The following is a 56,132-nucleotide window of genomic DNA, read 5'->3' as shown; positions in this document are numbered from 1 at the left end:
TTCACCGATTTGATAAATTGGCGCCCCCGTAATGTTTGTATGAGGATCATAAACAGACACAGCCATACCGGAAATATCATTCACATTGGTCTGATCATCTTTAATATCATGAATTTGAACATAACCACGTGTGCACAACATCAGACACTCTTCAATTTCCTTATTATTCTCATCGTAATAAGTAATCGGTGCTGAAATTAAATCAGGTACGGCACGTAAATGTCCAAAAATTTCAGGAACACGACCACCCAATCTCGCCTGATTCTGTCGTGAAGCTAAATCATTATTTGACGATTGTGGTGCAGAAACTTGCGGTTTAGGCATCGTCATATAGGTATAAATACTAAATGCCGCCGATATTGCTGCAATTACATAGAATACAATTTGAATCCAGGCTGGATAAATTACGACATAAAAATCACCCTCTAGGCTTTGTAAATACTTTACCGAGCGCTCATCGAAAGGCGTTACATCGTTTTTATTGGAAACTGAATTGTGGTAAATGCGAGTGTTTTTGGGAAACACGGTGAATTGCTGTTTTAAATACTCACAAACGTCTTCAACACTTTCATCAGACCATGTTTCTTTGTTGAAAGGGTCTGGAATAATAAATACACGTTTCATTTATAAAACTCGCAATATTTATAACCAACAATAAATTCAAGTGGCACATACTGAGCACCATGTGCCGCCAGATGTAAAACACGACCTTCATAAAAAAGCCCGATGTGGGTTTCAGTTCGGGCTGAGTTATACATAAAAACAAGACAGGGGCTTACGGGTTGATCAAGCCGGTCAAAGTCATCGCCGCCATTCAAGAATTGATTTAATCGCTGTGATAAATCTTCACCGGTAACCAAGGCCCACGCTTCACACGCAAGCTCATTACAGGTGTAATCACTACGAAACTCACGATCAAGCAGATCATCAATCATAGTGTGCCCCGCAACATAGGAAAGCGCTCTAATGAGTACGCATCTCCAGTTCTGACTGAGTTTAGTTCAGGTGCTTGTGCATCAAAAGTTACAAGCCCTGTGCTGTCTTTATTCATACTGACGATATCTAGTGTTTGAATGATTAGCATAGGGGTTGTTAGATCATCATCCCGATACACCCGGTACTTAAAAGTGGGTGGCACATTGTCAGTCAGGTTTGCATAGGCTTGGATTAATGCATCGTCATAATCAGCCAAAGTAATGCTAAATACCTGGTCCAAGTCGTTGGTGATGTTGTTTCGGCCTATTTCCATCTGCTGAAACTCATAAAAATAATCGAGACCGTCTTCATGCTTTACAGTAATTCCACTTGTGTCATTTCTGACATAGCGAAACACCTCAGGAAAGCTTGAATGCGCTATCTCGATGCAATCAAGCTGAATAACGCCACCCTGCGCATTAAGAAAAAAAGATACATAGTCAGTCACCTAAACCCCCAGTGCATTTGGAAAATCCTTATTCACCAATTCTTCAAGCGGCTCAAAAATATCGCTGCCTGAACCAAGTGCCACAAGCGTGTCATCAAGTGTGTCGTCACGTAATTTAGCTTTCACTTCCAGAGTTGCAGAGCAGGTGTAAACCTTGGCCTCTTTTGAATCCAGCCGAAAGCCTGACTTGAAAAAACATTCATATTCTTGCAATTCGGCATCATCAATAATTAACGAGGCTAAAAATGGCTGATTTGGATTTCGTTGCCAGACATTAAAAAAGGCCACAAGATACTGATAGCCTTTTTCACCGGTCACCCAACTTGAGCTAACCATGTGGGAATTTCCTCTGACATCTCGTCGATACCGAGATGGACCTCCGTCCAACTGTTGTTGAATCACATTGTTTCCGTGCTCAACTGTGTAGCCGCTTTGCCGAACACAATAAGCAAGTTTATTCATATTATCTCCGTGCTGTGGCATTGGTGTTTTGAGCTAAAGCCTTACGTACCTTTGAGTTTGGCTGTTGCAGTGAGTTGACGATGTATTGCTCAACCATATCAATCGTTACAGTGCCATCATCTGCAGTGGATACATTTGCTGTTTGACCAGGTAAGGTATTGATGATGATTTTTGGCTGAACCACTGCCGCCTTCTCACCCAAGCCCTTACCCGAGTTAATCGCATCAAGCGTACCTACGCCCACTCGCTTGGTTGCAGCTGCGTTTAACACATACTCTTGACCGTGGACTACGCCTGCGACATCCGATGTTCCATAGTTGCCTGTATAGCCACCAGCTTTGAAGCCTTCTGTATGAATGGCTTGAATATTAGAAACAATAGAAGCGGTTTGTGCTGCTACTGTTGCCATGGCTGCTAGATTTAGTGGCCATGGATTATTTGCCGCCTGAGCAATACCAGCTTGAATAGCAATCATCGAACGAGCAATAGCGAAAGACTTCTCTATAGTTATTGCTGCTTTATAGTATTTATTTTGCTCATCACCCTGTTGTTTAAACATTGCTGACATCGAGTTGGCTATCTGCTCACCATATGAGAGATTAAGCGACCTTTTGGCATCTATATATCGCTTTTCAATCTCTATTAAGGCAGCCTTATACTCCCTCTCTTTCAGGATTCCATATTTTCTAGCCTCATCCAAAATAGCTTCACGATCAGCCATTTGCTTTTGCAGTGCATACAAATCACCCTGACCAGTTAGGTCGGCGATTAGTGAGTCTGAATTATCTTGAGCCGCCTTTCTTTTTTTCTCATAGTCATCAGCGAATCTAGCTGCTGTTACCTCGCGCATAGCTGCACGCTGCTTAGCATCTGTAATTTTGTCTATTTCCTGCATCTCAAGGCGATATCGCTCCTGCATCAAATCAACTTCATGCATATATGCTTGTTTAGCCTGAAACAGTTGGGTTTCTTGAGATAAAAGAATTAAGGCTTGCTCTTGCTTAAGCTGCTCATCAAGCAGTTTTACAGCCTTATTTCGCTGATCTTTTGTTAATTCAATGTCGCATGCTGCATAGAATTTTCTTTCATCAAAACTTTGCTTGAGCAATTCAGATTCAGTCTTTTTGAATGCACCATAGTCATCAAGCTTGGTTTTTAAAGCATAGTTAGCAATCGCAATATCATTATCTGCACGTGCTTGGTATTCAGCTTTGAGTTCTTTGGTGCGTTCAGGTGAAAAGCCAGCTTTATCAATCTCCTCAAGCTTGTCTTTAAGATTTTCACGGATTTTAGTTACTTCATTTGCAACATCAAGTTCAAGGGATTTTTGTAGGTTGGCTTGCTCCTTCAAAAATTCTGAATACTGCTTAAGATCATCAATCGCATCAGCTGAGCCCTTGTTTTTTAAAGCCGATCCACCTAGGCCGACAATCCACTTATTTACTGATGGGGCAAAGTTAGCCACTTCTTTGTTGCGCGCAGCACTCCCTTTGACTTTCCCGCTTTTTGCAAACTGCGCAGATCCCGCAAGGCCAGCATTATGCGAGCGAATTGCAGCCTCCCAATCCCCTAGTTCCTTGTATGCTTTAGCTAGATTTTTTGCCACAACCTCTGCAATAACTGGAAGGTTTTTAGAATCAGCAACACTAAGTCCATTGTCCTTGCGATAAGCGTTTGTAGTCTGATAATAGCCAATAGCGCCGGTCGGACTAACTGCATTCGGATTGCCTTTAGACTCTTGAGCCATTAAGCCAGCAAGATAGTTTTTAGGGATACCGTACTTAGCACCGATACCGTCTAAATCATGCTTGGCTGATAATGTTGCTACTTTTTGCAGCATCTTCAGCTCTGCTTGGGTGTATTGGTATCTTTTCTCTTTCTCCTTGGTGATTTTCTTTTCGGCTTCATTTCGAGCATCAATTACATCCTTATTTTTTTGCTCAATATCAACAACTTTTAAAGCTGCTTGATACATCTCATTGGTGATTTGTATGCCTTCTTTTTTAGCATAGTTAGCCGCATCAACCATGGCTTTTACCTGCTCTTCCGAATAACCCTTCGCAAGCAAGCCTTTGGTCACATATGCTTCATATTCACGGTCGTAAAGAGAATCCTTAAAGCCTTGTTGTGCACGAGCAGCTTTTTGCGCGGCAGTTTCATTAGCATTTAGTTCTTTAGTGTTGCCTGCAATTTTGGATGAGGTATTTTGAGCCTCATTACCGGCAAGCTTTACTTCTATGCCAAAAGCCTTAAAAGCAACTTTCGAGGTATTGGCTTTCGCAGCACTCACATCATATTCTTTAGCTTGCTTCTTAAGCATGTCGTAAAGATCAGTAGGGATTTCCATTTCATTCAGGCGTTTGATTGCCTCGTCATAACTAATCACACCGCGACGCGCATCTTCAGTTACTTTTCTGGCTTTTTCGTTTTCTACCGATGCAGCACGAATCGCAAACAGGACAGCATCTACAGCCTCTTTGGATTTGCCTAATTGGATGTTCTGAGCAGCAAAAGCCGCGGTTAAGTCTTCAATTGCAGATTTTTTATCATTGCCTGTAAGTTTTTTTAACTCCTCATTGGTTTTTTGAGCAATCTTACCCTGCTCTTCAAGCTTTGCATTAGCCTCTGCTGTACGCGAACTCATGTACATGTAACCAGCAGCCAATGCAGTCACCCCAAGAGTGATTGCTCCAATAGGTCCGCCAATTAATGCGGTTATCTTTGATCTGGACAACCAGTTTATTGATGAGGCGTATAAGAAGTTGAGCAAGAAATCAGCGTAAGTTGGTTTCTTTTTACCCTTAAAATTAGTATCTTATCCGCTTAATTTAAGGGGGTAGTATGAAAAAATTATTAGCTATTGGGGTTTTAGGAATTTCAATTACAGGCTGTACATCTATTCAAGTTAAAAATAATGAAGGATTTCAGCCACAGTCCGTTAAACAAATATGTGTGATCAATAACCCTAAAGTTATTATTGCTGGATTTGATGACTCAATTGTACGCAGCTTTGCAAGATACAATATTAATGCAAGGGTTTATCCTCAAGCCTCTAAAGCTGCACTATGTGAAACCACAATGGACTATACAGCATTGCGATCATGGGATTTTGTGACATACATGAGTTATGCAAAATTCACCTTAATGAAAGAAGATAGAATTGTTTCCGAGGCTGAGTTTAGATTAAAAGGCAAAGGTGGGTTTGCTTTAAATAAATGGCGAAGTACAGATACTAAGATTGATGAGCTGGTAGATGTATTGGTCGGCAGCGCAAGTAAGTAGATAAATGGACTTAAAGCAACCTCCTTTGGGAGGTTTCTTTTTATCTGGATAATTAGTATCTTGTGAATACTTATAAAAAAGGGTATTTGCATGAAAAATTTATTGATTGCTGGGGTTTTGGGGTTTGGATTGGCTGGGTGTACAACAACACCAAAACAACCAGTAGAGCCAGCAAAGTTTGAAAAAATCTATCAACTGGATGACCTAAATCAGGCTCAAGTTTACGATGGGGCAAGACAATGGTTTGCTGTGGCATTTCAGTCTGCTAACGCGGTAATTCAGTACGAAGATAAATCCACAGGCACAATTATTGGCAAAGGAAACATGCGCTACCCTTGTAGCGGGATGGAGTGTTTGGCAATGACAGGCAATGAAAGAGTTGATTTTACCGTCAGAGTTGACACCAAGGATGGAAGAATGCGAGTTGGGTACAACAGTCTAACTTATAGCGCTCCATCCTATATGAGTTCTGGCATAAGGATGCCTGCGCAAAACTATCCAATTACTGAAAGCAGAAAATCAACGCCTTTAATTATTAGTAATTTAAACAAGTTCTCCGATGAAATGGCTGAAAAAATTAGAACTCAGCAAACAGTTAATAGTAACTGGTAGCACATAAGTACAATTAACCCACTTCGGTGGGTTTTTTAATACCCAAAATCCATAGCTCGCATATTGCGGGCTTTTTTATTGTCCGCAGGAAAGTGAAATGACTCAAGAATCTCGTTTGGTCATCGTTATTGACTCTAAGAATGCTGAACGCAATACACGTGCGGTTGCTGACGAGTTGGCGAACCTGACAGCTAAAGGTGGTCAGGCAGAGTCACAAATGACCGCGATGAGTTCTTCGATTAAAAGCCTTGTTGGGTATATGGGTGGCATTCTAACCATCAATAAGGCCATTGCTATGGCTGATGGCTATACACAAATGGCAGCACGTATTCGTAATGCTACACAGAGCGCCGAAGAATACGCACTGGTGCAAGACCGCCTATTAAATACTGCGAACACCACTTACCGGCAACTTGGTGAAGCTCAAGAAGTCTACCTAAGCATGGCTGGCGGGATGAAGTCACTTGGCAAATCTACAAAAGATACTTTGGATTTAACCGACTCACTTTCTTTTAGCTTTACCCACAATGCGACACGTGTAGACCAAGCACAATCAGCAATGGATGCACTAAGCAAATCCATGGCTAGAGGTGAAGTGCCCAAGCACACAGACCCACTTGAACACCATCTTAACCAAAGAAGTACCGGGTGAATATATTCCACAGATCACTTGGCAATTGGCTTGCACTCGTCGCAAGTGGTGTGACTTTGTGAGTTATGACCCTCGCCTGCCTGAATATTTACAACTTGTGATTATCCGGGTATTTGCAAAGAATTTGGATATCGCAGGGATTGAGCAATCAGTAATTCGATTTAATCAAAAAATTGATCAGATTGTTGCTGAGTTAAATCCTAAGGAGGCTGCCGCATGAAAAAAGTAATCAAGCCTTCAAATGATTGGCAAGTGCTGCGTAATCGTTATGCAAGCACCAGGTCATACAAAAGCCGAAGTGCTTTAAGTATCTGGCGTAAAGAGGATTTTCAAAACTGGTTGGTTGATCAGGGTGCTGATGTTTTTAGTTCCGCAGAACAGTACGAAATACTTAGATTTAGGCTGCATGGTCAATTGGGTATTTGGTATCAAACTGGATCGGGCAATCTTTTAATGCACGACTTGGCTGAAAAATATAAAGAAGAAACTGAAATGGTGGCGACATGAAAAAAGTAGTCAAACCAAAGAACCTCATCGCCTTCCGTATCTGGCTTGAAAAGTTGGGGTATTCGGTGAAGCAATTAGGCAAAGGATTCACAGCTAACACCTCGGATCGCTTTATTAAGAAACGTCATCAGCATGTATTGGTGACTGCGGATTTAGGTGGGAATCAAGCAGCTTATGAGCTTGGTCAAGAATTTGAAGATCATTTGATCAGTATTGATTTGAAGGTGGCGTGATGGATATTAAAGAAGTTCGCACATACCACATACCTGCTCAAGATGGCGTAGATCCAATAGATGTTTTCATTGTGTGGTATGGCGAGTGTAAGTCGCAAATAACTATTCGTTGCTGGGATAGTGCGTGGACTGGATATCGTGGTGGGCATTGGCATGAGCGAGTTGAAAAATATATCACCGAGTGTGTGGATCAGGGAAGTACAGATCATTTAGTTGAATTATTTTCAAGAACACGCAGCCCTAAAGAAATTAAATGGCTTACCAAAATTATTGAAAGCATTCATAAATATTTAAAAAGCATTGAGGTGGCGTGATGCAAAATCCAGAAAAAATAGAAATCGAAGGTTTAAAAACAATTCATAAGCTCTGTAAATTTGGCGCAGATCACAATATGGAAGGCTGTTCATTTACGGAAATCGTTGAGCATATGTTTAATGAACTAGCCAAAGCCCAAGCGGTGCCGGAAGGGTTTGTTTTGGTGCCAAAATTATTGAGTGATGAACTGGCAGATGAATTAGCAATTGATGCCTTTAATAATATTCAAAGCATGTTTGATTATGAGCACAGAGGCTCAACAGCCACACACCGGGAAGAAATTCGATTGAGATGGTGCAAAAACAAAGCTAGAGACTTTCAAGAAAACTACAAGGCCATGATCGAAGCACAGGAGCAAAAGGGATGAAAGACTTTTACTGTCCTTATTGTGAGCATGGAATGGATAAAGATGAAGTCAATGTTCATGAAGATGATGTTTTAGGTGAATGGGAGGTTGAATGCCTTGAATGCAAAAAGACTTTCGAGCTTACAGCAGAACCCGACATTCTTTATTCAACTGCTGAATTGGAGCCAACCAATGACTGAAAAATTAGAACAAGCCAAAGACCTCATTGAATCGTTGGCCGCTCGGAAAATTGGTGGTACTGGCATTGAGTTGAATAGTGAAGAAACTGAATTGGCGTATGAAGTTTTTAACGATTATGTGATGCGGAATGAATTGAAAGGCGTTGATGTGAAGTTGCCTTTTGAAGTAATCCAAATTTTGAAGGAGACTCCCTGATGGCCTGCCTTATCAAAGTATCGGAATTTATTAAGCGAGTTTATGGAGAAAAGGATTCAACCCCTCCTACTCCACAAACCATTACACGTTCTTGCCGTCGTGGTGAATTGCCGGCAGAACAGAAAGGTAAGCTTTGGTATATTGATTGGGACATATATCAAAAACAAACTGGCGATGATCTTATTGATCGAGTACTTAATAGCTGAGGTATGCCATGGCACGACCACGCGCTAAAAGAAACAAAGACTTGCCACCCAATCTTTATCGTAGCGGTAACAATACCTGGCGTTATCGCCACCCTTTAACTGGTAAATATCACGGTATGGGTGATGATAAAACTAAAGCAGTAAATGCAGCTCGAAAGCTTAACGATATTTTAACCCCAGCAACCGATCTAGTATCGGTTGTCATGGGTGAGATAACTTTTGGTGAATTTTCTCAAAAGTTTTTAACTGAAAAACGTCGTAAAGATGGCCGGCCACTCGCTGACAACACAGTAAGAAGCTATAGCCATAGTTTAAATAGATGTACTGAGTGGGAAAATGTTGCACTTTCATCCATTACTTTGTTTATGGTTAATAAACTACTTGAGAGCCTACCTGCATCAACAAGTATTGAAACTCGTAGTTTACTCATTCAAATCTTTGATTTAGCAATAAGTAAAGGCCTTGTAACCGATAACCCTGCAGCCCAAACTATTAAGCGATATCGAATTAAACAGCGTAAACGCCATACATTGGAAGGCTTAACAGCTATTCGAAATGTATCACCTCAGTGGCTTAAAAATGCAATTGATTTGGCAATGCTTACAACCCAGCGACGCATAGACATTATCAATATGAAATGGACTGATATTAAGGATGGCCATTTACATGTTGCACAAGAAAAAACCACAAATGATCCAGAAGATGAGTTTGAATTATTAGAAGGTGCTGGGTATGTACGGATTAAAATTAATGATGAATTACAGCGTGTTTTAGACCGCTGTAAAGATAATGTTTTAAGTCCATACATTATCCATAGGGTACCGAAGGGGAAAACTAAAAACCGTGGCCAAACTAAAGATCATTGGACGCAAATAGAAGCTCAATACGTTTCTAGAGAGTTTTTGAATGCGAGTAGAGCAGCCAATGCTTATCCTGAATTAAATGGTCGCCAACTACCAAGCTTTCATGAAATTCGAGCCCTATCCATTCATTTGCATAAAAAAGCAGGTAAATTAGCCCAAACGTTGGCAGGTCATGCAACAGAAAGAATGACTGAAGTTTATGCATCAGGACATGAGATTATTTGGAATGATGCGGATGTTGGTATTGATCTGCCATTTGATGCAGATTGATCAACAAAAAATTAAAGCCACTTTTATAAGTGGCTTTTTTATTGACTTAACTGACTGAAAAATTAACTGCAAAACTATATTGCAACTTATTGTTTTCTATAATATCTATTATTGCTATTTTTCCTATATTTTACAGGAATATCAGCCCCCTAATTCACATATAAAACAATAACTTAAATTAGCTTAAAATGTATTTTAAATAAACATCAAGCATAATCAATCATCAGCAGTTAATCTCTCGCTATATTGTACGCATATATGCCACAGATAAAAACCACTGATGATCAATAGATCAGTCTTCAAGCCACTAGATCCTTATTTCACGTTAGCTGAAACCATATTTTCAGGGATCACCACGGCATCAAACTGTTCTGCTGTCACCAAGTTCAATTCAACTGCAACCTGTTTTAAGGTCTTGCCTTCTTTATAAGCTGTTTTTGCCACTTTTGCTGCATTTTCATATCCAATTACCGGGTTTAAAGCAGTGACTAACATGAGTGAATTATGTAGGAAATAATCAATTTTTTCACGGTTTGGCTCAATTCCCACAGCACAATGATCATTGAAACTATTACATGCATCACCCAGTAATTGAATCGATTGCAATAGGTTAAATGCAATCACTGGCATGAATACATTTAACTCAAAGTTACCCGAAGCCCCTGCAACATTAATGGTCGTATCATTACCCATAACCTGTGCCACTACCATGGTCATGGCTTCACTCTGGGTTGGATTGACCTTGCCTGGCATAATGCTTGAACCAGGTTCATTTTCAGGAATACGAATCTCTCCAAAACCACAACGTGGCCCACTGGCCAACCAGCGAATATCATTGGCAATTTTATTTAAACTGACTGCTAATGTTTTTAAAGCACCCGACGCAAATACCGCAGCATCACGCCCTGCTAAAGCTTCAAACTTATTCGGCGCAGTGACAAATGGCAAATCGGTTAATGTCGCCAATTCTGCCGCTGCTTTTACTGCATACTCCGGATGTGCATTTAAGCCAGTCCCGACAGCCGTTCCTCCTAAAGGTAGCTCATACAACCCTTCAAGTGCCTGATGTAAACGTTTCAATCCGTGGTCAAGCTGTGATACATAGCCACTAAATTCTTGCCCTAAAGTTAATGGTGTTGCATCCTGTAAATGTGTGCGTCCAATTTTAACAATATCTGAAAATTCCTTCGATTTTTCGTCTAATGTATCGCGTAAACGTTGTACTGCTGGAATGAGCAATTCGTTCATTTGCAGGCTGGCTGCAACATGAATGGCGGTTGGAAAAGAATCATTAGTGGATTGCGCACGGTTCACATGATCATTCGGGTGTACTGGCTTTTGCGAACCTAAAGGATTGCCCAGTTTTTGATTGGCAATATTGGCGATCACTTCATTACAGTTCATATTGCTTTGCGTACCTGAACCGGTTTGCCAGACCACCAATGGAAACTGTGCATCCCATTTCCCAGTAATCACTTCTTCCGCTGCATTGACAATATAATGTGACAATTCATGCGGAATTTGATCTAACTCGGCATTGGTGATGGCTGCCGCTTTTTTTACCAGCCCCATGGCCCGAATCATTGGTCGTGGTAAGCGTTCTTGCCCAATTTTAAAGTTTTGCAAACTCCGCTGTGTTTGCGCACCCCACATTGCTTCACTCGGAACTTCAACATCGCCCATTGTGTCGTGTTCAATACGTGTTTGCATCCTCAACCTCATTTCAATCTAGTTATATAACTTTAGCCAATTCATCTGTTTTGACATATTTAATGATCTTAATCAAATGTCTTATAATTATAAATGATTATTGTTTACATATAATTTTTTTAATGTCCTTTTAGTGTTTGCTGATAAAATCGCCAGGAATCTTCTATCATTTGGGTAATGGTGCGTTTAGGCTGCCATTTCAAAATTTCATGCGCTTTGCCTGTGGTTGCCCCAATCTGGTCTAATTCAGCATAAGTATAAAATGGTGCATCTATAGTTTTAATTTCGCTCTGGGTGACTTTGGCGACTTCGCTCAGTAAAGCACGAATGGACATATTCTGCCCTGCAATATTAAAAGCATCACAGGTATAAGGTTGAATTCTAAGCCATTGCAAAGTCGCTATAATGGCATCACAGCAATCCAACACATGTAAAAAACTGCGTTCGACGGTACGATCTAAGGTATGAGCTTGCTGACGTAACTCAATATAATCTCGTTGTTTGGCGGCAGCTTGCAATGCCAAGGGAATAATATTTTTAGGTAAAGGTGCCACGAACTCTCCTAACACCGCATGTTCAAAGGCACCTGCAATATTACTTAATCTCAAGATTGCAATTTTCCATTCACTGTCTGTTAATGCAGTATCTCGGATGATTTCTTCTGCCATTTGTTGCGACTTGATATAAGGATTCGGATAAGAATAGTTAAAAGGCATTTCTTCTGACAGGGTTGAACTTGACTGTCCATATACGGCCAAACTGGATAAATGGATTAAGGTTCGAACTCCTGTGCGCTGCATAGCACGCAGCAAACTCATAATGCAGCTCACATTATCGTTATAGTATTCCAGTGGTTTAAGTGCCGATTCCTCAATTGATTTAAAGCCTGCGGCATGAATGACCGCTTCTACAGAATATTGTTCAAAAACTTTGTTTAAAGCGGGTGTATTACGAATATCAATTTTGACAAATGGCACATACATACCGGAAATAAATTCGAGACGTTCTAAGGTTTGTAAACTTGCATTGGATAAATTATCAACAATAATGACTTCTTGCCCATGCGCCATGAGGCTTAAAGCAATATGTGAACCAATAAAGCCTAAACCACCAGTCACTAAAATCATTGTTTAGATACTCCTTATATTAATCAGTATCTTATATTTTATAGATGTATTTTTGGTGTCCTTGCTAACTTATCCACAGATACTATAAATAAAAAACCGACTCAAAATTTCTCTTGAGTCGGCTAGTCTGCAAGAGAATTATAAGATTATGTTAAAGGCTTAGAATATTTCATGTGTTGCAGTTATGACTATTAACTGTTGTTATTTATGATAAGAGATAATTACTCATTGAGTAGTTTTTATTCAGACGATTCTTCATTAATTTTAAATGAATTAAGACTATTTTTATATTAAAATGGTTAAAGCCCCGACTTGAGAGCTTTTAAAAAGTCGATCTGATTGAATAATCTTATATTGTAAACTTCATAGTTTTGCGTCATCTGTATTCTGCAAGAATTTTAAGAAAAATATCTAAAAGCTTTAATGCTTGTGTAATTAGTCTTGTAAAAATTTCAATTAAACTTGTCTATTTTCAATATATTCTCTGCTTATAAAAATATACTTCGATGGTTTTTGACGTTCTAACCTTTACTGTCTAATTTAGACAGAGGGCAATACAACAAAACAATATTTAAAAATTTTGTCATGCTAATAACAATAAAGAGGGTTTTTATTGTCAATAAACCAGGACGGAAATAATAATGAGCAAAATCAACAGACTAAACAGGCAGATTTAATCTCTGAAAGTGCTACAGTTTATACTGCAGATACTAAGGATGTTGAAGCTCAGGCAGGTGCGGAAAAAGATGGAAAAATTGTTTATATGAGTAATGATACCGGGCATAAAACATGGCGTGATTAAGATACACGCGTGATCAACTTACAAGGTAAAACTTTATTGCCAGGCTTTATTGCTACTCATAACCATGCATATCTTCGTGCAGAATCGATGTATTGGGTAAACTTAGCAGCGCCGAGTCTGGAAGGTTATAAACAAGAAACTCAAGCCTTTTTAGCCACACGTCCAGATACTAAACAAATTCGTGGTGTCGGTTGGAATTTGAAATATATTCTTGAATAGGCTGAGGCAACAGGCCGTTCTCCAACACAGTTAAAAACTGTTCTAAGAATAAAATCAGGACATAAAAAAAGGCGCTAATTGAGCCTACTTGAGTTTTCAAGCCTGTTTCCAGTCTTCAATTAATTTCATTTTAAAGTTTCCTCAAGTTGTGTGATTTTTTCTTTCATGAGTGATTTGAATAATGGATGAACCAACTCAGATGCATGCGGCGATAAGCGAGACTCTTGAGTCATTTCCTTTCCTGTAAGCAATAAAAGAACATCTAAGAAGTGGACAGACATAAAAAACCGATCTCATTTGGGTTGGCTTACATTTTCTAGATATAGGTACAAATAGTTATTGTGAGCAAAATTGTTAAGAACCATCATGCTTGCATTTTTCATAATTCCATTCGACACCAATGGGTAGTTGGATAAAATATTTCATAGGAAATATGTTTTCCTCTTTACTTTCCGGTCCAGTGAAATCAAAAACCCCGGTGTTAGGTCACTGGGATTTTCTTTGGTTAATATAGGTTTAGGGAGTAAAAAAGCAGCCTAGGGTGCCTTATATGCAGTCTTAACTAAATTATTTAATTTCAGATTCTTCAATATTTTTAGGTAAATTAAGACTGACTTTGAAATTTCCAATTTCATTCTCACCTCCCCAATCACCATATATTAATGCTGTAACTTCAATTGCTGCATCTTCAGATAAGTTCTTATTATTTAATAATTTTAGAAATTTTAGAGCATCATCGTCGCTCAAATACCCCACTTGAATATCATTAATAAGTACCATAACTGCATGTGTATATTCAGTATTGGTGAAGTCCTTAACCAAAAGCGCAGTAACCACTTTGCTTACTGAATTTTCAAGCTTTGGGCCTACTATTTCAACTAATGGCTCTTGGTGATCTCTTTCACCAATAACGCTATGGGTAAATTTATTTTTTGAAACTTTTTTAATTTCTCCACCCAATTTAAATTTAGTATGCGCGCCTACCATAACAAAAGCAGTGACAGCTATGATTATTACTATTAAAAAGATTAGCCCCATAATTACTACTCTTTTATTTGTGCGATTTGAGTTTATGAATTTAACATAGAAAAAAATGATTTTTTTTAGCCCCTAAGGAAGCTTCTTAGGGTATTTGTGTTTCTAAATAAATTATTCTTATTTGGACACATTAAAAGTAACCAATTTAAAAGAAAATTAACCAAAAAAATCACTAGATAATCGCGCTTACATAAACTTGTAGCGCTCTAACCAAAAGCTTGATTATTTTACATATGCAGACATAGCTAATACTCAATCAGATAATTTTCTTCTTTACTCTGAATTTAAGTTTTAGAAACATAGAGGAAATTCAAATGAAAAAGTATTCAAAAATTCTATTACTCACCTTAACTAGTTTTGTGGGTACAATAGCTATAGCAGATGAATCAATTCCACCAGAAGCTACTGCAGCAGCAGAAGCCCAACAAGCTGCCCTGGATTACCAACACCAACAGGACAATCAATCTAAAACACCGAATGAATAAATTAAAGCCCTCTATTTGAGGGCTTTTTTAGAGCTAAATAAACTAACTCCATCTTCGCTTGCAGGTGTTATTCCATGCAAACTCAAAGTTTTCCGAATCTGTAAAGCCTTCTATAAGAACAATATTGCGATCTACCATAATGAAACGTTTAAAGCCAGTGTAGGTATCGCGCTTTTTTATGTAATTAACCTCGCCACATACCCCTAGTTGATTCCGGAATATTACTGAATCTGGGCCTGGTAATGATTTTCTAAGAAAATTTCTTGACTCTTCTTGTTGCCTTTCTTCTAGCGCTCCAAGAGTAGATATTTGATTATCTGCTTCAACTTTGCTGCAACTCGCCATACCTACTGCAAGTGACAGTAAAATTTTCTTCTTCATAGTCCTTCCTTTTCTTGACGGCTCACCTTACCTTTATTTTTCACATAAAAAAACCACTCCGAAGAATGGTTTTGTATGGTTATGTTTACACTAATTGAACATTTGCCCCAATTGGTAAATAACCAACATAAGAGCAAGAGCTGAAGATGATGTCGCAAGCATTTCTACTTTATTCATAATGATTCCCTCCTGCTTTTATTGTTCTATTGTTATACATCATAATAAGAATTGTTATCAAATTCAAATGCAACAACACGTAAATATTGGAAGCTTATTCAAGCATTAAAGAACCTCCTGGAGGAGGTTTGTTTTTAGAAGTTGTATCGAATACCTGCTTTATAGGTTGGCATTTCATTGCCTGATAGATCAAAGCCCTTCTCATAAGCATTCTGCGGACTATCAAGCGTAACTTTGTGCAACGCTCTAAATTCACCATCTTGAACAGGTGATCGAATCACGACTTGCTGAAGTTGTTTCACCTACAATCTTTTTAAGGTGGTCATCTACTGTTTTAAGCACATCAATCGCAAAATTAGATGGTTTGTTTTCCAAGACATTTATACTACCTCAACCTTGCCTACTCTTATTTCATAAATAAGAGTGCCATTCTCTATAATGGGATTCCCATGCACTGCTTGTTTATGCTTTATGAAGTAGCCTTTATTTGTGTCGCAAAACATCACATGTAGTATCTTAATGCTATCCAGCAAGACCTTTTTAACTCTAGGCTCGGATTGCTCCACATCAGCATGATAAATACCATCTGTATGCATGGCTTAGTGTATTAAGTTTTGATCATTGATGTAGATCATCAGTTTCACTCTCCTGAAACATCGCAAAAAAAATCCTGAGCGATACGCTGTATTGAGTAAGCTTCAAATTCAACACTAGGTTTTTTCTCACCCATGAGTTTTTAACTCTTAGCCAAATATGCACAGCTTCATGCAATAAAAGCTTATGAACTTCGATTAGTGTTCTTTCGCTGCAATCACCTAATTGGATAATGCAATGCTTACCCCCATCGTAATAATTAACCTGAGTCCCTGCACCTAAGTGCATAAACTCTTGTGTTTCGGTCAAATCGTCAAACAGCAGGTCGAATTGATCTTGATTACAAGCTAGAGTGTATTTTGAGTGTACAAAAGGTGAAATGTATCACTCCAGCACATAATTATTGCTGATCATAAATTTCAGCCATTAAAAAACCCACCGAAGTGGGCCTAATTCAGTTGTGATGTGAGTTTTTGTAGAAATGTATCGAGCTCATCTTGAGTTTCAAAAGAAAGAGTTAATATATGGTCATTTGAAAACCCAATATTTAGTTGTAACTTCATTGCCTGAAGATTGTTTGCTGTTGAAAGATTTTCTATAAGCCTAATTTTATCTTTGTTGATAAAAATTTCCGACCTGTTGTACGGGACAATATATTTCATAAACATTGTTATTTATTCTCATATTTATATCAAAATTAGTTCTAACATATTTACATCACAAGTCAACAATCTACCCAACTCTTATAAGTTGGCAAGCCAAATACTTCCGGTCGGATCAGTCCCAATATTTACCACCTTAAACTCACCTTTACCAGTAATCAAAACATCAATGATCTGCGCAATGCTCGTCGTGTCATTCTTCTGCAAGATAGCCTTGGAGTCTGTCACCGACTCAAATTTTGATATTTAATCAACTCATCACAACAAAACTGCAAATCTTTTTTAGCTTGTACACGATCTGTCATGATTACCCCTAAGAAGAAAAGAAAAACCCCCTTAACTTCGAGCATGCAAAGGAAATTTATATGCCGTAATACATCCCGCAAGTTTGGAGAAATTATTTAATCATCTTTACGCATTCTTGGATATATCCACGCTCATGATCGTAATCAAACTCATAAGCATGAAGGCAAAATAACTTGCGTAGAAATTGGAGCATGACTTTTCTCCTGACAAAAAAATACCTCCCGAGGGTGGGAGGCAAAACTAAAAACCAGAAACTACAGCGATAGATTCTGCGCGTATTCTATACACCATTAATTCTCAATCATTGGCAAAATATGCCGAAATTTAAAAATTACATTAATTAAATCAGTTCATTATAAAAAATTAATTTATGATTTATTAAATATAAAAAAGCCCGATCAGTGACCGAGCTTTCGTTGCCATATAAATCTATTTTTTTGAATTCTTCACTTCAAACTGGTATTCATCTTGAGTAACCTTGATTTTAATATTCTTGTATTTTCGTTTATTTGGATCCATTGCCGAGCCGGCAACTTCCTCAAAAAAGTTACGATCATTCATTAGCTCGCCATATGCTTTATAACCTAACAAAATCTTTTCAGGCTTTTTTCCGTTAACTGCTAACGCACTAAGAGTTTCTTCTAATTTTTTAACAGTTAAGATTGTCATTTTAATTAAAGCTCAAAACAAAAAGTTATTATCGCTCAATTTTATGAACAAACTATGTCAAAAAAGCCCACCATTTGGCGAGCTTCAATCTGTCTATCCCAGTCTAACTTTAAGATAGGCGTTTGGCCCAAGAATTATTTAACTTTTCTTAGGCAGTCGCGACACACCTTAATATCTTCATCATTTTCGGTATGATCAAACTCAGCAATACCATGACACCCAACGAAACATAAGATAAATCGGAGCATAAATTCCCCCCTTTAGGTATGTGGATTAACTTACTGTTGATGAAAATAAAAAGCCTACTTAATGCTGCTAATCAAGTGGGCTTTTCAATTCACATTACATTGTTTTAATTGTTAAGTTTTTGGAATGACTAAAATATATCACTAAAAATTCAAATGAAAAGTATAGTAAATACAATTGATATGTTTGGAGATGTTTAACTTAAGTTATTATTTATTAACAACTTGATTGGAAACCAATCAAATATGAGTTTTAATACCTCTGGAATATCATTAATTTTAAAATCATTGTCATATTTAGCTTTAACAAATTTAGATAAATTATCAAAATTTCGCTGATATTTTTCCGCCATTTCATTAGCTGTTTTTATTTGGTCAGTAGCATCAGTGACAATTAGTAATAACCGTGATTATCTTTCCTTAGCTCTTCATTCTCTTGTGTTGTGGCCACCAATAGTGACCTTATCTCTTCCATAGAAAAAACAGTCATGATAATAATCCATTATTTTTTAAAGAGCATAGCAATTCTAAGCATTAAAAAAGCCCACCTTTCGATGAGCTTTCTATACTAATTATATCAAGATAGAGCTAATAGGAGGTTTCAGCCCCCTCAGATAGTGTCTTCAGACTATCTAACTTTTCTTGTTGAGAAAGGTTATAAACATGGAAACCGGTAAAGAGTATAAGTGCTAATAGTACTCCGCTTAAAATCATAATCCTTTTGTAATTCACTTAGGATTCATCTTGATTTAAACATGGACCTTACTCATGTACATGCACGAACAGAATAATTCCGACTGCTTATATTCAACTTCTTCAGGAACATCGATATCGTAAAATTTAGCATCGGATTCAGCCAGTTTTGGTGGGGTAATCCATTCTCCCGAATAAAAATGATGTAGCCACCCCTCTAAATCAAAACGTGACCAATCTACTGAATGTAAAATATGTTGCTTTGCTACTAGTACTCATCGTTATAAATCCCCTACCATCTTCTCAATTTGCTGAACCGCTAAACCTGACTTCATTTTTTCTGTAAAACGTATTACCTGATATGCGCCTTGGTCACACTGTCTATGGAGCAAGGTAAAGACCTCTTTGCTGAAAACCTTAAATCAGGTGAACTCGAAAAATTAACTTTAGAAAAATACGTTGCCAAGCCGTGGATCCACCAAAACTTTGATCGTAAACGTGCTTTTCAACGTCGCAAAGCCTTCGCGATTAGTATGCAAAGTTCACCTATTCCATTACATGAACGTCGTGCGTATAAAAAACGCCTGGGGCTTAAGGGGAAATAACATGACTAATTCTAATAATCAAATTCAAAATCCTGCAGAACACTCTTATCATGTTTTGCAGCAAATCCAACTGGAACTAAAAGCGCCTAAAAGCAAATGTAATTTGTTTGGTAATTATACCTATCGTAACTGTGAAGAGATATTTGAAGCAGTTAAGCCATTCCTGCCGAAATACCACTCCACACTGATCATTACTAACGAGGTACAGGAAGTTGGATCAGTAGTTGTGGTAACTGCAAATGTGATTTTCACTGATTCCAATGGTAAAGAAACTGTAGGAAAAGGAAATACAGGTAATATCATTCAGATAAAATAAATGCCTTGATACTTTTATGCCTCAATAAATCTATAAAATATTGTTTTTAAATAACTATTATTAAAATATTTTTAATATGAAGTGCTGAATTATTCAGATACTACGTAGAATCATTGTATACTACCTTTTTCTTATGAAGTTTGGATGCATCAACATTGGATTGGGCATTCCTCAAGTGAATTTCGATGAGTACCTTATTACTAATTACCTCTGCTCCAACCTCGATCTATGCCTGGCATGCGCTAGGTCTGGCACAGGCCTTACACGCTAAGAACCAGACATTTCGTGTATTTTTCTATCAAGACGGTGTTTTTTTGGCGAACTCCTTACAGTGGGTTCCTGACGATCAACGTCATTTGACGAAAGAATGGCAAAAGTTAGCCATTCGCTTACCGGTTTGTGTGAGTGCTGCCTTGGCACGTGGTATTACAGATGTGGAAAATGCGAAACGACATCAAATTAGTCAACACAATCTTGCACCAGGCTTTGAATTGATTGGACTGGGTGAACTTGCCGATGCAGTGCAATCCGCACAACGTCTGATTCAATTCTAAGGCGTTATTTTCAGGAATTTGTGGCTTTTAAAAGGTAAATTGTGTGAAATCTGTACTCGTTATTTTAACTCAAGCCAATCTTGCCAATTTACAAGTGCATGAAAGCTTGTCTGCCACGATGGTACTGGCGACTTTTGGTTGTGAAGTCAAAGTCTTGCTGCAAGATGCAGGCTTAAGTTTACTCAATTCAGAACTGCAATTTGAACAGCTTAAACATGCCTTTAAAATTGCCTCCAATATGGTCGACAGCTTTGAGTTTTACGATCTCACGCCTGTCTTGGTGGAAAAGAAACTCCAGAACTCACACTTCGTTGCTCAAGCTCAACAGGATATTGAATTTATTGAACTAAATAGTGAGTTTATTCAATTTTTTGATTTTGTGCTGTACTGGTAAAGATGAAGAGTGAAATGATCATGTCAAATAAAAGCTTATATTTAGTGCAAAGTAATTTTTCAGCTACGCCATCGGTACTGGCAAAACTAGAACAACTTTACAGCCCTGAAGATACCGTTATTTTAATGGGTGAATCTGTATTGCAGTTTCAACAGCCTTTCTTGCAACAAGTGAATTGGGTGTATGTACTAGAGAACGATGCTGAAATTTTAGCGGGACAAAAGACAGAGAATATGAAAATTATTTCTTATGCCGAATTTGCCGATATTTGCCTGTCTCACACCCGCTGTATACGTTTAAGTTAATGTGAGATTAATGATGAATTTAGAACTCGATCAAGATGGTCACTTAGTCGATTACACCATTTGGAATGAAGCAATTGCGCAAGAATTGGCAAATACTTTAACTTTAGAACTCACAGCATGGCATTTTGAAGTCCTGCATGCGGTACGTCAATTCTACCAACAGTTTGGTCATTCACCTGCGACGCGACCACTGATTAAATTTCTGATGAAAACAGTCAGTTCCGACATTAATAATGCTGTGTTACAAGACAAATTTAATACAGGTTTGGTGGCACGTCATTTAAGCCGTCTGGCAGGTATTCCAAAACCACCGAATTGTCTATAAAGATGATTGATTCAGGTTTAAGACGGTATTTTATGCTGTTCTAAATAATTAAAATAATCTTGGGTCAATTCGGGTTTAACTTGCTTGGCATGAAGGGTTTCATTACATTCGGAACACACCAGTCGTGGTGTTATTTTATGACCGCAGCTTTTATGGGTATATTGCATCGGCTTTCCGAAGCCCTCATTCATCCATTCATCTGCCCAGTTGGCCATCGACATTAAAATCGGATAAAGCGCCAAACCCTTTTCAGTTAAACGATATTCATAACGTTCTTGTCGTTGCACGTAAGGGGTTTTGACTAAAATATCATTTTCAACCAGACGTTTTAGACGATCTGACAGCACATGACGGGTTACACCTAAATTTTGTTGAAAGGATTCAAAACGGCGTGTGCCCAAAAAGGCGTTCCTTAAAATCAGCAATGTCCAACGATCACCAATAACCGATAAGGTTCTGGCAATTGAACACGGCTGTTCTCCAATATCATCCCATTTCATAAAGAAAAATCATCAACAAAAAGTTTAACCCAGAAAAGTTACCGCATTCATCTCAATATTGAAAGGCTTGTAATCTGAATCTACAAAATATGAAAACAAAAAAATTATTATATTCAGCTTTTTAGAATGATCAGTTTAAGTTCATCATTCCCTATAGAACCTGTTGTTTTATAGGTGATTGAATGATTAAAAATGAATTTCATCCTGATTTTCTTCAATAATTTTTAGCCAGGCTCGGGTCGCAGGATTCATTGCAACCGTATTATTCCAGGCCATACTCAAGGTCCAATTGATATTAGGATTTTCCAATATACTGACATTATATTTTTCTTGATCCAGTTGTTCACAATAGGTTTTTGGTAGCAATGCGATTCCAACATCCGATTCCACCATTTTGGCAATAAAGTCCCATTGACTGCTTTTACACACCACCTTGGGTTCAAATCCGACATAGTGGGCTGCTTGTATAATCATATTATTTAAACTAAAGGTATCGGCATACAGTAGAAATGACTCTTCTTTCAGTTCAATTAAAGAAACTTTTTCTCTATTCTTCCATTGCGTATCTCTACGTGAAAGTAAACATAAAGGCGAATCAATAATCGGAATGCCACTTAAAATCGGTTTTAAATGCCCCAGTAAAATCCCGACATCTACTTTTTTTGCCAGAATGGCATCTTCAATACCTGTGGCACCAACCTCTAAAAAACTTAATTCAATATTAGGATATTGCTTGTGAAATTTGGCAATTAGGCTGCTAAGTAATGCCGATCCTACCGGTGGAAGTCCGATGGTTAATTTACCTTGTTTCAAATTTCGCACTTTAGCCACGGTTTCAAAAATACGCTGTTGCTCTTGCAATATCACTAAAGCATGTTGGTAAATTTGCTCCCCCATATAAGTCAAAACGACATCGCGTTTTCGACCTGCTTCTCCCTTATAAAATAAAGGCACGCCAATTTCTTGTTCTAAAGCATGAATTGCCTTACTGATGGTGGGCTGTGTGACACACATTTCTTCCGCTGTACGTGTGAAACTTTGCAGTTGCACAATTTTAACGAACATGCTCAAGCTCTTAATATCCACAAAACATTCCATTTAGGCATAATCTTTTTTTTATTATTCATAATATAGATAGTCGGTCAAATCTAAAATACGACCAAGCTTTTATCTCTTGTTATTATGTCTACCTCTTTACTCTCTCCCAAACTGCTGCATATTGCTCAAATCATTCTGCAATTGAGTTTTTTGGTCATCATTTGGTGGGTTGCTTCAGTTATACAGCACACACTCAATTTACCTGTATCCGCCGGTGTGATTGGTCTTTTATTGGTTTTATTAGCTTTGCTGAGCGGTCTATTTAAATTGCAATGGATCAAAACAGGTTCAGATTTTATTTTGGGAGAACTGGTCTTATTATTTATTCCCTGCGTCGTCGGCATCATTAAATATAAAGAGCTGTTTTTAACCCAAGGCTGGCAACTTATTCTTGCGGTATTTATCGGCACGATTTGCGTAATGCTTGCAACGGCATATAGCGTCTATTTGGGTTTTAAACTAGAAGCGCGTTTAAAGCAAAAACATAAGCATCATTCTGATCCACTGCTAAAACAGGGAGAGTAAGATGAACCTGGTTGCTATTCTCTGCTTTATTATTACGTTAATTGGTTATGTGCTGAGTAAAAAATTGCATCAAAAATATCCCTATATGCTTTTAGCGCCTGGAATTTTTGTGCCTTTTATCATCATGGTGCTGATGGTCATTTTTAATGTCTCTTACGACACCTACATGATGGAAAATAAATGGATCATATGGATGCTTGGACCTGCAACCATTGCTTTTGCCATCCCTATTTATGAATATCGCAAAGTCATTAAAGAACATGTGCTCTCGATTAGTTTGGGTATTGTGGTAGGAATGATTGCTGGTGTGATGAGCGCATTCTATTTGGCAAAGTTATTCAGCTTTAATCAAGAAACCACTTATAGCTTAATGGCACGCTCTATTTCTACACCATTTGCCATGGAACTGACTTCAAATATTGGCGGTTCAGTTGAACTGGTGATTTTATTCACCATGATTACCGGTATTGCCGGTGTTGCTATGGCTGATATGATTCTGCTTGCCTTAAAGCTAAATTCACGCTTTGCGCAAGGAGCAGCTTTGGGTAATTCAGCACATGGTTTTGGTACCAGTAAAGCCTTTATGCGTCATCGCGAAGAAGGCGTTGTTGCCTGTTTAACCATGGTACTTGCGGGGGTATTTATGGTGTTGTTGGGACCTGCGATTATTCGACTTATCGTGACTTATTTATAATCATATACAGTTGAACCTCAAATCAGCGTGATTCTATATCACTGAATCACGCTGAATGAAGCAAAAATATTTAAAGCCAAACCACAGGAAAATAAAAACCAAATACAGCCAGACTCAAAACACTCACAGCCTCGCAAATTTCAATACTTGCTCCGACTGTATCACCAGTAATGCCACCAATCCGCTGGATAAATTTATGCCGTAAATATATTAAGGTTCCTATAAATATCATTGCAGTCAAAACACCCACCCATGCAAAATATGCAGATGCAACCAAACACAAGGCAGATATGATTACTGAACCCGTTTTAGGAATAAGTTCTGCGATTGAAGATCCTAAGCCTTTCTCACGCACATATTGGGTAGTCAAAAATAAAAATAGCGGTGCTAAGCGACCTAATACCGGAAATAAAAACAGGGCTGAATAGAGTTGTTTTTCTAATAATACGTACAGTGCCGACCATTTAATCAGACACACAATAATTAAACTGAGCACTCCAATCGGCCCACAGCTTGGGTCTTTCATGATTGCTAAAGTGCGTTCTTTATCGCCAAAACCACCCACCCAAGCATCAGCGGTATCGGCTAAGCCATCTAGGTGCAAACCACCCGTCAACCAGATCCATACCACTAAAATCAAACTGCTCAGCAAGATCACCGGCAATGCATGCAGTACTGTGGCGATAGCAAATAAAATTGTACCTATCATCAAACCAATCAGTGGATAAAACAGTAAAGATTGACCATTTTGCTGTTTGCTCGGCATTTCTTTCAATTGAATAGGAAATATGGTTAAAAACTGCAAAGCGATAAAAAATGGTGTCATTGCGGCAATTCCTTGAGCAAATGAATAGAAGAATCTTCATGAATTGCAAAGGAATTGAGTTGCCCCAACTCTGCTGTCATTTTTAAAATATCATCCAGTGAATGATTTAAGGCGATACATTTTAAAAGTTTAATCACACCGCCATGCGTCACCACTAAAGCATGCTGCCAACCATTTTCAAGCATCTGTCGTTGCATTTTTTCAACGCTATTGAAGATACGTTGATAAAAATCCTGCATGTTTTCTGCATTCGGCGGAGTAAATTGAGTCGGTTTCTGCCAAAAATTCGCCAGTAATTCCGGTTCATTTTTATAAATAACCTGGATAGATACGCCTTCCCAATCGCCAAAATGCATTTCTTGCAAACCTGCATCATAAAAGATAGATCGTTGCTTTTGATCGGCTACCGATTCTGCAAATAAACGACAGCGTTTTAAGGGTGAACTAAAGATCACATCCCATTGTATATGGTGATGCATGGAATCTTGCTTAGAAACATGCAAAAACTGATCTATGGTTTGCTGCATCTGCGCCCAACCCAACTCGGTTAAATCATCATCTGTAGAACCGCGCAAGGTATGACTTAAAGTCGTTTCACCATGGCGAAGCAGATCAATCTTTAACATGTTCAATATCCTGTTGAATACTTTTAGGATTAAACCTTTTCACCAATGACGGCAGCTTCTGCAAAAGTTGCCATATTGTTGTGTAGACTACATGCCAGTTTAATCACACCTAAAGCAGCGCCTGCACCACTGCCTTCGCCTAGACGTAAGTTCAATTTGAGTAATGGATTGGCATTTAATTCCTGTAATAAACGTCGATGTCCATATTCTGCCGATTGATGGCCAAACAACATCCACTCACGAACTGCAGGATTTAAACGTACCGCTACAAGCGCTGAAACTGTGGTAATAAAGCCATCGACCACCATAGCCAAACCCAATTGTGCACAACGAATATAAGCTCCTGTCATCGCTGCAATTTCTAAACCACCCACTGCGGAAAGTGCTTTAAAGGCATCATTACCTACATAATCTTGGTGTAAAGCGATGGCCTGATTAATGACATTTTTTTTATGAATTAATTGTTCTTCTCGAATGCCCGTACCTACACCTGTCAGTTGTTCAGCAGGTTCATTCAGTAAATAACACGCAACTGCTGATGCAGAACAAGTATTACCAATACCCATTTCCCCTGCGACATAAATAGAGGCGCCATAAGCTACGGCATCTTCTACGCTTTTACGTCCCAGATTCATCGCTTCAATACACTCAGCTTCAGTCATGGCAACTTGTTTGGCAAAGTTGGCTGTTCCCGGAATAATGCAATGACGTTCTACGCCTGCATATTCATAGGCATCACCTACAGTACCACAGTCAATGACCTGTAATTTGGCATTGTATTCTTTAGCAATTACACTAATACAAGCACCACCAGTAGTGAAGTTTTGCAGCATTTGACGCGTCACAGCTTGCGGATAGGCAGAAATATTTTCTTCCATCACACCATGATCGGCGGCAAAAATCGTGATCCAAGGCCAATCTACATTGGGGCATGAATTGTCTTGCAAACTTGCCAATAGCACGGCAGTATTTTCGAGTTCAGATAATGAGCCTGTGGGTTTGGTCAGTTGTAATTGACGTTCTTCCGCCAGTTTTTTTGCTTCCGTACTTGGCGTTTTACACGTATCCAACCACCAGTTCATTATTTCTCTCCTTTTAAAATCATGGGAAAACCTGCCACACAAAAAACCACTTTATCGGCAATTTGCCCCAACTGCTGATGTAAACGCCCCGATTCATCGACAAACTTGCGGCTGATCTCGCCCATCGGGATCACGCCTAGACCGGTTTCATTACTGACTAAAATAACGTCTGATTCTAATATCGGTAAAATATCCAGCAGTTTTTGGCATTGATGCATCTGCAATTCAGGATTTTCATACATCAACAAATTGCTCATCCACAAGGTCAAGCAATCGACAAGAATCACTTGATTGGGGTGATCAAGCTCGATTAAACAATTGGCCAGATATAAAGGCTCTTCAATTACAGTCCAGTGCTTTGGACGTTGCGCTTGATGATGCTGAATACGTTGCTGCATTTCAGCATCAAACGCTTGTGCGGTTGCAATATAAGTTACTGCCAAACCTGAATCTTTTGCAGTTTGTTCTGCAAGGTGACTTTTACCAGAACGGGCACCACCTAAAATAAGTTGTATCATACGTCACCCAATTGAAATTGATGAAATGGATAGAGCTGACCTTGCAATATTTTCGCGTTATATGTGCCAAAAGTCAGTTGGTCGACTGAAAATTCAAAGCGTTTTTGTTCGATGCTGTTGATACGATTAAAAATTAAATCACTATTAAAATCTTGATGAAACAAACCTAAAGTCAAATGTGGACAATAGTCGAGCGGTGCAATTTCATCGCAACTTTGACCGAGTAAATGACGTAATTTTAAAAGGATTCCATTTTCATCAATAATTTCGACAAATAAGGCACTTTCAAAACTGTTGATACGACCTGTTTTTAATTGAAATTTATTTTGAGAATTATCTGTTAAGTACTGAATATGTTGATGCATTTTTTCAATGCCAAAATCATCATTCCAAATCGGTTTTTGCTGGGTGAGGAAGCCACAAATAAATAAAGTGAGGTGAAATTGACGGGTATTGGGCTTATATAAAAAATCTGAAAAAACCGAACGCAGCTGATTTAAATACTCTAATAATTCTGGATGCTCAATTTCGATATACCATAACGAAAAATGCTCACGTCCACGATGCCATTCAGGATAATCCCCTGCAAGTGTAGGAACAACAGGCGTAGAAGACTTTAGGAACACATATATATCACAATAAATTTAATCAGCTTATTAAAGCATGAATGCTGTTAATTTTCTCGGAGGGTTGATTTAGTAATATTCAATTATTAATGAATTATATTCAACTTTCATGTATTTAACGCATGAGCCTCAATATTTTATAAAAAATTTCTAAAATTCAGCCTAAAACAAGGCCCTACTAATTAAAACCAAACTAACACCGATAACTGTTAAATAGTTTTTTGCTAAGAGATGAAAAAAATAGCCAAAAATAGATAAAATGGATAGTCACTGTGCTAGTGATACAAACCGGTACTGACCCCGTGGGCCAAATACAATAAAGCCTGCATTGTGCTGATTCATTATTCAATTTAAACAAATTTTATTTTTATACACGCAACAATACCGACCTAATGGATTTTTTCCATTTTATATTCAACCCATCTTTACTATTAAGACTTGTTCTGAATAAAACGCTTAGTTCTAATCTTGATCTAAAATATCTGCAAACTGTGCGCCCAAGACTTTGACTAAATCTTGTGGTTTTACCCCAATATCTAAGCCTCTTTTGCCACCACTGACATAAATTTTGGTTAATGACTCGGCAGAACCATCTATCACAGTTTTTAAGCGCTTTTTCTGTCCGACTGGACTAATCCCACCCACCAAATAGCCAGTTAAGCGTTCGGCATCTTTCGGATCTGCCATATGTAATTTTTTAGCCCCTACCGCTGCAGCTATTTTCTTTAAGCTTAATTGATGTGCAACAGGCAAAACAGCGACATAGTAATTTTTATCATCGGTCACCAATAAGGTTTTAAATACTTCTTTGACTTCTAAATTTAACTTTTCAGCCGCTTCTAATCCAAAACTTTTTGCATTTACATTGTGCTCATATTCATGGATAGAAAATTCGATTTTATTTGATTTTAAAATTTTGCAAGCAGGTGTCATTTTTCGATTATATAAAGAACTGGAGCGCTAAATTATATGCTTTTTTAAAGTCAATGTTTAGCATGCTTAGGCTATTCTTAGCTTAATTTATCTTCATTTTACTTTATCTGTGAATCAAAGTAAGTTATAAAATAAAATGCTTTATATAATTGCCTATAAGTTAAATAATGCTATTTGATAAAATTTTGTATTTTGAAATGAAATAAAAAAAACCACAAAGTAGAACTTAAGCTTTAATTTTCACTCAACCTTGAAGCTTGTATATTTTATTGCCAGAAGCTCTATCTCAATGTAGAGTTCCCTTTCTCTTTACCCTATTCACTTATAGAAAATATTCCCAAATAAGGTAACCTAGACCGAAGCCAATGAATGAGTAAAGTGTGATGATGAAAAATACAAAACTCGCTTTATTTTTCTTTTTTAAAAAACTCATATTGAACCTCAATGCCTAGTCTAAATTACATCATATTATCGCACTAATTTAGAGCATATTGAATATTAATCATTTCAAAAAGAATGATCTGCTATAGCATCCCTGTATCTGTGCTTTAAGGCCAAGAATATTCTAGCTACTCTTATCTGGAATCGAGATGAGAGAAAGCTCTTCTGAATCATTGTGAGCTAAAACCTTCATAATTGATTAAAAGTTATGTTCAGAATTTTTCGCAAAAATTAGGGATATTTTTTGCCTTGAAAAGACATGGAACATCGAAGCAAGCTTTAATTTGATCAAATAAAAATTAACTCTAGTGACAAAATATTCCTGAAATAACTAAGTGGCCTCATAATCGGATTTTCGCCTAGTTCTTGCTTAGACTTAAATTTTTAAGTAGTTCATATTTATCGTGTAAGCACGATAGAATTGAATGATACTATCTTCTTAATTCCTATTATATGCAGGTAAAGCACTATGCGGCCTTGCTTTCTCCTTTTTTTGTGCTGACCTTAAATAAACCAATAGCTCCTCATCTTTACTTAAATCAATAACCGATTTATATATCTATCCAAGAAATCTACGCAAAAGATACACTGTTTTCAGTGTCCTCAACCTATCTTATAAAGGCAAATCAAATAATAGAAACTTTAAAGGATGCCACGATGAAAACTATTCCAATGAAGAAGATGATCAACTGTATTGCTGTTAGTAGTGTATTGAGTTTTACTGCCTTTCAAACTATGGCGGCAATGGATCAGCAACCCACACATGACAGCAAAAATCCACCCAAAATGTTGCATGACAATCATGAAAATTTAACTGATAGTCAAGTGATTAAAGTGTTAAGTACGGCTAATAACGGTGAGATTAAGCAGGCAAAAACTGCTTTGCCAAAACTTAAAATGGATGAAGCCCGTAAATATGCTCAATTGATGATTAATGAGCATTCAGCGAATGAGAAAAAAGGCCAAGCGTTGGCAAGTCGTCTAAAGTTAACTCCACAAGTGAGCAACCTCAGTACATCATTGCAAAATGATAGTGATAAGATGGTGAATAAACTAACTCATTCATCAGCAGCTGACAAAGACTATATGATGACTCAAGTTGAAGTACATCGTAAAGTTTTAATGACTATTGATAAGCAATTGATACCAAATGCCAAAAATTCAGAATTAAAAAATATGCTGATGCAAACTCGTACTGCAGTTGCCAAGCATTTACAAATGGCTGAACAACTCGTTAAAAAGATGAAATAACATAAAATTATAATATAATTGTATAAATATACTTAAAAAAGCCTAGTTTTAATCAGCTAGGCTTTTTTAACAATTTATCAACTAAGGTTTCCTTCAAATAAATTGCTTGTTAAGCGCTCTACTTTATTGTTCTTTATTCAATAAACGATCAAGCACGCCAAATTTCTTGAAAATTTTCGCACGGCGTTTCGGATGAATATTGGCTTTATTTAAATCGCCTTCGTAATGATCAAATACACGTTTATCCATCATTTTAAACCATAGCGATGGAATTAAAGCTGGCAATAACATGGTTGCATAACCACTTGGCAATTCAGGTGCTTCATCAAAGTTACGTAATGCCTGGAATGGACGTGTAGGATATGCATGATGATCTGAATGACGCTGTAACTGGTACAAAAACAAATTGGTGGTAATGTTATTATTATTCCAGCTATGTTCTGGCATGGTACGCGTATAAGTTCCGTCTTGTTTTTTATCACGCATTAAACCGTAATGTTCAATATAGTTAATAATTTCAAATAAGCTTACCCCATAAAAAGCCTGTGTTACCAAATACGGAATCACATCTTTACCAAACAGTTTCAACATGGTGGCATGAAAACCTGCACTCATCGCCCAGCCTTTAAGCAGTTCATTTTCTTTGCTAAAAAATGATAGACCTTTGCGTTTTAAACGGTTCTTTTCAATTTCAACCGCTGATTTAAGCCCCCCAAATACCGTTCTTGGCCAAAACTCATAGAAGGTTTCCCCCATTTTAGAAGATGCCGGATCTTCAGGTGTTGCAGCACGTTTATGATGCCCATACGGATGCTCAACCCGAAAATGGTTGTAAAACAACGGCATTAATGTGGCATGAGAAAAATAGTGATCTTTTTTATTCGGTCGATGTGACAATTCATGGGCAGTATTTACCCCAATGCCATTAATTGCTCCCATCGAAATCCCCAACAGGAGCTGATCGACAAAAGAGGTATCTTTACGACTCACCACATAGCCTGCAAATAGATTGGCTGCTATTTGCAAAGGAATAAACAATTTCACAATACGGTCATAATAAGGATCGTTCACTAATGAGGTAATTTGGTCATCGTTTGGGTTATTACTGTCTTTACCTACAATTGAATCGATACTGGGAATAATCACATGCAGTAATAAAGGCCCCCCCAAAGCAAATATTTTTTTCGTCAATTTAGGACCAAACTGATAGCCGGCCAAAATACCCATACCAATGACAGGTAAACCTGGACTTAATAACCACCAATAGCGTTTTTTATCCAGTGCTAAACCTGATGCAGCTGGAAGGATTTGAATTGTTGTTTGAGTTAAATTTACTGGTGCATTCATACTGACGATCTTCCCTATTTTTTGTTCTACCGTTATATTTCTAGAAATGGGCCATCAAGAACAGTTTTAAACGTCCAAAAAAGCTATGCAAACGTCCTTGGCATTAATAGCCAATATTTGACATAAAAACACATGCTTGAGTGAATCAAAGCTTTTTATAATTTTACTAGATGATGACAGAACGATAAGACATGGATGCTTTAAGTAAAATTTTTGATGATATTCATCTTAATAAATCTGAATATATTTATTTAAAACCGCAAGGTGACTGGGCCTATTCGTATCAGGAACAAGATGCCATGATTGGCTATGTGGTTATGGTGGGCCATATGACCATTCAGCTTAATCCTCATACTCAACTACATGTTGAAGCGGGTGATCTGGTTCTAATTCCCTCGGGACAAAATCATTCTTGCCATAGCAGTCATAAAAGCAATTTAGTTGAAGCCTTGAATATCACCGAACTTTTTGATCAAAAAAGACAGGAAACCATCGAGTTTGGAAGTATTAGCGGTGAGCCTGCTCTTATTTTAGCGATCCGCTGCCATATCGATACCATTATGGCGCGGCCTTTACTGAATGCCCTGCCCGACTATATTCATATTCACCATATTACCGGCAGTACTGCACCGGAATGGCTACAGATTGGCTTACATTTTTTGGCTGTAGAAGCCTATCAAATTCGACCGGGTCGCGACAAAATTCTCGATCATCTGGTCAGTATTCTATTTATTGAATGTGTACGCGATTATATTGCTCAGTTAAGTGACTCCAATAACTGGCTCAGAGCATTGGCGCATACCGAACTCGCCAGTGCTTTGGCCGCTATTCATGGTAAGCCAGATCAGGCCTGGACGGTAGAAAGTCTGGCTGAACAATGTTGCATGTCCCGTTCTAAATTTGCCACCTTATTTAGCAGTATTGTGGGCGAAACACCTTTGGCCTATTTACAGCAATATCGCTTACGTTTGGCATCGCAGCATTTACGTGAAGGACAATTGTCGATTCAGCAAATTGCCCATCGTGTCGGTTATTCATCTGAAACTGCATTTAGCCAAACCTTTAAGCGGCTGTTTGATCTCACACCCAGTCAGTATCGCCAGAAATTCCAGTAAATCATTCTGGGTTGGATATGTTCACAGCATTTAAGGTATTTAAAATCGCTTGAACAGGATCTTCGCTATTTCCGGAAAGTAATTTCTTATGCATGGTGATGTGCTGCATGGCCTGAATTTGTGCGGTTTCAACATTCATCAGTTTTTCAATTTCAATAGCCAAATTTTCTGGCGTTGCATCACTCTGAATCAATTCTCGAATGATTTTTTTACCGGCAATAATATTGGGTAAAGAATAATAAGGAATTTTGATCAGGAATTTGATCACTACATACGTCAGCCAATTCAACTTATAAAAAGTCACCATCGGACGGTGTAACAGCATCGCCTCTAAAGTGGCAGTTCCAGATGCCAATGCCACAATATTGGAAGCATTCATGACCTGACGACCAATTTTCGATTCTGTATCCGTATTTTCCATCAGGCAAACTTTAGCCACAAAATCAGCAGGGTACTGTTTTAATAATGCTTCAATCTGCTGCTTGCGTGCATCATTAATCGCAGGAATCAAAAAAATATATTCAGGATGCTTTTGACTCACGATTTTGGCTGCATCCAGTACCAACGGCCCCAATCTTTCAATTTCACCGCGACGGCTGCCCGGTAAAAGTGCGATATGTTTATGTTCAACATTCAAGTCCAGCTCTTGCTTGGCTTCAATCAGAGGATTTTGCAAAGGCAATTGACTGGCGAGTGGATGCCCCACAAACGCGGCTGGCACATCAAATTTTTTATAAAAAGTTTTTTCGAACGGAAATAAACACAGCACTAAATCAATGCTGGCTTTAATGCCATGTACCCGTCCCTGACGCCATGCCCAAACTGAAGGACTGACATATTGCACAGTTTTAATCGGTAAATTTTTCTGTTTTAAGCTTTTGGATAAGCGCAAGTTAAAGTCTGGGGCATCAATTCCGACAAACACATCGACCGGCTCTTTCGCCCAAGTCTCGACCAGCCCATCACGTACCGCAAACAGCTTTTTAAGATCTTTTAGAACTTCAACAATTCCCATCACCGATAAAATATCCATCGGATAATAACTCTTGAAGCCTTCTGCTATCATTTGAGGGCCACCAATGCCTTCAAATTCGGCATCAATTCCTTGCTCACGAAAACTGCGGATGAGTTTAGCACCAAGCGTATCTCCAGACACTTCCCCGACCACCATACCGATTTTAAGCTTCCGATTTTGCAAGACTTTTACCCTCTGTAAAATTATCGAGATTTTAACATATCCATCTATTTTAAATCTTATCTGTAGCAACAGATGCATAAATTAATAGCGCTATATCGATTTAACACCATCTAAATTATCATTTTCCTACTGATGATCAATCTAAAATACCAATTACCTCAATATTGAGGTTAATCTCAATTAACATTAATATAAATGATAATCAATTCCATTATCATATAGAAATGCACACAATAAATCCCCTTCTTTCCCATAATTTCAAACTTTCACTTCTCAGCTTGGCCCTATTTGGCGTGCAATCTAGTTTTGCTGAGGAGGTACAAACTTTATCGACCATTCAATTACAAGCTCAATCCGCTAATATCGAAGAGAGTTCAGAAAAAACTAAAGCCTATATCGTTAAAAAAAGCAGCAATGCCACCAAGCTCAATCTTGAAACCAAAGAAACACCGCAAACCATTAATGTCGTGACACGACAACAGCTAGATGATTTTGCCATTAGCAATACGCGTGATGTCTTACGTAATACCCCCGGTGTCAGCGTGAGTAGTCAGGAAACTGATCGTACGTCCTATCTCTCTCGCGGCTTTGAAATTTCCAATATTCAGGTCGATGGTATAGGTTTTCCCTTGGAAGGTTATAACTATAACAACAGTAACCCGGATACTTTCTTGTATGACCGCGTTGAAGTCATCAAAGGTGCAGATGCCTTAAGCAATGCGATTGGCGACCCCAGTGCAACGATCAATATGGTGCGCAAACGCCCTACCCAGGATGTACAAGGTTCTGTTTCTGCCAGTTATGGATCTTGGGATACCCAGCGTTATGAAGCCGATGTTTCCTCTGCCTTGACGGAAGATGGACGTATTCGTGGACGAGTCTTCGGTTATCAGCAGACGGGGGATTCTTACCTCGACCATTACGCTCAGGAAAAAAATGGCGTCGGGGTGATTGTAGAAGCGGATCTGACTGATTCAACTTTACTGAGTGCAGGTTATAGCCACACCAATAGCAAATCGGATGGCAATAACTGGGGCGCAAATCCTCTGATGAATAGCAGCGGTGAACAGCTTGGCTATTCACGTTCATATAATTACAGCCCTGAGTGGACCTATTGGGATAGCAATATTCAAAATTATTTTGCAGAACTCAAGCAACAGCTTGGCGGTGACTGGGAACTCAAGCTGAACTATGATGAAACTCACATCGACCGTGATGCAAAACTGTTATATCTTTCTGGCAACCCGGGTAGTGACAATACCTCGGGCATTTTTTTATGGCCAGGCAGATATATAGATGATAATAAAGAGCGCCAAGCCAGTATCAGTGCTCAAGGGACATTCCCCTTATTTGGACAACGGCATGAAGCGGTCATCGGCTACAGCTGGGCAGAAAACCAGGTAAATGGCTTGGGCTATGCGGGCAGTTACACCAATCCTTTGACTACCGATTTAGCCAGTTGGACGCCTGTTGAACCCACTTGGGAGATGACCCAGACCAGCGGTGAAGCCCATATGCAGCAAAACCTGCAAAGCTATTACGCAGCGACGCGCATTCATTTTAATGATGATTTGAAAATGATTTTGGGTAGCAACTACGTACAAGCAAAAAGCAAAGGCCATAGCTATGGTGCAGATGCCTATTATGATGAAGACAAAATACTGCCTTATGCCGGCCTGACTTATAATTTCACACCTGAATATACGGGCTATATGAGCTATAGCTCAATTTTCCGCCCTCAGACCACCCGGGCTTTGGATGGCAGTTTAAATAAACCGATTGAAGGTGAAAGCTATGAACTTGGAGTAAAAAGCTCATGGCTAGATGACCGGTTGACTGGCTCAATGGCCATTTTCAGAATTGAAGAAAGTAATTATCCGCTGCGAAATTCAGATGGTTTACCGATCAATCGTAAAGTACAGGTTAGCGACTTACGCTCGCAAGGTTATGAATTTGGCTTGGCTGGGCAGCTTAGCGATAATCTGAATGTTTCATTCGGTTATACCCTGTTCAGTCTGAAAGACCTGATCAATGGAGGTAAAGCCCGAACCTATAATCCAGACCAGATGTTTAACTTACTTACGACTTATACCGTCCCGCAGTTACCGCAACTCAAAATTGGTGCAGGCGTACAATGGCAGGACAACACTTATCTAGATGTACCTGAAGCCACCGACACCGCTAGTGTAATTACTCAAAATGCCGGAATCATTCGTCAAGACTCCTACGCCCTGATTAATTTAATGGCAAGCTATGAGATTAATGATCAGTTGTCGTTACAAGCCAATGCCAATAATATTACCAATGAAAAATATTTATTTAATTTCCCGGATGCACAAGGTTTCTATGGTGCACCTGCAAACTATAGCGTAGCAGTACGTTATAAATATTAATCTGTAACCCTGAACCTAAGTTAAAACTGACTTAGGTTCTTTTTTATCTGTTTCATGCGAGTGAATGCTCATGATTTCCAGTACCGTTCAATATCGCTTTACTGTGCTCTACCGCTTTATCATCGCCTTTCTACTCGGTTATGCCTGCACCGCGTTGTTAGCCAGCAACTTAACGGTACTGTTTTATCTTCTATTTCCAAAAGCAGAAGCGATCTATCTGGCAGCATTCATCAGTATTTTATTCTTTGTCAGTTTTGTCATTAGCAGTTTCTGCATTCAATCTTTACCTAAGTTAAGTTTGATCAGCATTAGTTTGGCTACTGGTCTGGCTGCTATTTACTGGATCGCAGGTTAAGTCATGCAAAAATCGATACGTCAATCTATGGCTTGGTTACATTCATGGACAGGTCTGATTTTTGGCTGGTTATTGTTTGCCATCTTTCTGATGGGGTCGCTGTCTTATTATCGTCATGACATTAGTTTATGGATGCAGCCCTCACTTGCCCACATCCAGGTTAATCAAGATACCGCAATACACATGGCATATCAGTATTTAGAACAACAAGCGCCTGATGCCAAGACATGGTTTATGAATGTCGCGAACCAGCAAAAACCGGTAAACCAAATCTATTGGCAAAGGCCCAACGGCGCTTATGAAAACAAGACTTTAAATCCAAATACAGGACAAGAGCTGAATCTGGCACAAACACAAGGCGGAGATTTTTTCTATCAACTCCACTTTCAACTGTTTGGCGTGCCTATTTTAGTTGGCCGGTTAATCGTTTCACTGGCAGCATTTATCATGCTGATTGCTCTTATTTCCGGGGTTATCACCCATAAAAAGATTCTGACTGATTTCTTTACTTTACGTGCATTTAAAGGACAACGCTCTTATTTGGATTTTCACAATGTCAGCTCTGTTATTGCTTTACCCTTCTTTCTAACCATTACTTTTACCGGCTTGGCCATTTTCTTCTACTTATATTTACCTTGGGGTATGCAGAAACTTTATCCTGAAAATAATTTTCAGTATTTCGAAGAAATTAACGCTAAAATTACTTCTAAAATTGAAAATAACTCACCTGCTCAAATGCAATCTATTCACAATTTGATGCAACCGCTACAACGTGAATGGGGAAAAACTGAGTACAGCACCATCCATGTAAAAAATCCAAATACCGAACAGGCGCAAATTACTTTTACCGAAGCTAAAGATCACTCGATTACCCGTAATCAGGCACAAATCACCCTGAATGCAGTCACGGGAGAAAAATTATCCCGCACTAAAAATGATAGTGCAATTGCCACACTTAATGCCGGCGTATATGGACTGCATATGGCAACCTTTGCCCAACCCCTGCTGCGTCTAGCGCTGTTTTTTTCGGGTTTACTCGGCTGTGTGATGGTGGCATCAGGTTTACTGCTCTGGAGTTTAAAACGGCAATTGCAAACTAAAACTGAAAAATTCCATGTTGGACATTATCTGGTGCAACGGCTGAATATCAGTGCAATTGTAGGCTTGCCGATTGCGGTACTGGGTTACTTTTATGCAAACCGGATCGGCTTACTAATTCAAAGTTCACAAAATTATGAAGTGATGAGTTTTTTTATCATTTGGCTGAGCATTTTTGGAATGAGTTTATGCATTAAAAAACAATATCTCTGGAAAATAAACTTGGGGATTTTTATTGCTTTGGCTTTCTGTTTACCTGTTTTTAATTTTTTATTTCTTCTTCAGCAAAACCTCATTCCAAACTTCACAGGTTTTTGGATATTTTTTAAAGTTGATTTATTTATTCTTATTTTCGGTTTATTAGCCATATTTCTTTATAGAAATATTATTCCTATTCAGCACAAAGCGCAAAGCAGGATAAGAACCAAACTTAAAATAGTGGAACCTGAACATAAAGAGGAAGGCTGCTGATGAATATTCTCTTTAGTTTTCTGTTCATTCTGTTAGGCGTTTGGGGTTTATATCGGATCAGTGAGAAACAAATTAAAAAAACCAGACTGTCTAAGTGGTCTATTTTGCTCGTATATCCACAAACTACACGCGTTGTTTGCCTGCTTTTATTGATACTAGCGCTATTCGTTTTTATACAAAAAGAAGGTGCTTCAATCGGGTTTGTCAGTTTCTGGATATTTTCCACCCCGCTGATTTTTATCTTTATTTTATCTATAAATGAACTTAAGTCTTTTCAGAAGTAATAATACCTGAATTTAAATATGAAAAAATTCAAATTAAATTCTGTTTTCTAAGAATAGCTGTTTTTCTATTTCATTTTTTTGCATAAGCAAATCAATAATCAAGACAACGACTTATATGAAAAAGTCATAACATAAGCACGTTTTTTGATATTTGGCATATAACCATGTTTGGTCCACTCGAATTTATTTTAGCAGGTGTTTTGGTCGGTTTCTGTGTTGGGATTACGGGTGTTGGCGGTGGTTCATTAATGACCCCTATCCTGATTAGCCTGTTTAGAATCGAGCCTCATATCGCGATTGGTACCGATTTGCTCTATGCCGCAATTTCTAAATTCTGCGGATCTTTAGTTCATGCAAAAAAAATGAATATTGTCTGGCCAATTGTGATCTGGCTTGCAGTGGGAAGTATTCCCGCCTCGCTTGCAACCCATTGGGTTTTAGACAATTATCTTAGCCACTCAAGCAGTTATAAAGCTGTTTTGACCATGGTATTGGGCTTTATGTTGACCTTAACCGGTGTGTCAATTATGTTCCGTGGTCACATTGAACGCTTCTTTAACAAATTCCGTAAAAATGAAGCTTTGGATATGACTCAAGATTTAGAAAAGGTCAATTTTCGGGCAAAAGACAAACGTGCGTATATTGTGATTATGGGCATTGTACTGGGTATATTTGTGACCCTTTCTTCAGTCGGTGCAGGTGCATTTGGCATCATGGCACTGGTGTTGATGTTCCCGAATTTACCGATGATTCGTATTATTGGTTCCGATGTCGTCCATGCGGTACTTTTGACTTTAGTCGCAGGACTTGGACACATGAGCTCGGGTAATGTAGATTTACATTTACTTGGATGGTTGTTAGTCGGTTCAATTCCTGCCATTGTGGTTGGAACTTTAATCAGCTCTCGTCTGCCAGAAAAAATTATCCGTAAGATTCTGGGGATTACCTTATTCGCCTTAGGCATGAATTTCATACTTCATCCGGTAAAAGCAAAACCTGTAGAAAAACCAGCTACAGCGCAAGTGATCATTATTGAAAAATCGATGAAAGTTTAATTTAACTATACGATTCATCACTTTTTTTTGACCTATATATTGATCTTTTTTATAACATGGTGAACATATATTCGTGTTATATTCAGATTGAGAATAAACTTTTGTATGATCGAACCAGTGACGGCAATGAATACACTACAGTCAAATCCTATTATCCAATCAGACATCGACGACGTGAATGTACAAAGCATTCAGCCTTTGGTAACTCCTGCTGAATTAAAAAAAGAGTTACCTCTGACTGAACATGCCTATCAAACCGTACTAAAAGGTCGTGAAACCATTCGCAATATCCTTGATGGGAAAGACAATCGTCTATTTGTAGTCATTGGTCCTTGCTCAATTCACGACACAGTTGCTGCACATGAGTATGCAAATCGTTTAAAAGTTTTAAGCGAAAAAATTAAAGATACCCTTTATATTGTGATGCGTGTTTATTTTGAAAAACCACGTACCACTGTTGGTTGGAAAGGTTTAATCAATGACCCCGATATGAATGACTCTTTCAATATTGAAAAAGGTCTTCGCATTGGTCGCCAGCTTTTGGTTGAACTGAATGAAAAAGGATTACCTTGCGCTACTGAAGCACTTGATCCGAACTCACCGCAGTACTATCAAGATTTAATTTCATGGTCAGCAATTGGCGCACGTACTACCGAAAGCCAGACGCATCGTGAAATGTCTTCAGGTTTATCCTCACCTGTAGGCTTTAAAAATGGTACAGATGGTGGTTTAACAGTGGCTACCAATGCCATGCAATCGGTTAAACACGGTCATAGCTTCCTCGGTCTGAATGATCAAGGTCAGGTTTCTGTCATTCGTACTAGCGGTAACCAATACGCACACGTGGTGCTTCGTGGTGGTAATGGCAAGCCGAACTATGATGCAGGCTCTGTGGCAGAAGCTGAGAATGCTCTAGCCAAAGCCAAAGTCAGCAACAAAATCATGATTGATACCAGTCATGCCAATTCAAACAAAGATCCATACTTGCAACCGCTAGTATTGAAAAACATTACAGAACAAATTCTGGATGGTAACAAGTCCATTGTTGGCCTGATGGTTGAAAGCCATCTTAAAGGCGGCCGTCAAGATATTCCTGACAATCTGGATCATCTTGAATATGGCAAATCAGTGACTGATGGCTGTATCGATTGGGAAACCACTGAAAAAGCCCTGCTCGATATGCATGAAGCCCTCAAAGACGTTTTATCAAATCGCTAAGAGATTTAAAACGCCATCTAGATAGATGGCGTTTCTACTTTAACCTTAGGAAAATTTTCTCTCATGAATGAAATTGAAAATGCATTGAGCCACATCGAAAATTTCCAGTTTATTCACGAACATTTATTCACGTCAGCTCAGCCTTCTGCTGAACAGTTGAAACTGATTAAAGAATACGGCGTGACGACTATTGTCAATCTGGCATTATCTGATGCAGAGCAGCATTTACACCATGAAGATAAGATTTGTCTGGATTTAGGCTTAAATTATATTCAGTTTCCCATTTCACCAGACACACCTTCTGATGATCAATGTTTACTGATATTAGATCTGCTCAATCATTTAGTCCAAGATCAAATGGTCTGGGTTCACTGTAGCAAGAATTATCATGTCGGTTGTTTGATGTATTTATATCGTCAGTACTATATGGATATGGACATGCCTACGGCGCAGGAACTGATGCACAGCATTTGGGAGCCGAATGAAACCTGGACAGGTCTCATTCATGCAGTAGCCCTACAACTGCAAGGCCGCAAGGGTACCCAGGAATTACAGCAGTCGTTAATGCATCCAGATCATTTTGGCTGATGTGAAATTAACACGGTTGCGGTCGATAAAATTCCTTCCTGACGTCCGGTAAATCCTAACTTTTCTGTGGTGGTTGCCTTCACACTAATTTGGGTAACATGTACATCCAGAACATCTGCAATACTTTGACGCATTTCTAGATTATGTTTTGCCAGTTTTGGGCGTTCACATGCCACGGTAATATCGGCATTATTTAACACATAACCGCGGTCTACAATCAGTTGATAAACATGTTTAAGTAATACCCGGCTGTCCGCTCCCTTGAATTTTGCATCGGTATCTGGAAAATGCTGTCCGATATCTCCCAAAGCCAGCGCACCCAATAAAGCATCACATAAAGCATGTAATACCACATCACCATCTGAATGGGCTTTTAAGCCTTGGGTATGCGGAATTTTAATCCCTGCCAAAGTGACAAAATCACCTTCTTCAAAGGCGTGTACATCCATTCCCTGACCAATTCGAATTTGTGCGACCACTTTAAGCATCCTTAAGAAATAAATGATTGAAATGTTGTATTTACGCTTTCTATTTCGCTATAGTTACAGCAGCGCAACATAGTGAAATTATAAGCGATCATGCTGGTGAATACCGAAATTAATCTCATTAAAACATTATGCACATTATTCAGTATTGGCTGTTTGTGCTCAACTTTGGCTCATGCCCAAAAAATTGACTGTTCTAGTCCGAATACGTCGTCAATGAAACAGATTTGTGCCGAAAATTTTACCGAATCGCGGGAAAAATTGACCAATCACTATATGACTGCTTTTTTGGTTAGTGATGCACCGGTTCAGTTATTAGAAGATACCCATACTTTATGGTTTAAGCGTTTACAGCAATGTAAAAGTTTAAATTGTTATAAGCAACAATTTGAATTGCGTACTGATGATCTGAATTTTTATACCTCGTTAAATCAGAGTTTAACTAATCATTATTTAAAATTTGAAAATGGGAAAATTGCCAGTCAACCTGTACATTTACAAGTCCATCAACTCACCAAAGACAGAATTAAAATTGAAGGCATCGCCTACCGCAACCCGAACAATAAATTAGAAACACAAACCATTCCTTTCTTAGCCTATACAACACCCGATAAGAAAAGTGAAATCTTGGATAACGAACATGATTGCAAATACCAGTTTGATTTTAATAAGGCCATTTTATCGATTAAAACTGAGCAAAAAGGCTGTGAACGTTTTGTAGGTGTCTATCGGATTTATGATTAATTATTCTAATATAATGAGTGATTTTGGAAATTAAATATTAGCGCTTTTTTATTACTTAACATACAGATTCATTTTTTGCCTGATTAAATCCAGAGCTTGTACATATTTGGAAGGTAAATCTGGAATGTTATATGCATTAATATTTTGCCAGAAAAACTCAAAACGATGCCCATAATCGTCTAATGTTTCATAACTCCATTGATCCTTTAAATTTTGACTTGAGGTATCACAAAAAATAAAATACCACGTTTGATTGCTTATTTGATGTGATCCCCAATCATAACAATGTTGTTCTTCCACAACGATCCCCGATTCTTCATACAATTCACGTATAGCTGCCTGAAAAATTCGTTCTGATTTCTCAATTGTACTTTTTACAAGCTGAATACCCGCTGTCGGATGTTTGAAAAGTAAAACTTCCAATATTTGATTTTTTTTCCGAAGAATTACTGGACAAACCTTGTTCATTATCTTAAATCTCACGAAAATCTTTTGATAATCATATATTAAACTGGCAAAAAAAAATGCAACATATCACGTTGCACTTTTTAGTTTCTATGTAATTAAACCGGATGTTGCGAAGCCACTTGCTGACTAATCAGCACCGCTGTCGCCGCGGACAAAGTCCAACCTAAATGGCCATGTCCAGTATTATAAAAAACCCGTTCACGCTTTCCACGGCGTACAATCGGCATCATATTGGGCATCATCGGCCGTAAACCTGCCCAAGGTACAGCATTTTCAGTACTGATATTAAAATTTTTATTCACCCAATCAATTAAGGGCTGAATTCTATCTGCACGTATATCCCGGTTATAACCATTAAATTCTGCCGTTCCTGCAACGCGTAAACGATCTGCCCCTAAACGTGAAGTCACAATTTTAGAACTTTCATCAAGCAGGCTTACCCATGGTGCATTCTTGATGCTGCCCTCATCATTCAAATCTAGCGTAATTGAATAACCCTTGACTGGATATATATTGACCCGATCGCCCAGTAAATTTGCCAAGTGATAACTTCCAACACCGCCACAAACCACTACAGCATCCGCTTCCAATGATTCAACTGAAGCTGCATCTAAATGCATATTTTCATTACTGGCATGGTAAAGCACAGTGATCCCATTGGGATGATGTTTTACATCGGTCACTTCCATACCAAATATATATTTCACCCCATATTTTTCAGATGCTTCGGCAAGCCCTTTGGTAAATTTATGAATATCGCCTGTGGCATCTCCGGGACAATAAAAACCGCCATAATATTCACCCTTCAAACTTGGCTCTATGCTTTTAATTTCGCTCGGTGTAATTGCAATTCGCTCTAGACCACCATTAATAAGCAAAGTATTTACCCGAGTCGCCACTTCATAATCCAGTTTGCTATGGTAAAAATGTAGAATTCCACGCTTTTCCAAATCAAACTGAATATTTTCCTGTTCACCCACAGCAAATAAACGCTCACGGGCTAATAGCGCCATTTTCACAGTATCGCGAGTGTTGGCTTCGTAATTTTTAATATTGCCAAGAAACTCTATTAACCAGCCATATTTATGCACATCAAATGAAGGGTTAAGTAATAGTGGTGCATTCTTATTGGACATCCACTTGATACCTTTCAGTACCGTGGCTTTTTGATTCCAGACTTCTGCATTACAGGCAGAGAGCTGTCCACCATTGGCAAATGAGGTTTCCATGGCGGGATATAAATGTTTATCTATAACGGTAACTTTATAACCCAATTTCGCCAGCTCATAGGCAGAAGTAACACCGGTAATGCCTGCCCCGATCACAACGATATGACACATACGACACTCCCTGGAAATGTGTATACATTTCTTCTGAGCCCCATCTGTCATGGTTACCTGAGAGCTTCGATCATGACGTTAAAATTTTAACGCTGACCATCCCCTTCGGTGAGCATATTTTCTTATATGCTTCTCTCCAGATTTTTGAAATTATTACAGTCCTTTTGCCTGAGAGTTTCCGGGGTCGTTGCTCCTTCGGCGTGTTCACAGAAGAACATCTCTCCTGCAATAATTTTCTTATATTAATATGAGCAATTTTTATACCATGCGCGAGCACTAAATTGATTTATTTGTTAATTAATTCATCTTAAATAAAAATATTGATACTAATCAAATAATTAAAAAAAATAAATTTAAGAAAAATTAAATATCGTAAAAATAAAGTGGAATCAGTTATACAAATTGTGCTGTTGTAGTGATTAAGATGCACTGTTTTAGACATCTAATTTACATCTCTTTAATTACCGACTTTGTCATATGTTGTAATTTCAAATCAATCAAAGGTTGCCCTACATTTGCATGAATCGGATACGACTCAACACATGCTGTTTTTGAATAGCCATATCTTTCATAATATTGAATCAGCTCTGTTCTGGCATCCAGTACAAACATTTCATAATTGATCAAGGTTGGACAAATTGCGAATGCCTTTTGTTCAGCATATGCTAAAACTTGCTTTCCAATACCTTTATTTTGCCAATGTGAATTGACACAAAAAGTGCCTATTGCAACAGCATTTTGCTGAAAGGTTAAACCTATACAGGCGACTAAAGCAGATTCTAAATTCTTAACCATTTCAGCAACAAATAGTGAAAAATTCTGCTGGCTCAAACTATCTAACAACTGCTGATGATTGATTCGATCTCCACTGACAATACTGTGTTCACTGGTCCAACTAGAACCTGTATTTGTACGATAAGCCTGATTAATCAGGCTGACTAAATTGTCGATATCATCAACATTGGCAGTTCTATATTTTAATGGCTTCATTATTTTTCTAAAAAATTGAATTGAAAGAAAATTACCACAAAGCATCATCAAACAAAATTTTATCCATAAAAAAACCGGACTTAAAGTCTGGTTTTTTTATCATTAAAGTTCGTAGCCTTAATGAGTTACTTCAATTTAAATCGGTGCAAATGGCGCAACTACATCCGCATTTTGTGCACGATGGCGCATGAAGTGATCCATCAATACAATCGCAAACATCGCTTCAGCGATTGGTGTCGCACGAACACCGACACACGGGTCATGACGACCTTTGGTCAACACATCCGTATCTTCCCGGTCGATATTAATGGTTTTACCCGGCGTGGTAATACTTGCAGTTGGTTTCAGCGCAATCGCCACACGAATGGTTTGACCACTGGAGATACCACCCAAAATCCCGCCGGCATGGTTGGCCAGGAAACCTTCTGTAGTCAATTCATCCCGCGATTCATGACCAAACTGTTCTGCAACAGTAAAACCATCACCAATTTCCACACCTTTAACAGCATTGATGCTCATCATGGCATGCGCGATATCCGCATCCAGACGGTCAAAGACTGGCTCGCCCCAACCGACTGGAACATTCTCCGCAAGAATTTCTAGTTTCGCACCACAGCTAGTACCTTGTTCACGAAGTGAAGTCACTAAAGCTTCAAAACGTGGCACGGCATCAACATCACCACAGAAAAATGGATTATTTGGCACTTCATTCCAATCCAGTTTTTCAGTTTTTTCCGTACCAATTTGTGTTACATGACCACGAATATTAATACCAAATTTTTCAGCCAGATATTTTTTCGCAATTGCACCGGCAGCTACACGCATTGCAGTTTCACGCGCACTTGAACGACCGCCCCCCCGGTAATCACGGAAACCATACTTTTGAGTATAAGTATAATCAGCATGACCCGGACGGAAAGTCTGTGCAATATTGCCATAATCTTTGGATTTTTGATCCGTATTACGAATCAATAAACCGATGGATGTACCTGTAGTTTTACCTTCAAACACACCGGAAATAATTTCCACTTCATCCGGCTCTTTACGCTGAGTTGCGAATTTAGAGGTGCCCGGTTTACGGCGATCTAAATCTTTTTGTAAATCTGCTTCAGTCAATTCGATCCCAGGCGGCACACCATCGATAATTGCCATCAGGCCAACGCCATGAGATTCACCACAAGTCGTTACACGGAACAGTTGTCCAATACTATTACCTGCCATGTTCACAACTCCTTATGCTTGAACAGATTGTACAAATAAATCACGGTATTTACGGCATTGCTCTGCGGTTAAAGCAAAAATACCCGAACCACCTTTTTGGAAAGTTAACCAATGGAAATCAACCGTATTAAAGTTTTGCTTCATTGCCCATTCAGAATTGCCTACTTCAATAACAATCAAGCCATTTTCAGTCAAGTAATCCGCAGCTTGCGCCAACATTTTACGAACTAAATCTAAACCGTCTTGACCGGCAGCAAGTGCAAGTTCAGGCTCATGTAAAAACTCTGCTGGTAAATCTGCCATATCTTCTGCATCGACATATGGAGGATTCGACACGATTAAATCATATTGATTTTCAGCAGGAATTTTTGCGAACAAATCTGATTCCATCAATGCAACCTGATATTGCATATTGTGATGTTCAGCGTTAATCGATGCCACTTCTAAAGCTTCTTTAGAAATATCGGTTGCATCCACTTCAGATTCAGGGAAGGCATAAGCTAATGCAATCGCGATACAACCCGAACCGGTACACATATCTAAAATACGACGCGGCATTTGCGGATGATCATTTTCAGGAAGATTGTTTAACGCTTCACGCACCAGACCATTTTCATCGAGGCAATAAGGCGCAAAGCGTTGATTAATCAATTCTGCAATCGGTGAACGTGGAATAAGTACACGTTCGTCTACGTAATAAGGTTTATCGCAGAAATATGCTAGATTTAACAAATATGAAGTCGGCACTTTTTCATTGATACGACGTTCCAGCAAACTGATAAATTCTGCTTTTTCACTTGGTAACAATTTGGCATCTAAAATTTCTGGATTTGCGTTCCAGTCCAGTGCCAGTGTTTGCAATACTAAAGCCGAACTTTCTGCAAAAAAGTCTTCTGTACCTTGACCTAAGTGTGCATCGTATTGACGTAGAGCTGAAACACCAAAACGGATAAAATCACGAATAGTTGTTAAGTTTTCAGCGGCTTCCTGTAAATGTTCAGGGCTAATTGTCAGTTGATCCACTTAAGGCATCTCCAAGGTGAAATTTTTTAAAACGCCTTATGATACCTTGTTTTATGGGTTTTTTATAACGTTTCAAGCAGATTAAAAACAATAATCTATAAGCGATTTATTTAATTTGATAATAATAAGCACGTTCCATCGTCATTTCCAAAATACATTTTTCCTGTTTGACTTTAAGCAAGCTCGAGGTCACTTTTAAATAGCATTGCTGATTAACACGTTTTAACCAAAGTTGATGTTGTTGCTCGACATTACTTTGGTTATTCCCACTGTTTTTTAAATAATTTTTATAATATTTATTGAGGAGTTTTTCCTGATTTTTCAACTCTTTCTCTACACATTTTTTGACTGTTCCAGTTTGACCATAAGATGTGTTAAGACATTTGTTATATTCGTCAGAATATCCTTGTGCTAAAACTGAAGTTGAACCCAAAACAGCCATAATGAAAATCACTGGCATTAAAAATCGCATCATATTCCCCTGTCTTAAATGACTCAATTTTAAATAATATTCATTTTATTTATTTAGGAATACTACAACAAAGCTGTGAAGATTCCTATATCACCGCAGTTCAAGCCAACGCACAACAAACATTGCAACATTTTGGCTATTGAATCTGGCTAAAATGACCTTATATAGTTCTCATTATTTTCTAAATACTTCTTGTTATGAGCTACAAGCACAATAATTTAATGGCAATGCGCCAAAACTACTGGAATGATACCCATTCTGCCCAAGTTGAAAGCGAGAAACAATTTTTTCAACAAGTCTTAATCGAACATGCAATTTATCCCACCCCCTCCGAAGAAGATGCAAAATATCTGTTTTTCAGTTTACCGAGTATTATTATTGTCAAAGGTTATGCCTTGGGTTTTAAACATGGCACCGTGCAAGCCATGATTTTTAAACATCTTCAAACTCATAAAACCATATTGCAGCAAAAAAGTGACATTAAAATTCAATTCCGCATGTAAATATTCGTCCAATTTATATACAGCACAATTTTAGTGTGGATATCCTTCTCAAAGCTCATACCGGTGCGAGTAACTCATTTAGTTCACTCATGTGAAAAGCGTTTCCCTCTTCTAAGACTGAAGCTTTTATGGGAAATAAATTAAATATTAGACATATTAATGCCCTGTACAGCAGGTTGAACTTTTTTAATACGTGAATACACGGTAATATCCGCTACAATTAATTATTCTGCGACTTGCTGATTAAAGGATTTTGTTTAATGTCAGATCAGAACGATAAGCTTAAACAACTCAAAACCTCCTCTATGGATCGACGTTTATCTATCGCTAAAGCATCCTTACTGGCAGGAACGCGATGGGCCGCCTCGAGTGCGACCACCATGTTTTCCAGTGAAGCAGAAAAAGAAAAGAAACGTAAAAAAGCCATGAAAGAACAGGCAGATTATCTTGTTTCTGAAATTGGCAAACTCAAAGGTTCTATCGTTAAAATTGGGCAAATGATGGCGCTTTATGGCGAACATTTTTTACCTGAAGAAATTACTCAAGCACTGAATACTTTAAACAACCAAACCATAGCCCTTGCTTGGCCTGCGATTAAACATCATCTAGAACAACAACTGGGTTCTAAGCTCAATGATTTAACGATTGATCATGAACCACTCGGCACTGCATCTTTAGCTCAGGTACATCGCGCGACACGCAAATCAGATGGTTTGGAAATTGTACTCAAAATCCAATACCCAGGTGTAGCGGCCGCCATTGATTCAGATATGAGTCTGTTTAGAAATATGCTTAAATTGACTCGCATAGTGCCACAAACGCGTGAATTTGATCAGTGGTTTGATGAAGTTCGTGAAATGTTGCACCGTGAAGTAAATTATGACATTGAAGCTGCGACCACGCGTCGTTTCGCTGAGCGTTTAAAAGATGATCCACGTTATATCGTGCCGCAAATTGTGGAAGAATATTGTACCGATCGAATTCTATGCATGACTTTTGAACGAGGCGTACCAATCAATAGCCCTGTCATGTTGTCTCTGCCTCAAGAACGTCGCAACCAGCTCGGTGAAGCTTCTCTCGAGATTGCGGTACGTGAAATTTTTGAATGGGGTGAAATGCAGACCGACCCAAACTTTGGTAATTATTTAGTTCGTTTGGGCAATGGTTTAGATAGCCAAGATAAAATTGTCCTGCTAGATTTTGGCGCCATTCGTCAATTTGATGAGCACCTGCTGAGTGTTGCACGCAATTTGATTCAAGCCGGTTATCATCATGATCTTGATGAAATGGTTCGTGCCATGACAGGTTATGAATTTTTTGATTCAATTCCGCAGAGTATTAAACCAGATATGGCGAAAGTATTTTTACTGGCCACTGAGGCCTTTAGTACAATAGCAAATAATCCGGACTTACCTTCAGCTGTCATGGATGAGCAGCAACGTTATGACTGGAAAAAGAGCCAGTTGCATAGTCGTGTGATGCAACGTGCATCTAAATCCATGGCATCGCGTTATTTCAGCGTGCCACCGAAAGAATTTATGTTTATTAGTCGTAAATTCATTGGCGCATATACCTTTATGACCGTGATCGATGCAAAAACCAATGTGCGCAAAATGGTCGAAAATTTTTTATAGTGACTGCTGACTAGGATGACATTTTTGTCATTCTAGTCAATTTTCACTTCCCAACCCGCTCTTATAATGATTAAAAATAAATATTATTCAATTATTTAATAAATTTAAAATTCATTTAAAACCACCCATCCAAGTCAATTTAAATTGTCAGCCACGACATAGTCATTTCGATCTCCCCATGTCAGCATAAAAATACAAAGAATCGAAAATTGATGGACGATAACAATGACCAATATGGTAAATAAGGCACAAGGATTTGGGCTATCACTGATCACTAAAATTGCAGGTAGCGAGGTTCTTGATCAACTCAAACTACGTAAATTTATTGAAAAATCTTTATATCAAGGTTCAAAAATTGGTTTTAAAACATTAAGTAAAACCCAAAAGGTATTTAAAGCAGATTCTCATGTCAGCAAGCAACGTTTACCGAATCAACACAAAGCATTATTTGACTTAAACCTGACTGAAGAACAACAAATGACCTGCGATGTGATGGATCATTTTGCATCAGAAGTGCTTTATCCATTGGCAGCTCAAGCTGACCAAGATGAAAAGTTTCCCCTAGCATTGTGGCAACATGCAACAGACTTGGGACTAAATTACTACGCACTTCCAGAGGCTCTGGGTGGAGTGGCAACCGAAAAAAATATTTTAAGTAATATCCTCATTGCTGAACATTTGGCTAAGGGCGATTTCAGTTTAACGGCAGGCTTACTTTCAACCTTTAGCGTGATTAATGCGATTACTCAATGGGGTTCTGAAAAAATTCAGTCCACCTATTTACCTGGTTTTGCAAATGATGCGGATATTCACGCGACATTTGCGATACAAGAAGCAACCGCTGCCTTCAACCCTTTTAAGCTAAAAACCAAAGCGAATTCAATTGATGGGAAATATACCCTTCATGGAGAAAAAACTTTAGTTTTATTGGGGGAAACTGCCGATCTATTTCTGGTGAATGCTGAACTGAATGGCTCACCCGAAGTTTTCATCGTAAAACGCGATAGCAGCATTACCGCAAAAAAAAGTCCAGCAATGGGCCTAAAAGCTACAGAAACCGTGACATTACACCTCAATCATACCCCGGCTGAATTATTAGGTGATGATGACTTTAATTATTTTGCTTTTTTAGATTTAGGGAATTTAATGTGGTGTGCGATGGCTGTGGGAACCTGTGAAGCAGTAAAAGCTTACTGTATTCAATATGCCAATCAACGTACAGCTTTTGGCGAACCTATTTCACATCGCCAAAGTGTGGCTTTCATGATTGCAGATATGTCGATTGAAATTGATGCCATGCGTATGTTGATACTAAATGCTGCCAGTCTGGCTGAGGCAGGCCAACCTTTCCATCGGGAAGCCTATCTAGCACGTTTACTTTGCGCCGAGAAATCCATGAAAATTGGCACCGATGGGGTGCAAATTCTGGGTGGTCACGGATTTACCAAGGAACATCCGGTTGAGCGTTGGTATCGTGATTTACGTGCTACAGCTATCTTACATTCAGGCCTACATGCTTAATCTATAAAAATAAGGAATTATGCAGATGAATTTACAAAATCCTAAAAAATTTAAAATGTTGATTGATCAAGCTCATGAATCAGCTTTAAATGTATTACGCCCCATTTCACGTAAGTATGACAAAGCCGAACACCACTATCCTAAGGAACTCGACATGTTTTCCTCACTCATTGATGGCATGAATGAAGGTGGCGAAGGCATTAATGCCGGAGCTGCTGTCGGAAAACGTGGCAACACTGAAGTCGGCAATAAAAATGGCGTCAATATGTCTACAGTACTTGGAGTGATCGAGATGTGCTATGGAGATACCGGATTATTGCTGAGCATGCCACGCCAGGGTTTAGGAAATTCTGCCATTGCAGCTGTGGCAAATGACGAACAGCTGGAACGTTTGAAAGGCACATGGGCCGCAATGGCGATTACTGAACCCGGCTGCGGATCAGATTCTGCTGCCATTCATACTACAGCCACAAAAGACGGTAATGACTATATCTTAAATGGCGAAAAGATTTTCGTAACTTCTGGTGAGCGTGCAGACTCGATTGTGGTCTGGGCAACTTTGGATAAAAAACTTGGACGTGCCGCTATTAAGTCCTTTGTCGTTCCAAAAGGAACAGCTGGCATGAAGGTAGAACGTCTGGAGCATAAATTGGGGATCAAAGCATCCGACACGGCTGTTATCAGCTTTATCGACTGCCGAGTACCTGCAGAAAATTTGCTGGGGCATGCTGAAATTGATATTGCCAAAGGTTTTGCAGGTGTAATGGAAACTTTTGACAATACTCGTCCTTTAGTTGCTGCAATGGCGGTCGGTTGTGCAAAAGCCTCTTTAGAAAGAATTAAACAAATTTTTAAAGATCAATTAGATGAAAATTATGCTACTCCTTATTTGCAAACCTCTTATATTGCAGCACAAATTTACCGGATGGAGGCGGAGTGGGAAGCGGCTCGCTTACTTACCATGAAGGCAGCTTGGATGGCAGATAATAAAAAGCCCAACTCACGTGAAGCTTCCATTTCCAAAGCAAAAGCTGGACGAATGTGTAATGAAATCACTTTAAAATGCGTAGAATTTGCTGCAAGTGTAGGTTATAACGAAGAAGAATTATTGGAAAAATGGGCACGTGACTCGAAAATCCTCGATATTTTTGAAGGCACACAACAGATTCAACAACTCATTATTGCCCGTCGGGAATTGGGCAAGAGTTCAAGTGAGTTAAAATAATTTCTCGCTTTTTCAAAGCATAAAATTGGCCAAAAGATGGATTTTTATCAGATATAGCGCTATAAAAATCCATCTCTTTTTATTTCTATATATTTAAGCTTATGTATCAAGTTAGACTTATTCAAGCACAAGATAATGCTGAAATTGCACGTGTTATTCGCGAAGTTTCCAAAGAGTTTGAACTTGCTCCTGAATCAGGTTTTGCTGTAGCTGACCCCATTTTAGATGACTTATACACGGTTTATCAGCAATCTAATGCTCAATACTGGGTGATTGAAAATGAACAGGGTGAAATTTTAGGTGGTGGTGGTTTATCGCCTTTAAAAGGGGATCCTAGCATTCTAGAAATTCAAAAAATGTACTTTCTGCCCGAAATACGCGGTCTAGGATTTGCTAAGCAACTTCTGGAAAAAGCCTTTCAGTTTACTTTACAGCATGGTTTCCAATCTTGTTACCTAGAAACGACCAAAGAACTTTGGCAAGCAGTCAAACTTTATGAAAAATTGGGTTTTGAGTATCTAAATCATCCCAAAGGTAACACTGGACATAGTCATGCATGTGAGATCTGGATGGAAAAACGATTGTAATTTTTCTACATTTTCAAACCTGTCTCAGTTCTAAAATAATACTTTTTAAAGTGAGACCTTCTCTATTAACTCAATTTATTTATAAATCACGTCAGCATTTACTTACACAGAAAGTATTTATTGACGCCTATGCTAGAACTAGTAGGCACCTTATGATTAAAAGATCAGGAAGCAGGATGTTTCCATAATAAAAACAATTAACGATATAACCAGGAAGGATAAGGGTAAAACAGGAGTTATACCTTGCAACTGATATCAAATAAGCCCCGTCATGATGATAGGGCTTATTTTTACCAGAATTTTCAAACCTTAACAAGAATAAGCCAAAATCTGTACAGCTTCATTCGTTCAGCTTGTTAAGGTTGAATATTCAATAAGTAATTCAGGATCACTAACATGTCTAAGAAAGCATTATTTATTACTTCTAATGTCGGCGTAGAACAAGATGAGTTGATTAAACCATTTGAATTTTTACAATCAAAAGGTATTGAAGTGATTCATGCCGCAGAAGAATTAAAGGATGTTCAAACAGTTAAAAGTGATAAGGAACCTGCAACCGCTTATACACCGCAAACAACTTTATCTAAAGTTTCTCCAGAGGATTATGATATTTTAGTAATTCCGGGTGGAACGGTAAATGCAGATACCTTACGTTTAAATGAAGATGCGCATAAAATTATTCAGCACTTTACTGACAATGCAAAACCGATTGCAGCGATTTGTCATGGGCCCTGGGTATTGATTAATGCCCAAAGAATTAAAGATAAAAATTTAACTTCTTATAAAAGTATAAAACTGGATTTAGAAAATGCCGGTGCAAATTGGATAAATGAAGAAGTCCATCGTTGTAATACCAATAACTGGCCTTTAATTACTTCTCGATGCCCAGATGATATTCCGGCATTTAATCAGGCAATTTTGCATGAGATGGATTGATTAAATATACTAAGAAGATCAGTTCCATTAATATAATGGAACTCGTTCTTTCATAAGTTTAAAAATTTAATCACTCAAAGATCAACTTATAAAAATACTTCATAAATCATTTGAATAATACAAAGTCTTGGCTCTTGACTCGCTCTGCCCAGACCACTAGCATTACTTCAATAAAATTTTACTTTGGGTTTCTAACCTTGTTAATTACGCATCATTTATCGAGTCTACGTTTAAAACTTCCTTCTGTTCATTTTTTTTCATTTAAATCAATAGCCATCGTCATTACTACTTTAGCTTTTACTGGTTGTACTTCCTTTAATGGTGGCTCAGTCGCTAAACGATCTGCTAAATTATCTACAGGTATACAAAAAGCATATGCTGTTGCCCCAGATACTGCGAATCGCGTATCTCCAATGATTATTCAAAGTGCAGAAAAATATGCTGTGGATCCCTTACTATTAGCGGCTATGATTCGACAAGAATCTAGTTATAGAAACTATGCTATTTCACCAGCTGGTGCTGTGGGCCTCACTCAAGTAATTCCACGTTACTGGCAACAGATATGCCCAGGTGATTTAAGTGATGAATATCATAATATTAATTGCGGAACGTATATTCTAGCCTCATATAACAATAAAGCGGGAAGTTGGCCTAAAGCTCTTGCTTATTACAATGTTGGACCTACAGGCTATAATTCTAACCTTAAGATGAAAAAACAAGGTGAAAAATATGCCCGACAAGTTAAACAACACCACACTACCTTAAAAGATGCTCTATAAATTAATCTAAATCCTCCTGTCAATTAGATAGGAGGTAATTCTGCTTACTTATTTGATCTCTTTTTCGACTCTCTGTAAGCTCTAAAATCTCAACAACCATGATAAGATTCCCCCGTTGTAATAAACGAGAACTCGTCTATAATATTTATTAGCAAAAAAAAAGCACCATCTTTCTTTCCAAATTACATGGGAATACCTAGCTTGAAGTTTGCATACATCTCGAATCTTTCACTTGCAACTCATAATATTCATGCTCGCTTAAGCATTCGACTCCCATAAATAGAGTAAGATTCAAGACTGAATTTTTAAATTTATTGGCTTTTCTTGATATTTAATACTTCTTGGTCATAGGATAAGATTCTATGATCCAATCGACTTTTATTCTACAATCCATAAAAATAATACTGATCACTATATGATCATATACCTCAGGTTCACCATTGATTTGTTCCATTGGATGTAATTTTCACATTTTATCTGGAATCTACTTATAGCTTGCATAGTATCTTCAACTATTCTACTGCTTATGTCACTGTATATTTTGCTCAAATCTTATTTTTTAAATATTCAAGAAATCTGCTGCTTGTTCTATAGTTAAATAATTTTAATCTTACCCTCTTTTTTTGTTTTAAATATTTTGCATTATTCCTTTTAAATACTAAAAATTTAAAAAATAAGGAATTGTATATAAAACGTTTTTTCTTTTCTGGCTCTTTCAGTGATTATTTTTGAGGCATAAAAAAAGCCCCGCTATTTAAGCGGGGCTTTTGGAATAATGAGCTGGCGAT

The 56,132-nt window shown here is 38.3% G+C and carries 65 protein-coding genes, 3 pseudogenes and 1 riboswitch (1 of these 69 running past the window's edge); of the genes and pseudogenes, 38 read left to right on the top strand and 30 right to left on the bottom strand.

Annotated features, from left to right (window positions below; genetic code table 11):
• The 5 genes in view from AC3CAU_RS00340 to AC3CAU_RS00320 are tightly spaced (at most 1 nt apart) and all read right to left on the bottom strand, a layout consistent with a single transcriptional unit that may run on beyond the window.
• Window positions 1–624, bottom strand: partial view of a host specificity factor TipJ family phage tail protein gene (locus AC3CAU_RS00340; protein ID WP_447053003.1) — the start only. It extends 2,205 nt beyond the left edge of the window; the window shows 624 of its 2,829 coding nt (coding positions 1–624); its start codon is at window positions 622–624; its stop codon lies beyond the left edge, outside the window.
• On the bottom strand, window positions 621–935 hold the full coding sequence (locus tag AC3CAU_RS00335) for a hypothetical protein (protein ID WP_447053002.1): 315 nt from the start codon (window positions 933–935) through the stop codon (window positions 621–623). Before AC3CAU_RS00335 ends, AC3CAU_RS00340 begins: the two co-directional genes overlap by 4 nt.
• Window positions 932–1,423: a hypothetical protein gene (locus AC3CAU_RS00330; RefSeq protein WP_447053001.1), complete on the bottom strand. Its 492-nt coding sequence runs from the start codon at window positions 1,421–1,423 to the stop codon at window positions 932–934. Before AC3CAU_RS00330 ends, AC3CAU_RS00335 begins: the two co-directional genes overlap by 4 nt.
• Entirely contained in the window at window positions 1,424–1,885 is a 462-nt protein-coding gene (locus AC3CAU_RS00325; protein WP_447053000.1) for a hypothetical protein, read from the bottom strand.
• Between the two features lies 1 nt (window position 1,886).
• On the bottom strand, window positions 1,887–4,529 hold the full coding sequence (locus AC3CAU_RS00320; RefSeq protein WP_447052999.1) for a transglycosylase SLT domain-containing protein: 2,643 nt from the start codon (window positions 4,527–4,529) through the stop codon (window positions 1,887–1,889).
• Window positions 4,530–4,726: 197 nt separating this feature from the next.
• On the opposite strand from AC3CAU_RS00320, the gene AC3CAU_RS00315 reads away from it, so the two are divergent.
• The 11 genes and pseudogenes from AC3CAU_RS00315 (at window position 4,727) to AC3CAU_RS00265 (ending at window position 9,567) form a co-directional block, all read left to right on the top strand.
• Window positions 4,727–5,167 carry an Sbal_3080 family lipoprotein gene (locus tag AC3CAU_RS00315; RefSeq protein ID WP_447052998.1) on the top strand — a complete coding sequence of 147 codons (441 nt, stop codon included), beginning with the start codon at window positions 4,727–4,729 and terminating at the stop codon, window positions 5,165–5,167.
• 90 nt (window positions 5,168–5,257) lie between these two features.
• On the top strand, window positions 5,258–5,779 hold the full coding sequence (locus AC3CAU_RS00310) for a DUF4468 domain-containing protein (RefSeq protein ID WP_447052997.1): 522 nt from the start codon (window positions 5,258–5,260) through the stop codon (window positions 5,777–5,779).
• 97 nt (window positions 5,780–5,876) lie between these two features.
• Window positions 5,877–6,377, top strand: a pseudogene (locus AC3CAU_RS00305) (tape measure protein); the annotation flags it as partial.
• A pseudogene (locus tag AC3CAU_RS00300) lies at window positions 6,364–6,651 on the top strand (YqaJ viral recombinase family protein); the annotation flags it as partial. The pseudogenes AC3CAU_RS00305 and AC3CAU_RS00300, both read left to right, overlap by 14 nt.
• The gene (locus AC3CAU_RS00295; protein ID WP_447052996.1) at window positions 6,648–6,938 is read left to right on the top strand and encodes a hypothetical protein; all 291 of its coding nucleotides are present in this window, start codon (window positions 6,648–6,650) and stop codon (window positions 6,936–6,938) included. The pseudogene AC3CAU_RS00300 and the gene AC3CAU_RS00295, both read left to right, overlap by 4 nt.
• Entirely contained in the window at window positions 6,935–7,171 is a 237-nt protein-coding gene (locus AC3CAU_RS00290; protein ID WP_447052995.1) for a response regulator, read from the top strand. Before AC3CAU_RS00295 ends, AC3CAU_RS00290 begins: the two co-directional genes overlap by 4 nt.
• Window positions 7,171–7,485 (top strand): phiTE_072 family protein, encoded by a 315-nt coding sequence (locus AC3CAU_RS00285; protein WP_447052994.1) that lies wholly within the window; start codon window positions 7,171–7,173, stop codon window positions 7,483–7,485. Before AC3CAU_RS00290 ends, AC3CAU_RS00285 begins: the two co-directional genes overlap by 1 nt.
• On the top strand, window positions 7,485–7,853 hold the full coding sequence (locus tag AC3CAU_RS00280; protein ID WP_447052993.1) for a hypothetical protein: 369 nt from the start codon (window positions 7,485–7,487) through the stop codon (window positions 7,851–7,853). Before AC3CAU_RS00285 ends, AC3CAU_RS00280 begins: the two co-directional genes overlap by 1 nt.
• A gap of 75 nt (window positions 7,854–7,928) precedes the next feature.
• Window positions 7,929–8,228 (top strand): hypothetical protein, encoded by a 300-nt coding sequence (locus AC3CAU_RS00275; RefSeq protein WP_488368400.1) that lies wholly within the window; start codon window positions 7,929–7,931, stop codon window positions 8,226–8,228.
• On the top strand, window positions 8,228–8,434 hold the full coding sequence (locus AC3CAU_RS00270) for a hypothetical protein (protein WP_171527860.1): 207 nt from the start codon (window positions 8,228–8,230) through the stop codon (window positions 8,432–8,434). Before AC3CAU_RS00275 ends, AC3CAU_RS00270 begins: the two co-directional genes overlap by 1 nt.
• A gap of 8 nt (window positions 8,435–8,442) precedes the next feature.
• Window positions 8,443–9,567, top strand: a complete 1,125-nt coding sequence (locus AC3CAU_RS00265; protein WP_447052990.1) for a phage integrase Arm DNA-binding domain-containing protein — start codon at window positions 8,443–8,445, stop codon at window positions 9,565–9,567.
• Window positions 9,568–9,882: 315 nt separating this feature from the next.
• Here the strand turns inward: AC3CAU_RS00265 and fumC are convergent, their stop codons facing one another.
• Together fumC and AC3CAU_RS00255 are read right to left on the bottom strand one after the other, a co-directional pair.
• Entirely contained in the window at window positions 9,883–11,277 is a 1,395-nt protein-coding gene (gene fumC, locus AC3CAU_RS00260) for a class II fumarate hydratase (RefSeq protein ID WP_131217512.1), read from the bottom strand.
• A gap of 119 nt (window positions 11,278–11,396) precedes the next feature.
• The gene (locus AC3CAU_RS00255; protein WP_131217514.1) at window positions 11,397–12,404 is read right to left on the bottom strand and encodes an SDR family NAD(P)-dependent oxidoreductase; all 1,008 of its coding nucleotides are present in this window, start codon (window positions 12,402–12,404) and stop codon (window positions 11,397–11,399) included.
• A 613-nt stretch (window positions 12,405–13,017) separates the two neighbouring features.
• Between AC3CAU_RS00255 and AC3CAU_RS00250 the strand changes: the two genes are divergently transcribed.
• Window positions 13,018–13,206 (top strand): hypothetical protein, encoded by a 189-nt coding sequence (locus AC3CAU_RS00250; RefSeq protein WP_250697866.1) that lies wholly within the window; start codon window positions 13,018–13,020, stop codon window positions 13,204–13,206.
• Window positions 13,207–13,215: 9 nt separating this feature from the next.
• Complete coding sequence (locus AC3CAU_RS00245) at window positions 13,216–13,425, top strand: amidohydrolase family protein (protein ID WP_250697867.1); 210 nt, start codon at window positions 13,216–13,218, stop codon at window positions 13,423–13,425.
• A 567-nt stretch (window positions 13,426–13,992) separates the two neighbouring features.
• Here AC3CAU_RS00245 and AC3CAU_RS00240 read toward each other — a convergent pair.
• Complete coding sequence (locus tag AC3CAU_RS00240) at window positions 13,993–14,463, bottom strand: hypothetical protein (protein ID WP_131217516.1); 471 nt, start codon at window positions 14,461–14,463, stop codon at window positions 13,993–13,995.
• Between the two features lie 314 nt (window positions 14,464–14,777).
• Between AC3CAU_RS00240 and AC3CAU_RS00235 the strand changes: the two genes are divergently transcribed.
• Window positions 14,778–14,948: a hypothetical protein gene (locus tag AC3CAU_RS00235; protein ID WP_165494054.1), complete on the top strand. Its 171-nt coding sequence runs from the start codon at window positions 14,778–14,780 to the stop codon at window positions 14,946–14,948.
• A 42-nt stretch (window positions 14,949–14,990) separates the two neighbouring features.
• Here the strand turns inward: AC3CAU_RS00235 and AC3CAU_RS00230 are convergent, their stop codons facing one another.
• The 4 genes and pseudogenes from AC3CAU_RS00230 to AC3CAU_RS00215 all read right to left on the bottom strand — a co-directional run bounded on the left by AC3CAU_RS00230 (window position 14,991) and on the right by AC3CAU_RS00215 (window position 17,737).
• Window positions 14,991–15,329 (bottom strand): hypothetical protein, encoded by a 339-nt coding sequence (locus AC3CAU_RS00230; RefSeq protein WP_131217518.1) that lies wholly within the window; start codon window positions 15,327–15,329, stop codon window positions 14,991–14,993.
• A 311-nt stretch (window positions 15,330–15,640) separates the two neighbouring features.
• Window positions 15,641–15,808 (bottom strand): hypothetical protein, encoded by a 168-nt coding sequence (locus AC3CAU_RS00225; RefSeq protein ID WP_250697868.1) that lies wholly within the window; start codon window positions 15,806–15,808, stop codon window positions 15,641–15,643.
• 316 nt (window positions 15,809–16,124) lie between these two features.
• A pseudogene (locus AC3CAU_RS00220) lies at window positions 16,125–16,481 on the bottom strand (hypothetical protein).
• Between the two features lie 1,016 nt (window positions 16,482–17,497).
• The gene (locus tag AC3CAU_RS00215) at window positions 17,498–17,737 is read right to left on the bottom strand and encodes a hypothetical protein (RefSeq protein WP_131217520.1); all 240 of its coding nucleotides are present in this window, start codon (window positions 17,735–17,737) and stop codon (window positions 17,498–17,500) included.
• Between the two features lie 1,321 nt (window positions 17,738–19,058).
• Between AC3CAU_RS00215 and AC3CAU_RS00210 the strand changes: the two genes are divergently transcribed.
• The 6 genes from AC3CAU_RS00210 (at window position 19,059) to AC3CAU_RS00185 (ending at window position 21,174) form a co-directional block, all read left to right on the top strand.
• Entirely contained in the window at window positions 19,059–19,280 is a 222-nt protein-coding gene (locus AC3CAU_RS00210; protein WP_131217522.1) for a hypothetical protein, read from the top strand.
• Window position 19,281: 1 nt separating this feature from the next.
• Window positions 19,282–19,596, top strand: coding sequence for an ERF family protein (locus AC3CAU_RS00205; protein WP_131217523.1), 315 nt, complete (start codon window positions 19,282–19,284; stop codon window positions 19,594–19,596).
• Window positions 19,597–19,781: 185 nt separating this feature from the next.
• Window positions 19,782–20,150: a sulfurtransferase complex subunit TusD gene (tusD, locus tag AC3CAU_RS00200; protein WP_131217525.1), complete on the top strand. Its 369-nt coding sequence runs from the start codon at window positions 19,782–19,784 to the stop codon at window positions 20,148–20,150.
• 43 nt (window positions 20,151–20,193) lie between these two features.
• The gene (locus AC3CAU_RS00195; protein WP_131217527.1) at window positions 20,194–20,544 is read left to right on the top strand and encodes a hypothetical protein; all 351 of its coding nucleotides are present in this window, start codon (window positions 20,194–20,196) and stop codon (window positions 20,542–20,544) included.
• 20 nt (window positions 20,545–20,564) lie between these two features.
• Entirely contained in the window at window positions 20,565–20,849 is a 285-nt protein-coding gene (locus tag AC3CAU_RS00190; protein WP_131217530.1) for a DsrH/TusB family sulfur metabolism protein, read from the top strand.
• A 13-nt stretch (window positions 20,850–20,862) separates the two neighbouring features.
• Complete coding sequence (locus AC3CAU_RS00185) at window positions 20,863–21,174, top strand: TusE/DsrC/DsvC family sulfur relay protein (RefSeq protein WP_131217601.1); 312 nt, start codon at window positions 20,863–20,865, stop codon at window positions 21,172–21,174.
• Window positions 21,175–21,191: 17 nt separating this feature from the next.
• On the opposite strand, the gene AC3CAU_RS00180 is transcribed toward AC3CAU_RS00185, so the two are convergent.
• Both AC3CAU_RS00180 and AC3CAU_RS00175 read right to left on the bottom strand, forming a co-directional pair.
• Window positions 21,192–21,674 (bottom strand): winged helix-turn-helix transcriptional regulator, encoded by a 483-nt coding sequence (locus AC3CAU_RS00180; protein ID WP_131217532.1) that lies wholly within the window; start codon window positions 21,672–21,674, stop codon window positions 21,192–21,194.
• A gap of 186 nt (window positions 21,675–21,860) precedes the next feature.
• Window positions 21,861–22,760: a LysR family transcriptional regulator gene (locus AC3CAU_RS00175; protein WP_131217534.1), complete on the bottom strand. Its 900-nt coding sequence runs from the start codon at window positions 22,758–22,760 to the stop codon at window positions 21,861–21,863.
• A 96-nt stretch (window positions 22,761–22,856) separates the two neighbouring features.
• Between AC3CAU_RS00175 and AC3CAU_RS00170 the strand changes: the two genes are divergently transcribed.
• Together AC3CAU_RS00170 and AC3CAU_RS00165 are read left to right on the top strand one after the other, a co-directional pair.
• Window positions 22,857–23,297, top strand: coding sequence for a CidA/LrgA family protein (locus tag AC3CAU_RS00170; protein ID WP_131217536.1), 441 nt, complete (start codon window positions 22,857–22,859; stop codon window positions 23,295–23,297).
• A 1-nt stretch (window position 23,298) separates the two neighbouring features.
• Complete coding sequence (locus AC3CAU_RS00165) at window positions 23,299–23,991, top strand: LrgB family protein (protein WP_131217538.1); 693 nt, start codon at window positions 23,299–23,301, stop codon at window positions 23,989–23,991.
• Between the two features lie 70 nt (window positions 23,992–24,061).
• Here the strand turns inward: AC3CAU_RS00165 and AC3CAU_RS00160 are convergent, their stop codons facing one another.
• The 7 genes from AC3CAU_RS00160 to AC3CAU_RS00130 form a co-directional block, all read right to left on the bottom strand.
• Complete coding sequence (locus AC3CAU_RS00160; RefSeq protein ID WP_447052989.1) at window positions 24,062–24,817, bottom strand: adenosylcobinamide-GDP ribazoletransferase; 756 nt, start codon at window positions 24,815–24,817, stop codon at window positions 24,062–24,064.
• Entirely contained in the window at window positions 24,814–25,443 is a 630-nt protein-coding gene (locus AC3CAU_RS00155; RefSeq protein ID WP_447052988.1) for a histidine phosphatase family protein, read from the bottom strand. Before AC3CAU_RS00155 ends, AC3CAU_RS00160 begins: the two co-directional genes overlap by 4 nt.
• A 29-nt stretch (window positions 25,444–25,472) precedes the next feature.
• Window positions 25,473–26,525, bottom strand: coding sequence for a nicotinate-nucleotide--dimethylbenzimidazole phosphoribosyltransferase (cobT, locus tag AC3CAU_RS00150; protein ID WP_447052987.1), 1,053 nt, complete (start codon window positions 26,523–26,525; stop codon window positions 25,473–25,475).
• Window positions 26,525–27,043 carry a bifunctional adenosylcobinamide kinase/adenosylcobinamide-phosphate guanylyltransferase gene (cobU, locus tag AC3CAU_RS00145; protein WP_447052986.1) on the bottom strand — a complete coding sequence of 173 codons (519 nt, stop codon included), beginning with the start codon at window positions 27,041–27,043 and terminating at the stop codon, window positions 26,525–26,527. The genes cobT and cobU overlap by 1 nt, the downstream gene beginning before the upstream one ends.
• The gene (locus AC3CAU_RS00140) at window positions 27,040–27,669 is read right to left on the bottom strand and encodes a 2'-5' RNA ligase family protein (protein WP_447052985.1); all 630 of its coding nucleotides are present in this window, start codon (window positions 27,667–27,669) and stop codon (window positions 27,040–27,042) included. Before AC3CAU_RS00140 ends, cobU begins: the two co-directional genes overlap by 4 nt.
• 462 nt (window positions 27,670–28,131) lie before the next feature.
• A complete protein-coding gene (gene ybaK / locus AC3CAU_RS00135) occupies window positions 28,132–28,602 on the bottom strand; it encodes a Cys-tRNA(Pro) deacylase (protein ID WP_447052984.1) in 471 nt (156 codons plus the stop codon).
• A 322-nt stretch (window positions 28,603–28,924) separates the two neighbouring features.
• Window positions 28,925–29,035 carry a hypothetical protein gene (locus tag AC3CAU_RS00130; RefSeq protein WP_131217553.1) on the bottom strand — a complete coding sequence of 37 codons (111 nt, stop codon included), beginning with the start codon at window positions 29,033–29,035 and terminating at the stop codon, window positions 28,925–28,927.
• A 665-nt stretch (window positions 29,036–29,700) separates the two neighbouring features.
• On the opposite strand from AC3CAU_RS00130, the gene AC3CAU_RS00125 reads away from it, so the two are divergent.
• On the top strand, window positions 29,701–30,294 hold the full coding sequence (locus AC3CAU_RS00125) for a DUF4142 domain-containing protein (RefSeq protein ID WP_447052983.1): 594 nt from the start codon (window positions 29,701–29,703) through the stop codon (window positions 30,292–30,294).
• Window positions 30,295–30,417: 123 nt separating this feature from the next.
• On the opposite strand, the gene AC3CAU_RS00120 is transcribed toward AC3CAU_RS00125, so the two are convergent.
• The gene (locus tag AC3CAU_RS00120) at window positions 30,418–31,641 is read right to left on the bottom strand and encodes an alkane 1-monooxygenase (RefSeq protein ID WP_447052982.1); all 1,224 of its coding nucleotides are present in this window, start codon (window positions 31,639–31,641) and stop codon (window positions 30,418–30,420) included.
• Window positions 31,642–31,832: 191 nt separating this feature from the next.
• Here AC3CAU_RS00120 and AC3CAU_RS00115 point away from each other — a divergent pair, with 191 nt between their 5' ends.
• Window positions 31,833–32,756: a helix-turn-helix domain-containing protein gene (locus AC3CAU_RS00115; RefSeq protein WP_447052981.1), complete on the top strand. Its 924-nt coding sequence runs from the start codon at window positions 31,833–31,835 to the stop codon at window positions 32,754–32,756.
• Window position 32,757: 1 nt separating this feature from the next.
• On the opposite strand, the gene lpxB is transcribed toward AC3CAU_RS00115, so the two are convergent.
• Window positions 32,758–33,954 (bottom strand): lipid-A-disaccharide synthase, encoded by a 1,197-nt coding sequence (gene lpxB, locus AC3CAU_RS00110; protein WP_447052980.1) that lies wholly within the window; start codon window positions 33,952–33,954, stop codon window positions 32,758–32,760.
• Between the two features lie 224 nt (window positions 33,955–34,178).
• Between lpxB and AC3CAU_RS00105 the strand changes: the two genes are divergently transcribed.
• The 6 genes from AC3CAU_RS00105 to AC3CAU_RS00080 all read left to right on the top strand — a co-directional run bounded on the left by AC3CAU_RS00105 (window position 34,179) and on the right by AC3CAU_RS00080 (window position 41,416).
• Entirely contained in the window at window positions 34,179–36,347 is a 2,169-nt protein-coding gene (locus tag AC3CAU_RS00105; protein WP_447052979.1) for a TonB-dependent siderophore receptor, read from the top strand.
• A gap of 70 nt (window positions 36,348–36,417) precedes the next feature.
• On the top strand, window positions 36,418–36,702 hold the full coding sequence (locus tag AC3CAU_RS00100; RefSeq protein WP_447052978.1) for a hypothetical protein: 285 nt from the start codon (window positions 36,418–36,420) through the stop codon (window positions 36,700–36,702).
• A 3-nt stretch (window positions 36,703–36,705) separates the two neighbouring features.
• Entirely contained in the window at window positions 36,706–38,271 is a 1,566-nt protein-coding gene (locus AC3CAU_RS00095; RefSeq protein ID WP_447052977.1) for a PepSY-associated TM helix domain-containing protein, read from the top strand.
• Between the two features lie 448 nt (window positions 38,272–38,719).
• The gene (locus tag AC3CAU_RS00090) at window positions 38,720–39,610 is read left to right on the top strand and encodes a sulfite exporter TauE/SafE family protein (protein WP_447052976.1); all 891 of its coding nucleotides are present in this window, start codon (window positions 38,720–38,722) and stop codon (window positions 39,608–39,610) included.
• A gap of 126 nt (window positions 39,611–39,736) precedes the next feature.
• Window positions 39,737–40,828: a 3-deoxy-7-phosphoheptulonate synthase gene (locus AC3CAU_RS00085; protein WP_447052975.1), complete on the top strand. Its 1,092-nt coding sequence runs from the start codon at window positions 39,737–39,739 to the stop codon at window positions 40,826–40,828.
• A 63-nt stretch (window positions 40,829–40,891) separates the two neighbouring features.
• Complete coding sequence (locus AC3CAU_RS00080; protein ID WP_447052973.1) at window positions 40,892–41,416, top strand: protein tyrosine phosphatase family protein; 525 nt, start codon at window positions 40,892–40,894, stop codon at window positions 41,414–41,416.
• Here the strand turns inward: AC3CAU_RS00080 and ispF are convergent.
• A complete protein-coding gene (ispF, locus tag AC3CAU_RS00075; protein WP_447052972.1) occupies window positions 41,404–41,895 on the bottom strand; it encodes a 2-C-methyl-D-erythritol 2,4-cyclodiphosphate synthase in 492 nt (163 codons plus the stop codon). The genes AC3CAU_RS00080 and ispF overlap by 13 nt on opposite strands.
• Before the next feature lie 99 nt (window positions 41,896–41,994).
• On the opposite strand from ispF, the gene AC3CAU_RS00070 reads away from it, so the two are divergent.
• Window positions 41,995–42,645, top strand: a complete 651-nt coding sequence (locus tag AC3CAU_RS00070) for an A1S_1983 family putative colistin resistance protein (protein ID WP_447052970.1) — start codon at window positions 41,995–41,997, stop codon at window positions 42,643–42,645.
• Window positions 42,646–42,696: 51 nt separating this feature from the next.
• Here AC3CAU_RS00070 and AC3CAU_RS00065 read toward each other — a convergent pair whose 3' ends face one another.
• The 6 genes from AC3CAU_RS00065 to AC3CAU_RS00040 all read right to left on the bottom strand — a co-directional run bounded on the left by AC3CAU_RS00065 (window position 42,697) and on the right by AC3CAU_RS00040 (window position 48,159).
• Complete coding sequence (locus AC3CAU_RS00065) at window positions 42,697–43,113, bottom strand: NUDIX domain-containing protein (protein ID WP_447052968.1); 417 nt, start codon at window positions 43,111–43,113, stop codon at window positions 42,697–42,699.
• A gap of 95 nt (window positions 43,114–43,208) precedes the next feature.
• Window positions 43,209–44,453 carry a D-amino acid dehydrogenase gene (locus AC3CAU_RS00060; RefSeq protein WP_447052966.1) on the bottom strand — a complete coding sequence of 415 codons (1,245 nt, stop codon included), beginning with the start codon at window positions 44,451–44,453 and terminating at the stop codon, window positions 43,209–43,211.
• A gap of 146 nt (window positions 44,454–44,599) precedes the next feature.
• Window positions 44,600–44,689, bottom strand: a riboswitch (glycine riboswitch).
• 211 nt (window positions 44,690–44,900) lie between these two features.
• A complete protein-coding gene (locus AC3CAU_RS00055) occupies window positions 44,901–45,443 on the bottom strand; it encodes a GNAT family N-acetyltransferase (RefSeq protein ID WP_447052965.1) in 543 nt (180 codons plus the stop codon).
• Window positions 45,444–45,578: 135 nt separating this feature from the next.
• On the bottom strand, window positions 45,579–46,664 hold the full coding sequence (aroC, locus tag AC3CAU_RS00050) for a chorismate synthase (RefSeq protein ID WP_447052964.1): 1,086 nt from the start codon (window positions 46,662–46,664) through the stop codon (window positions 45,579–45,581).
• A 12-nt stretch (window positions 46,665–46,676) separates the two neighbouring features.
• Window positions 46,677–47,687, bottom strand: a complete 1,011-nt coding sequence (gene prmB, locus AC3CAU_RS00045) for a 50S ribosomal protein L3 N(5)-glutamine methyltransferase (protein WP_424620647.1) — start codon at window positions 47,685–47,687, stop codon at window positions 46,677–46,679.
• Between the two features lie 106 nt (window positions 47,688–47,793).
• Window positions 47,794–48,159 carry a lysozyme inhibitor LprI family protein gene (locus AC3CAU_RS00040; RefSeq protein ID WP_447052963.1) on the bottom strand — a complete coding sequence of 122 codons (366 nt, stop codon included), beginning with the start codon at window positions 48,157–48,159 and terminating at the stop codon, window positions 47,794–47,796.
• A 197-nt stretch (window positions 48,160–48,356) separates the two neighbouring features.
• On the opposite strand from AC3CAU_RS00040, the gene AC3CAU_RS00035 reads away from it, so the two are divergent.
• The 7 genes from AC3CAU_RS00035 to AC3CAU_RS00005 all read left to right on the top strand — a co-directional run bounded on the left by AC3CAU_RS00035 (window position 48,357) and on the right by AC3CAU_RS00005 (window position 55,344).
• Window positions 48,357–48,662 (top strand): hypothetical protein, encoded by a 306-nt coding sequence (locus tag AC3CAU_RS00035; protein ID WP_447052961.1) that lies wholly within the window; start codon window positions 48,357–48,359, stop codon window positions 48,660–48,662.
• 260 nt (window positions 48,663–48,922) lie between these two features.
• Complete coding sequence (locus tag AC3CAU_RS00030) at window positions 48,923–50,296, top strand: ABC1 kinase family protein (protein WP_447052960.1); 1,374 nt, start codon at window positions 48,923–48,925, stop codon at window positions 50,294–50,296.
• 234 nt (window positions 50,297–50,530) lie between these two features.
• Window positions 50,531–51,817, top strand: a complete 1,287-nt coding sequence (locus AC3CAU_RS00025; protein ID WP_447054312.1) for an acyl-CoA dehydrogenase family protein — start codon at window positions 50,531–50,533, stop codon at window positions 51,815–51,817.
• Window positions 51,818–51,842: 25 nt separating this feature from the next.
• On the top strand, window positions 51,843–53,042 hold the full coding sequence (locus tag AC3CAU_RS00020; protein WP_447052958.1) for an acyl-CoA dehydrogenase family protein: 1,200 nt from the start codon (window positions 51,843–51,845) through the stop codon (window positions 53,040–53,042).
• 101 nt (window positions 53,043–53,143) lie between these two features.
• Window positions 53,144–53,629 carry a GNAT family N-acetyltransferase gene (locus AC3CAU_RS00015; RefSeq protein WP_447052957.1) on the top strand — a complete coding sequence of 162 codons (486 nt, stop codon included), beginning with the start codon at window positions 53,144–53,146 and terminating at the stop codon, window positions 53,627–53,629.
• 396 nt (window positions 53,630–54,025) lie between these two features.
• Window positions 54,026–54,565, top strand: coding sequence for a type 1 glutamine amidotransferase domain-containing protein (locus tag AC3CAU_RS00010; RefSeq protein ID WP_424620636.1), 540 nt, complete (start codon window positions 54,026–54,028; stop codon window positions 54,563–54,565).
• A gap of 197 nt (window positions 54,566–54,762) precedes the next feature.
• Window positions 54,763–55,344 carry a lytic transglycosylase domain-containing protein gene (locus AC3CAU_RS00005; protein WP_424620634.1) on the top strand — a complete coding sequence of 194 codons (582 nt, stop codon included), beginning with the start codon at window positions 54,763–54,765 and terminating at the stop codon, window positions 55,342–55,344.
• The last annotated feature ends 788 nt before the right edge of the window (window positions 55,345–56,132 follow it).

The sequence above is a fragment of the Acinetobacter sp. GG23 genome (genome assembly GCF_057766365.1).
Note: the sequence above shows the minus strand (reverse complement) of the source record. Positions and strands in the feature narration are given on the sequence as shown.

What these genes read in the sequence shown, in the direction of transcription:
- ybaK (WP_447052984.1), bottom strand. Translation starts at nt 28,602, where the DNA reads ATGACACCTGCTTGCAAAATTTTAAAATCAAATAAAATCGAATTTTCT.
- AC3CAU_RS00105 (WP_447052979.1), top strand. Translation starts at nt 34,179, where the DNA reads ATGCACACAATAAATCCCCTTCTTTCCCATAATTTCAAACTTTCACTT.
- AC3CAU_RS00055 (WP_447052965.1), bottom strand. Translation starts at nt 45,443, where the DNA reads ATGAAGCCATTAAAATATAGAACTGCCAATGTTGATGATATCGACAAT.
- tusD (WP_131217525.1), top strand. Translation starts at nt 19,782, where the DNA reads ATGAGTACCTTATTACTAATTACCTCTGCTCCAACCTCGATCTATGCC.
- AC3CAU_RS00095 (WP_447052977.1), top strand. Translation starts at nt 36,706, where the DNA reads ATGCAAAAATCGATACGTCAATCTATGGCTTGGTTACATTCATGGACA.
- AC3CAU_RS00270 (WP_171527860.1), top strand. Translation starts at nt 8,228, where the DNA reads ATGGCCTGCCTTATCAAAGTATCGGAATTTATTAAGCGAGTTTATGGA.
- AC3CAU_RS00230 (WP_131217518.1), bottom strand. Translation starts at nt 15,329, where the DNA reads ATGAAGAAGAAAATTTTACTGTCACTTGCAGTAGGTATGGCGAGTTGC.
- AC3CAU_RS00070 (WP_447052970.1), top strand. Translation starts at nt 41,995, where the DNA reads ATGCTGGTGAATACCGAAATTAATCTCATTAAAACATTATGCACATTA.
- fumC (WP_131217512.1), bottom strand. Translation starts at nt 11,277, where the DNA reads ATGCAAACACGTATTGAACACGACACAATGGGCGATGTTGAAGTTCCG.
- AC3CAU_RS00310 (WP_447052997.1), top strand. Translation starts at nt 5,258, where the DNA reads ATGAAAAATTTATTGATTGCTGGGGTTTTGGGGTTTGGATTGGCTGGG.
- cobU (WP_447052986.1), bottom strand. Translation starts at nt 27,043, where the DNA reads ATGATACAACTTATTTTAGGTGGTGCCCGTTCTGGTAAAAGTCACCTT.
- AC3CAU_RS00290 (WP_447052995.1), top strand. Translation starts at nt 6,935, where the DNA reads ATGAAAAAAGTAGTCAAACCAAAGAACCTCATCGCCTTCCGTATCTGG.
- AC3CAU_RS00285 (WP_447052994.1), top strand. Translation starts at nt 7,171, where the DNA reads ATGGATATTAAAGAAGTTCGCACATACCACATACCTGCTCAAGATGGC.
- AC3CAU_RS00100 (WP_447052978.1), top strand. Translation starts at nt 36,418, where the DNA reads ATGATTTCCAGTACCGTTCAATATCGCTTTACTGTGCTCTACCGCTTT.
- cobT (WP_447052987.1), bottom strand. Translation starts at nt 26,525, where the DNA reads ATGAACTGGTGGTTGGATACGTGTAAAACGCCAAGTACGGAAGCAAAA.
- AC3CAU_RS00295 (WP_447052996.1), top strand. Translation starts at nt 6,648, where the DNA reads ATGAAAAAAGTAATCAAGCCTTCAAATGATTGGCAAGTGCTGCGTAAT.
- AC3CAU_RS00280 (WP_447052993.1), top strand. Translation starts at nt 7,485, where the DNA reads ATGCAAAATCCAGAAAAAATAGAAATCGAAGGTTTAAAAACAATTCAT.
- AC3CAU_RS00060 (WP_447052966.1), bottom strand. Translation starts at nt 44,453, where the DNA reads ATGTGTCATATCGTTGTGATCGGGGCAGGCATTACCGGTGTTACTTCT.
- AC3CAU_RS00040 (WP_447052963.1), bottom strand. Translation starts at nt 48,159, where the DNA reads ATGCGATTTTTAATGCCAGTGATTTTCATTATGGCTGTTTTGGGTTCA.
- AC3CAU_RS00335 (WP_447053002.1), bottom strand. Translation starts at nt 935, where the DNA reads ATGATTGATGATCTGCTTGATCGTGAGTTTCGTAGTGATTACACCTGT.
- AC3CAU_RS00215 (WP_131217520.1), bottom strand. Translation starts at nt 17,737, where the DNA reads ATGACAATCTTAACTGTTAAAAAATTAGAAGAAACTCTTAGTGCGTTA.
- AC3CAU_RS00010 (WP_424620636.1), top strand. Translation starts at nt 54,026, where the DNA reads ATGTCTAAGAAAGCATTATTTATTACTTCTAATGTCGGCGTAGAACAA.
- AC3CAU_RS00210 (WP_131217522.1), top strand. Translation starts at nt 19,059, where the DNA reads ATGGAGCAAGGTAAAGACCTCTTTGCTGAAAACCTTAAATCAGGTGAA.
- AC3CAU_RS00180 (WP_131217532.1), bottom strand. Translation starts at nt 21,674, where the DNA reads ATGAAATGGGATGATATTGGAGAACAGCCGTGTTCAATTGCCAGAACC.
- AC3CAU_RS00155 (WP_447052988.1), bottom strand. Translation starts at nt 25,443, where the DNA reads ATGTTAAAGATTGATCTGCTTCGCCATGGTGAAACGACTTTAAGTCAT.
- AC3CAU_RS00255 (WP_131217514.1), bottom strand. Translation starts at nt 12,404, where the DNA reads ATGATTTTAGTGACTGGTGGTTTAGGCTTTATTGGTTCACATATTGCT.
- AC3CAU_RS00185 (WP_131217601.1), top strand. Translation starts at nt 20,863, where the DNA reads ATGAATTTAGAACTCGATCAAGATGGTCACTTAGTCGATTACACCATT.
- AC3CAU_RS00120 (WP_447052982.1), bottom strand. Translation starts at nt 31,641, where the DNA reads ATGAATGCACCAGTAAATTTAACTCAAACAACAATTCAAATCCTTCCA.
- AC3CAU_RS00205 (WP_131217523.1), top strand. Translation starts at nt 19,282, where the DNA reads ATGACTAATTCTAATAATCAAATTCAAAATCCTGCAGAACACTCTTAT.
- aroC (WP_447052964.1), bottom strand. Translation starts at nt 46,664, where the DNA reads ATGGCAGGTAATAGTATTGGACAACTGTTCCGTGTAACGACTTGTGGT.
- AC3CAU_RS00115 (WP_447052981.1), top strand. Translation starts at nt 31,833, where the DNA reads ATGGATGCTTTAAGTAAAATTTTTGATGATATTCATCTTAATAAATCT.
- AC3CAU_RS00020 (WP_447052958.1), top strand. Translation starts at nt 51,843, where the DNA reads ATGAATTTACAAAATCCTAAAAAATTTAAAATGTTGATTGATCAAGCT.
- AC3CAU_RS00190 (WP_131217530.1), top strand. Translation starts at nt 20,565, where the DNA reads ATGTCAAATAAAAGCTTATATTTAGTGCAAAGTAATTTTTCAGCTACG.
- AC3CAU_RS00080 (WP_447052973.1), top strand. Translation starts at nt 40,892, where the DNA reads ATGAATGAAATTGAAAATGCATTGAGCCACATCGAAAATTTCCAGTTT.
- AC3CAU_RS00165 (WP_131217538.1), top strand. Translation starts at nt 23,299, where the DNA reads ATGAACCTGGTTGCTATTCTCTGCTTTATTATTACGTTAATTGGTTAT.
- AC3CAU_RS00170 (WP_131217536.1), top strand. Translation starts at nt 22,857, where the DNA reads ATGTCTACCTCTTTACTCTCTCCCAAACTGCTGCATATTGCTCAAATC.
- AC3CAU_RS00015 (WP_447052957.1), top strand. Translation starts at nt 53,144, where the DNA reads ATGTATCAAGTTAGACTTATTCAAGCACAAGATAATGCTGAAATTGCA.
- AC3CAU_RS00085 (WP_447052975.1), top strand. Translation starts at nt 39,737, where the DNA reads ATGAATACACTACAGTCAAATCCTATTATCCAATCAGACATCGACGAC.
- AC3CAU_RS00035 (WP_447052961.1), top strand. Translation starts at nt 48,357, where the DNA reads ATGAGCTACAAGCACAATAATTTAATGGCAATGCGCCAAAACTACTGG.
- AC3CAU_RS00160 (WP_447052989.1), bottom strand. Translation starts at nt 24,817, where the DNA reads ATGACACCATTTTTTATCGCTTTGCAGTTTTTAACCATATTTCCTATT.
- AC3CAU_RS00325 (WP_447053000.1), bottom strand. Translation starts at nt 1,885, where the DNA reads ATGAATAAACTTGCTTATTGTGTTCGGCAAAGCGGCTACACAGTTGAG.
- AC3CAU_RS00090 (WP_447052976.1), top strand. Translation starts at nt 38,720, where the DNA reads ATGTTTGGTCCACTCGAATTTATTTTAGCAGGTGTTTTGGTCGGTTTC.
- AC3CAU_RS00265 (WP_447052990.1), top strand. Translation starts at nt 8,443, where the DNA reads ATGGCACGACCACGCGCTAAAAGAAACAAAGACTTGCCACCCAATCTT.
- AC3CAU_RS00065 (WP_447052968.1), bottom strand. Translation starts at nt 43,113, where the DNA reads ATGAACAAGGTTTGTCCAGTAATTCTTCGGAAAAAAAATCAAATATTG.
- AC3CAU_RS00125 (WP_447052983.1), top strand. Translation starts at nt 29,701, where the DNA reads ATGAAAACTATTCCAATGAAGAAGATGATCAACTGTATTGCTGTTAGT.
- AC3CAU_RS00025 (WP_447054312.1), top strand. Translation starts at nt 50,531, where the DNA reads ATGGTAAATAAGGCACAAGGATTTGGGCTATCACTGATCACTAAAATT.
- AC3CAU_RS00030 (WP_447052960.1), top strand. Translation starts at nt 48,923, where the DNA reads ATGTCAGATCAGAACGATAAGCTTAAACAACTCAAAACCTCCTCTATG.
- AC3CAU_RS00320 (WP_447052999.1), bottom strand. Translation starts at nt 4,529, where the DNA reads ATGAGTTCGCGTACAGCAGAGGCTAATGCAAAGCTTGAAGAGCAGGGT.
- AC3CAU_RS00240 (WP_131217516.1), bottom strand. Translation starts at nt 14,463, where the DNA reads ATGGGGCTAATCTTTTTAATAGTAATAATCATAGCTGTCACTGCTTTT.
- AC3CAU_RS00315 (WP_447052998.1), top strand. Translation starts at nt 4,727, where the DNA reads ATGAAAAAATTATTAGCTATTGGGGTTTTAGGAATTTCAATTACAGGC.
- AC3CAU_RS00130 (WP_131217553.1), bottom strand. Translation starts at nt 29,035, where the DNA reads ATGAGTTTTTTAAAAAAGAAAAATAAAGCGAGTTTTGTATTTTTCATC.
- AC3CAU_RS00235 (WP_165494054.1), top strand. Translation starts at nt 14,778, where the DNA reads ATGAAAAAGTATTCAAAAATTCTATTACTCACCTTAACTAGTTTTGTG.